Source organism: Salinisphaera hydrothermalis C41B8, assembly GCF_000732535.1.
In the GTDB taxonomy this organism is placed as follows: domain Bacteria; phylum Pseudomonadota; class Gammaproteobacteria; order Nevskiales; family Salinisphaeraceae; genus Salinisphaera; species Salinisphaera hydrothermalis.
In genome coordinates this window covers 57672-115342 of sequence record NZ_APNK01000002.1, presented here as the reverse complement: position 1 = coordinate 115342, position 57671 = coordinate 57672, and the positions used below count along the sequence as shown (strand labels likewise).

Genomic DNA, 57671 nt, shown 5'->3' with positions numbered 1-57671 from the left:
GTCGAGCGTCATATCGTGGGTGCGCTCGGCGTCCATGCCGAACAGCGCCGGTCGAATCAGCGAATACATGCCATGGTCAGTCTGGGATACGCGCGACTATTGTGCGGGCTCGCGCCACACAGCGCACGATTTAGCGTCGCGTCGTGCCAATGCGATAATAGGAGAATGACTGATTCGATTCGCCGCAACCCGCCCGGGGCCCGTGTGTCGGTGGCCCCCATGATGGACTGGACGACGCCGGCCCAGCGCTATTTCATGCGCCGCATCACGCGCCATGCCCTGCTCTATACCGAGATGGTCACCACGGCCGCGTTGATTCACGGCGATACCGCGCGTTTCCTCGATCACCACGTTGACGAGCACCCGCTGGCGCTTCAGCTTGGCGGCAGCGATCCGGCCGATATGGCGCATTGCGCCGAGCTGGCCGCCGACGCCGGGTTCGACGAGGTCGATATCAACGTGGGCTGTCCCTCGGATCGCGTCCAGAACGGCGCGTTCGGCGCCTGCATGATGGCCGAGCCACAGCGCATCGCCGATTGCGTGGCCGCGATGAAGGCCCGGGTATCGATTCCGGTGACGGTAAAAACCCGCATCGGCATCGATCATCAGGACAGCTATGAATTCCTGCACGATTTCGCCACCCGCGTGGCCGAGGCCGGCGCCGATCGGCTGATCGTGCACGCCCGCAAGGCGTGGTTATCGGGCCTGTCGCCCAAGGAAAACCGCGAAGTGCCACCGCTGGACTATGCGCGCGTGCACCGACTGGCCGCGGATTTTCCCGACCTGCCGATGTCGATCAATGGCGGCATCGTCGATCTGGACACCGCCGCCGAGCAGCTCGATCACGTGGACGGCGTGATGATCGGGCGTGAGGCCTATCGCAATCCGTATTCGATGGCGCCGGTCGATGCCCGGTTCTTCGACGACGACACGCCCGCGCCTTCGCGCTTCGACGTGGTCGAAGCCATGCGCGATTTCATCGGCCGTCATCTAGCCGCCGGAAACACCTTGCAAAGTGTGACGCGGCACATGCTCGGACTGTTCCATGCCCAGCCCGGCGGGCGTGCCTGGCGGCGCGTATTGTCCGAACAAGCGAACCGGCCCGGCGCCGGTCTGGAAGTGATCGACGCGGCGCTAGCGCGCGTCGCACCCGCCGATGAACCGACGCCAGCGTAGGCAAGCCGCACGGCTTATCGCACAATCACGTTTTTCACACGAGCCTTAACCATGGTCATATTCAAGACGAATCTCGGCGATATTCATATCGAAGTCGACGCCGACAACGCGCCGATCAGCGCAGAGAATTTTCTCGCCTACGTCCGAGACGGGTTCTACGACGGCGTGATCTTCCATCGTGTGATCCCCGGCTTCGTGGTTCAGGGCGGCGGTTTCGACGAGAACTTCAACCAGAAGACCACGCGTGCGCCGATCAAGAACGAATCGGCCAACGGCCTGGACAACGAGCGCGGCACCCTGTCGATGGCGCGCACCCAGGACCCGCACTCGGCGACCTCGCAGTTCTTCATCAATCTTGAAGACAACGAGCAGCTCAACGACATGGGCACGCGCCCGGGTTATGCCGTGTTCGGCCGCGTGGTCGAGGGCATGGAAGTCGTCGACGCGATCGCCAAGGTACCGACCGGCGCGGCCGGCCCGTTCCGCCAGGACGCACCGCAGGAAACCGTCCGCATCGAGTCTGCTGAAGTCATCTGATCGGCGCCTCGTGCCCGCGACCCATGTCATCGCTGATCTGCATCTGATTGACGATCGCGAGCCGGCGGCGCGTCGGCTCGCCGGCTATCTGGCCGGCCCGGCGCGCCAAGCGGATGCTCTGTATGTGCTGGGCGATCTGTTCGATGTCTGGATCGGCGACGACGGTTCGATCGGTCCGCATGCCGGCACGCTGGATGCATTCGCCGCTCTGGCCGAAAGCGGCGTCCCGCTCTATTTCATGCGTGGCAATCGGGATTTCGCGGTCGGCGCTGCCTTCGAACGCCGCTCCCGGCTTCAGATCCTCGACGATCCGACCCCGCTGACGCTCCACGGTGTGCCTACCCTGCTGGCTCACGGCGACCTGTTCTGCAGCGACGACGTCGCACATCAGGCGTTTCGCGCCAAGTACACCGACGCCGGCTGGCGCCGCCGACGCCTTGCCCTGCCCCTGTGGCTGCGACGCACGGTTGCGCGGCGTGCCCGTCGGCGGTCGACCGCGGCCAAACGAACCAAACCCGCGCACATCATGGACGTGAACACGGCGACCGTCGCCGAGATCGCCGCGGAATACGGCGCGCGCCGTGTCATTCATGGTCACACCCATCGGCCCGCCGACCATCTGGACGAGGGCTTGGAGCGCTATGTCGTAGCCGACTGGCGGCCCGAGATCGCCGAAGTGTTGATCGTCGATGATGACGGCGTGACGCGGCGGCGGCTCGATCCCGCCGGCGAATTCGCCGCGTAGCGAATACGCACGCTCAGGATCGCCGGGCGTCGCGCGCAGTGAGCTCGTCCAGTTCCGGCTCCGAGAACCGGGCCTCGCGGCGTGCCGGCAGGTTGTACGGCCCGGGCGGGCCGCCGTTCATGTACTCGTCGAGCAAGGCGAAGAACGTGGTGTCCGGGTCGAGACCGCGCGGTTCCGCGAAATAACGAAACCAGCGCGTGCCGATTTCTACATGCGGTACTTCCTCTTCGAGAATCTGCTCGAAAATGGCCACGGTCTTGGCGTCGCCGACGCGCTTGAGCTTGTCGATGATGCCGGGCGTGACGTCCAGCCCGCGCGCTTCGAGCACGCGCGGCACAAGCGCCATGCGCACCATCGGGTCATGGGCGGTCTTGACCGCCATCTCCCAGAGCCCGTTGTGGGCATCGAAATCGCCGTAGGTATAGCCGAAATCGGCCAGCCGATCGTTGAGCATCTCGAAATGACGCGATTCGTCAGCCGCCATCGACAGCCAGTCGGCGTAATAATCCGCCGGCAGACCACGATAGCGATAGGCCGCATCCAGGCCGAGATTGATGGCGTTGAACTCGATATGCGCGATGGCATGAATCAGCGCGGCCCGGCCGTATTCGGTCCCCAGCCCGCGCCGGGCCAGTTTCGCCGGATGAACCAACGCCGGGCGCTCGGGGCGGCCCGGCACCGGCACCTCGTCGGCCACGCCGGACGATCGCGTCAGCCCGCTCGAGTCGGCCGCGTGCAAGGCCCGCGTGGCCAGACATTTGGCCCGCGGGTTACGCGCCATGAGCGCGGCATGCACGTCGTCCGGCGTCATCGTCACGCCGCCAGGCCGCGCCAGAGGTCCGCGATGATGTCGTCGACGTTTTCCAGCCCGACCGAGACCCGGACCAGCCCGTCGCCGATACCGGCGCGCGCGCGGTCCTCGGCCGAAATGCGGGCATGGGTCGTGCTGGCCGGATGCACGATGGTCGTCCGCGTATCACCGAGATTCGCGGTGATCGACAGCATCTGCGTCGAATTGATCAGCTTGAACGCGCCTTCGCGCCCGCCTTTCACATCAAACGATACGATGCCGCCAAAGCCGCCCGGCTGCTGTTTGGCGGCCAGATCGTGCTGTGGATGCGATGTCAGCCCCGGATAATAGACATGCTCGACGCCCGGCTGGCTCTCCAGCCACTGCGCGACCCGTCCGGCATTTTCGCAGTGGGCGCGCATGCGCACTTCCAGCGTTTCCAGTGCCTTGTAGAACACCCAGGCGTTGAACGGGCTCATGCTCGGCCCGCAGGTGCGCAGGAAGCGAAAGACGCGTTCACCGACCACGTCGGCATCGCCGACGACGGCGCCGCCCAGCGCGCGGCCCTGGCCGTCGATATATTTCGTGGCCGAGTGCGTCACGATATGCGCGCCGAGCTCGAGCGGTCGCTGCAAGGCCGGCGTACAGAAACAGTTGTCGACCACCAGCCAGGCGCCGTGCTCGTCCGCCAGCGCGCCAAGCGCGCCCAGATCGACGATCTCGGTCAGCGGGTTGGACGGCGTTTCCACGAACAGCATCTTCGTGTTCGGCTCGATCGCGGCTTTCCAGGCCTCGACATCGTCCGGCGCGACATAGGTCGTGCGGATGCCGAGCTTGCCTAGATAGTTGTTGAACATCCCGATGGTGGAACCGAACAACGTATGTGCAGCGACGATATGATCGCCCGATTCGAGCGTGGCCAGGCAGGTCGCGAGAATCGCCGACATGCCGGACCCAGTCGCCACGCAGGCTTCGCCACCTTCCATGGCGGCCAGACGATCGCAGAATGCATCGACGGTCGGGTTGGTGAAGCGGGAGTAGATGTTGCCCGGTTCTTCGCCGGCAAAGCGCGCCGCGCAGGCTTCGGCCGAGTCGAACACGAAGCTCGACGTCATGTAGATGGCGCTGCTGTGCTCGCCGTCGGGGCCGCGATGCGTACCCGCCCGCACGCCGCGGGTGGCCGTTCCCCATTCCGGGTCGTAATCGATGGTCATGGCGTCTCCTATAAGAAGCGGCGGGCACAAAAAAGCCTGCACACGGCAGGCGGTGTCCTTTGACGCCCGCTTAGCTGATGATTCGATCGCGAAAAATCGCGATCCGCGCCCGCAAGCTGTGCAAATCGGCGCGTGACGCGAGTATGCCGGGCGGCCCGGGGCACATCAAGCACGCCGGGCCACATCCGCAGACGTTTAAGCGTCGTTATGGATTTCCAGCACGGCGTTGTCTTTCTTGCGCCGGGCTTCGCGGTTGGCATCGGCCCGGAACAGCTCGAGCTGCTCGAGATATTCGGGCGAGACGTCGGCGGTGACGTACTGACCCGTGAACACCGAATCCTCGTAACTCTGCAGCGCATCATTACCGACCGACACCGCGCGCTTGAGGTCTTCCATGTCCTGGTAGATCAGCCTGTCGGCGCCAATGATCTCGGTGATTTCCTCATCCGAATGGCCGTGGGCCACTAGCTCCGTCGCGCTGGGCATGTCGATGCCGTACACGTTGGGATAACGCACCGGCGGCGCGGCCGAGGCAAAGTACACCTTGTTGGCGCCGGCCTCGCGGGCCATCTCGATGATCTGGCGCGACGTGGTGCCGCGTACGATCGAGTCGTCGACCAGCAGCACGTTCTTGCCGGCAAATTCCAGATCGATCGGGTTGAGCTTCTTGCGCACGGATTTCACGCGCTGCTGCTGGCCCGGCATGATGAACGTACGGCCGATATAGCGATTCTTGATGAAGCCTTCGCGGTATTTCACGTCGAGCTGGCTCGCCAGCTCGACCGCCGCCGTTCGGCTGGTCGACGGAATCGGGATGACTACATCGATATCGTGATCCGGCCATTCGCGCTGAATCTTGTCGGCCAGATACGTACCCATCCGCAGACGCGCCTTGTAGACATAGACATCGTCGATAACGGAGTCCGGCCGCGCCAGATAAACGTATTCGAAGATACAGGGCGAGTGATGCGTATGGTCAGCGCACTGCCGAACATGGATCTCGCCGTCGAGCGTGATGACCACGGCCTCGCCCGGCCGGATATCCCCGATACGCTCGAAGCCGAGAGCATCCAGCGCCACCGACTCGGAAGCGATCATGTAATCGGTGCCCTGCTCCGTCTCGCGCTTGCCGTAGACCACCGGCCGGATACCGTTGGGATCGCGAAAGCCGACTAGGCCATAGCCGCTAATCAACGCGGTTGCGGCATAGCCACCGCGACAACGTCGATGCACGGCGCCGACCGCTTCGAAAATGTCCTCGGGCGCGAGCTGCAGACTCTCGCTCTGCATCAGCTCGTGGGCGAACACATTGAGCAGGATCTCGGTATCCGAATCGGTGTTCAGATGGCGCCGATCGGACCGATACAGCTCGTCCTTGAGCTGGTCGGCATTGGTGAGGTTGCCGTTATGCGAGAGGCAGATACCGTACGGGGTGTTCACATAGAACGGCTGCGCCTCAGCCGAGGAATCGAGGCCGGCCGTGGGATAGCGCACATGCCCAACGCCGGCGTTGCCGACCAGCCGTAGCATGTGATCGGTGCGGAACACATCACGAACGAGGCCGTTCGCCTTGCGCAAATACATGCGCCGGCCGTCCGTGGTGACGATGCCGGCCGCATCCTGACCGCGGTGCTGGAGCACCGTCAGTGCATCGTAAATATCCTGATTAACCGGGGAGGTCGAAACCATCCCAACAATGCCGCACATAAGCCAGTCGCTCGGTTTAGAGAAGGAAGAATGTCAGGTGGTCGAGGTCGTCGTGCTGTTCGCGGGCAGCGTCGACGGCGCGTCCGGGTAGCGGATTGCATTCGCAATATCGGGCGGCAGATAGCTGCGCACCCAAAGCGCACCGGCTTCAAGCTGCCCGATGAAGATGGAACGCTGCCACCAGCTGTCACGCGGCACCGGCGTGACGCCGGCCAGCAGGACCAGAACAATAAGGACGGCGACGCCGCGCACAACCCCGAACACGATGCCGACCGCGCGATCGGTGCCCGCAAAACCTGTCTGGTTGATCAGCCGGCCGAGCAGGTAATTCACGATGGCTCCGGCCACCAGCACCGCCAGGAAAATAATGGCGAAGGCCGCCGCAAGCCGCGCCGAATCGGAGTGGATCCACTGTCGGAGGTAAGCAGACCCGGGCTGCGCCAGGATGAAGGCAAGATAGAAGGCTAGAATCCAAGTCGCCAATCCGAGCGCCTCCCGCAGGAAGCCACGGAAGAAACCGATGATCGCCGACAGTGCGACGACCACGACGATAGCGACGTCGATCCAGATCATGCGAGCCAGCCGCCGGGGCGAGACGCCTTAATCATAGCAAATTTCCGCCCCGTTCGCGGCCGGCACAGATCACGGCAGTTGACGCACCAGGCCCTTGTGCCCGGCCTTGGCAAGCCGATCGGCGGCCGACTGCGCAGCCTGCTTGCTGTCGAACGGGCCGATGTTCACGCGATACCACGTCTTGCCGTTGACTTGCCCCGGGGTATAGGACGCGGGGAACTGGCCCTTGAGGTTCTTGGCCAGATCCTCGGCATTGCCGCGCTCGCTGAAACTGGCCACCTGCACCACCCAGCCCTGGATGCTGGATTTCTCAAGGCGGGAGGCGCTGGATTTCTGCGCGTTTGACGCCTTTGCATTGTCTTGCGAGGCACGCGACATCGAAGACGCCCCATAGTCGTGCGAACTCGACTGGTGTGGGGCCGTCTGCTTCTCGGATGACGACGCGCGTGCCGCCGGCGCCGACGATGGGCTCGACTCGGCCTTCGGTGGCGCCGAAGCGCTCGCAGCAGGCGTCGCATTCGAAGAATCGGACGCGCCGCCGGCGTTGCCGTGTACCGGAGGGGTGGAAAATTGCGATGAGCTCTGCGGGGATACCGCGTCCGGATTGGCCGATTGCTGGTTGGCGTCGCCGCTGGACGAGCCCGCGCCGGATGTCGACGCCTGAGACTGCGCGCCGCCATTCTCGGACTGGCCTTCCTGGGCGTTTTCCTGGTCATTCTGGCTGGCCGGCTCGGCCTTGCCATCGGGCTGCACGTCATACACGCGCATCGACCCGCGGCCGTTGTCCTGGCTGCCGCCATGCATGCAACGCGACAACAACAACGGCGCCAACACGCCGATAACTACCAGAATGGCGACGCCGATCAGGCGTTTTTTCATCACATCATTCATGATTCAGGTCTCCGCGCCTGCGCCACGGTGAAAAAAGAACCGCAGACGACGATTCGATCGCCCGGGTTAGCGGCCTGTCGTGCCGCCGCGAACGCGTCTCGGGGATGAGCGTAGACGGTACCGGCATGACCCAGGCGGGCAGCCAGCGCATCGCCGCTCAACCCGCGCGGGCTGACGTCGGCCAGGCCTGCCGGATACAGGGCGTCCGCCGTCCGCATCAGTCGATGGCCGACCGATTCCACCGGTTTGTCCGCCAACATACCCAGTACCACATGAGTCCGCCCTGCCGCGGGTCGCTGCCGGAGCGATTCCACCAACAGGGCCACAGCATCGTCGTTATGGCCCACATCGTAGATGATCGGTATCGGACCGTCGATAACTTCCCGCCGCCCGGGCAGTAATGCCTGGCGAGCGCAGGCGCGTTCGATATCGAAGGGCGTCGGTTCGTAGCCCGCCGCGAGCACGCCGGCGATCGCGACCGCGAGATTGTCGGCGTGGACGTCGGCATGCGCCGGCACGTTGAATTGCTGCTGCTCGTTCGACCACAGCCAGCGCTCACCCGCCGAGGTGAGTTCGAAGTCGCGCCCGAGACATGCCAGATCGGCGCCGCATGCAGATGCGGTGGCAGCGATGCTGGCCGGCGGATTTCGATCACCGCAGAACACCGGCCGCTCGCGCCGCATGATGCCGGCTTTCTCGCGCCCGATGTCGTCGCGGGTGTCGCCCAGCCAGTCGGTATGATCAAGGCCGATCTGCGTGATCAGCGCCACGTCGGCATCGAGGATGTTGACCGCGTCCAGCCGGCCGCCCAGGCCGACCTCGAGCACGGCGACGGCCACCGCTGCGCGCTGAAAGATCAACAGCGCCGCGAGCGTGCCGAATTCGAAGAACGTGAGGGATATATCGCCGCGCGCGACTTCGATCGCCTCGAACGCGGCAACGATCTCCTCGTCGCCCACTGGTTCGCCGTCGATCGCGATCCGCTCGTTATAGCGCCATAAATGCGGCGAGGTATACGCACCGACACGGGCGCTATCGCCGATCAGACCGCAAACAAGCGCAACACAGCTGCCCTTGCCGTTGGTACCGGCCACGGTGATCGTCGTGTGCTTCGGCGCGAGCAGATTCAGCCGAGCCGCGACCTCGCGCACGCGATCAAGCCCGAGCTCGATCTCACGCGGGTGGATCGCCAGCTGATAGTCCAGCCACTCGCCGAGCGTTCGCCGCGCGGGCGCCGCGCCCAACGCTTCGCCGTTGCTCACTATTCTGCCGGCACCTCGGGCGTTTCGACCTCATCAACCTGGTCAGCCTCGTCGGCCACCGGCGGCCGATGCATCAGCGTGGCGACCACGCGATGAATGCGATCGCGCAGGTCACCGCGCTCGACGATCATGTCGATCGCGCCATGTTCCAACAGGAATTCGCTGCGCTGAAAGCCTTCCGGCAGCGTCTGCTTTACGGTCTGCTCGATCACACGAGGGCCCGCGAAACCCACCAGAGCTTCCGGTTCGGCCACGTTGATATCGCCGAGCATGGCGTAGCTGGCCGCCACGCCGCCCATGGTCGGATGCGTAAGTACCGAGACGAACGGTAGACCGCGATCGGCCAGCCGCGTGAGCGCCGCACTCGTCTTGCCCATCTGCAGCAGCGAGAACAGCCCTTCCTGCATGCGCGCGCCGCCCGAGGCCGAGAAGAACACGAACGGCGAACCTGCCTCAATGGCCGCGTGGACGCCACGCACGAACGTCTCGCCGACCACACTGCCCATGGAACCGCCCATGAACTTGAAGTCCATGGCGCCTGCCACGACCGGCATCGATTTGAGCGTGCCGGACATCATGATCACGGCTTCGCGTTCGCCCGAGTCCTTCTGCGCGGCCGAGAGACGATCGCGATATTTCTTGGAATCGCGGAACTTGAGCGGGTCGCGCGGCTCGAGATCGGTCGCAATCTCGGTGCGATTATCGGCATCGAGAAAGAAATCCAGACGCTGGCGCGCGCGCAGGCGCTGATGCGTATTGCACTTCGGGCAGACATGGAGCGTGCGCTCCATTTCGGCGGTGTACAGTACCGCGCCGCAACTGGTGCACTTGGTCCACAACCCTTCCGGGACGCTGTTCTTGCGCCGCGATGCGTCGTTGCGCATCTGCGACGGCATGAGTTTCTCGAGCCAGCTCATACGCTTTCGCCCTCTTGTTCGCGTTCGTCCGCGCTGTCGATCGCCGCGCGCATGGCGGACAGCGTTTCGCTAAGTTTTTTCGTCGTCGTGGCCGTATCGTTGCCGTATTCGGCGATCTGACTTACCAGTGCACTGCCCACGATAACCGCATCCGCCACTGCCGCAACCGCCGCGGCATTCTCCGGAGTGCGGACGCCGAAGCCGACCCCGACCGGGAGATCGGTGGCCTGGCGGATCGGCGCGATCTGTGCCGCCAGACGATCGGTATCCAGGCTCGACGCCCCGGTGACGCCCTTGAACGACACGTAGTAGATGAACCCGGCCGCGTTCTCGCAGATCCGAGCAATACGGGCTTCGCCGGTGGTCGGCGCAATCAGACAGACCGGGTCCACGCCGGCCTTGACCAACACCGGCGCAATATCCGGTGCTTCTTCGGCCGTCATATCGACGATGAGGGCGCCGTCGACACCTGCCTCGTGCGCGCGCCGGCCGAATGCTTCAAGGCCCATCGAATCGATCGGGTTGAAGTAGCCCATGAGCACGACCGGCGTATCGCTATCCCGCTCGCGGAACCGCTCGACCATGGCGAGCACGTCGCGCAGGCTCGTGCCGTGTGCCAGTGCGCGCTCGCAGGCCGCCTGAATCACCGGGCCGTCGGCCATGGGATCCGTGAACGGCACGCCAAGCTCGATCGCGTCCGCCCCGGCGACGACCAGCGCGTGCATGAACTCGACGGTCGCATCCGCGCTCGGATCGCCGGCGGTGAGAAACGGAATCAGCGCGGTGCGCCCGGCCCGCTTGAGTTCGGCAAAACGATGGGCAAGACGGCTCAAAGCGTTTCTCCTGCGGCTTCGGCCACGCTGGCCATGTCCTTGTCGCCCCGGCCCGACATATTCAGCAGAATATCGGTACCCGGGCCCATTTCGGCCGCCAGCTTCCGGGCGTAGGCCACGGCGTGCGCCGATTCGAGCGCGGGCATGATGCCTTCGATACGGGTGCACTCGTGAAACGCATCCAAAGCCTCGGCGTCGGTCACGTCAACGTATCGCGCCCGGCCGATGTCCTTGAGCCACGAATGTTCCGGCCCGACGCCCGGATAATCCAGCCCGGCGGAGATCGAGTGTGTACCCTGGATCTGGCCGTTGTCGTCCTGCATCAGATACGTGCGGTTGCCGTGCAACACGCCGGACCGCCCCGCCGACAGCGGCGCCGCATGCCGGCCACTGGCAATGCCGTCACCGCCGGCCTCGACGCCGTAAATCGCCACATCTTCATCATCCAGGAACGGATAGAACAGACCGATGGCATTGGACCCGCCGCCGACGCAAGCCACGAGCGCATCCGGCAGCCGGCCGGTCCGCTCCAGCATCTGGCGCCGGGCCTCGCGACCGATCACCGCCTGGAAATCACGCACCATGGCCGGATACGGCGCGGGTCCCGCGACCGTACCGATGATGTAGAACGTGTCGTCGACGTTGGCGACCCAGTCGCGCAACGCCTCGTTCATGGCGTCCTTGAGCGTCTTGGAGCCGGACTCTACCGGGCGCACCTCGGCGCCGAGCAGGCGCATGCGATAGACGTTGGTGGCCTGCCGGCGCATGTCCTCGCTGCCCATGTACACCACACAGCTCAGCCCCAGACGCGCCGCGACCGTGGCCGTCGCCACACCGTGCTGGCCGGCGCCGGTTTCGGCGATGATGCGGGTCTTGCCCATGCGTGCGGCCAGCAGGGCCTGGCCGATAGTGTTGTTCACCTTGTGCGCGCCGGTGTGGTTCAGGTCCTCGCGCTTGAACCAGATCCGGGCGCCGCCGATCTTGTTCGACAGGCGCTCGGCGTAATAGATCGGCGTCGGGCGACCGACATAATCGGCCAGATCGGCATCCAGCGTGGCGATGAATTCCGGGTCCCGAAGCGCCTCGGCGTAGGCCTGGGCCAGCTCGTCGAGCGGTGCCATCAAGGTCTCGGCGACGAACTTACCGCCATACGGGCCGAAATGACCGCGGGCGTCGGGCATGTTGCGCCAGGCGTGCGGACCGCGGGCTGCGGAAATCGCCGGATCCTTCGATATCGTCGTACTCATGCCTTACCCATTTCGGTTGCTGCGTTGACGAACGCACGCATGCGCTCGCTGCATTTTCTGCCCGGCGCGCTCTCGACGCCCGAGCTGACATCCACCGCATACGGTGAAAACCGCGCAATGGCTGCACCCACGTTGTCCGGGTCGAGCCCGCCGGCAATCACGATCGGCCGGTCGATGGCCTCGACCGCGATACGCCAGTCGAAAGCCTGACCCTGACCGCCCGCTTCGCCAACGCGATTGGCATCGAGCAGAAATGCCGATGCCCGCGGATAACGCTCGGCCCAGTCCGTGAGCCGTACCCCGGGCTCACCCATGGGTACAGCTTTGATGTAGGGGCGATCGAAGCCATTGCAAAAAGAGGCCGGCTCGGCGCCGTGAAACTGGAGGAAGTCGAGCGGCACGGCGTCGAGCACATCCGCGATCTCGCGGGCGTCGTTGTCCATGAACAACGCCACGCGCGACACGAACGGCGGCAGTGCGGCCGCGATCTCGGCCGCGCACTCGGTCGTCACCCGCCGCGTGCTGCGCTCCGCAAATACGAGCCCGACCGCATCGGCGCCGGCGGCCGCAGCCGCGCGCGCATCCGCCGGGCTGGTCACCCCGCAGATTTTGGTACGCACCCGATTCACGGGCACCGACTCTGGCGCATCGATCGCTGTCATAGAGCCGACATTTTACCAGCCTGCATCGTCGAGCGGCGGCTGCGGCAGCTGAATATCGTCGGGATAATGCACCCGTCGTAGCGACAACCCGGCGGCCGGCGCCGTCATGCCGGCGCGGCGGCGGTCACGCTGATCAAGAAGCTCGCCAATCCAGCCCGGATCGGCTTCGCCACGCCCGATCACGGCGAGCGTACCGGCAATGTTGCGCACCATGTGATGCAGGAACGCATTGGCGCGGACATCGATACGCACCCAGTCACCCAGCCGGGTGACGGTCACATGATGCATGTTACGCACGGGGCTTTTGGCCTGACAGCCGGCCGCGCGAAACGCGCTGAAATCGTGCCGGCCGACCAGAGTCTGTGCCGCCCGATGCATGGCGTCGTGATCCAGGCGCTTGTGCACATGCCAGACCCGATTGCGCCAGAGTGCGGACGGCGCATCCCGATCGATGATCCAGTAGCGGTAATCGCGTGCCACGGCGTTGAAGCGGGCATGAAAGGTTTCCGGCACTCGCACGAACCACTGCGGCGCAATATCGTCCGCGAGCCAGCGATTGGTGCCCAGCAGCCAACTGCGATCCCGACGCTCGGCGCGCGTGTCGAAATGCACGATCTGGCCCTGGGCGTGCACGCCACTGTCGGTGCGTCCGCTGCACACGGTGCGGATCGGTTCGTCCGCGACCTTCGACAAGGCGGCCTCGAGACTGTCCTGCACGCTTGGCGCATGGGGCTGGCTCTGCCAGCCCGAGTAAGCCGAGCCGTCGTATTCGATACAGGCCGCCCAGCGCATCAGGCACTCCCCAGCACGACCCGCCGGCCGCGATCAGGCGTCGAGCCGTTCCAACAGGCGGCCCGCCTCGTCGCGTTGCTGTGCGTCGCCGCGCTCGCGTACGTCGGCCAGCAGTTCGCGCGCGGCCTGATCGTCGTCCATTTCGATATACATGCGCGCAAGATCGAGGCGGATTTCCACGCTATGGTTCGGATCATCGTCGCTCGGGCCAGCAGTGTCGGAAGGCGGATCGTACAGGTCGAACTCGCCCGGATCGATCATTTCGAGACCGTACGGGTCTGGCCTGCGCACCTCGTCCGTTGTTGTCTCGTCTCTGTCGCCACCCGGCTGATCCGTCTCGATGAATGGCATCGCCGACCCGTCGTCGCCGCCGCGATCATGCTGGCGCTCGGCGGTCTCCGGCAACGATTGGGTCTCGAACGCCAGCGCCTCGATCTCCTCGTTCGTCGCGGCGCGGCGATGCGGGTCCAGGCGCGGCCCCGACGCGGGCCTGTCGACCTGCTCGAAGCGCATCGGCACCACGTTCTTGGACGGCATGCCGGTCTCTGCCGCGCTCGGCCCGGCTTCGGACCTGGGCGCTTCCGCGTGCTGCGGTGCCGCCGTGTTTTCCAATTCCGGCATCTCGAGCGCGGCGGGCGCCGGTCTCCGAGGCGGCGTTGGATGTGGCTCATCGACCTTGGGCGACCCCGTCGGCGCGCTCTCCGGTTCGCCTGTGGGCGGCGTATCGGGCGCCGAATGGTGCGACACAGATGTGCGACGATCTGCTGCCGCCGGCACCGGCGCAGGTTCAGCCTCACTTGGGGCCGGCTTGCCCATCGTCGGCGATGGGCGATCGGCGTCCGCGGCTGTTTCGCCGCCTGACGCGACGGGCGCCGCGTCAGGCGCGCTTGCCGGCTCCGGGGCCGGTTCACGGTCGAGCTCGACCCGCTTGTAACTGCGCTCGCGCAAGCGGCGGAGCACAAGCGCGATCAGCCCCAGCAGGACGATCAGCAATAACAGATTGCGCGGCGATAACCACGTCCCGCCATCGGCTTCCGCTACATCCGTGGGCGGCGGCGTGTCGGGCGGCACCGATTGCGACGAGGTCCCGGGCGCCGTCTTTGTCGTCGCAGCCGTAGTCTGGTCGCCCGGCTTGCTCGTGCTCGGCGTTGCCGCGGGCGCCGGCGTACTCGCCGCCGTGGTCTGGGTTGCGGCCGATGTGCTCGACGCGGCGGTTTGCGATTCCGGCGCCGGTGCGGGCGTCTGCGGTGCCGTCCACGGCACGTCGGAGGGCAGGCTCAGCGTCCCGAAGGCACCCGGCGAGGCCGACGATGCTTGATTGGACGTGTCGGCATTCGATGTCCCCCGGCCGGGCGTCGAGTCCTCCGCCGGCGGCGTCGATGACGTCGCGCCCTGCTTGAGCCGCGCCGGCGGCGCTTCGCCACTGGCCACGACTTTGCCTGCGGCGTCGGTATTCCCTGTCTCCGGCGATTTCGAAGAAGCATTGCCGGTCGCCTGACGGGTATCGACCAGCTGCTGCTCGGCCTTCGTGGCATCCACCGCCTGAATGCGCGCGGCCGACGGGATCGTCAGCCGGGCGTTTCCGGACAGCGCACTCATGCTGCCGTTGAAGGCCGACGGATTGGCCCGATAGATCGCCAGCATGGTCTGCGCGACCGTCGCGCCCGGCGGCGTATTCGCAGCCGCGATCGACCATAACGTCTCGCCCGCCTGTACTCGATGGGTCGAGTGGCTTGGCACGGCGCGGGAAGTCGAAAACGCGGCCGCACGATGAGTGGCGGGCATGCTCGGCGCCGTGTTCGCGGCCTCGCTTGCCGGGTTGAGCAGCGCGGTGTATTCACGCAGCGCACTGCCGTTGCCGGATTCGACCTGCAGCAGGAAATCCACGAACGGTTCGTTCACCGGCCGGCGGGTGGCGATATGAACCACGGCCCGACGACCGCCGTCGGTCATGGTGGTGTCGATATGAATACGATCGACGGCGCTGCTGCGGCGAATACCGAAGCGCTGAAACATCGCCGGCGGCGCGATGCCGACATCCAGCGATGCCCGCTCGGAGGCATCGAGATCGCTCAACACCACCGTCGCGTCGAGGGGCTGGTTGAGATGCGAGTGGACGTCGAGTGCGCCGAATTCAAGAGCGAACGCCGGCGCGGCGTATCCGGCCACGGCGATGCTTGCGGCGATCAGACCGCGTCGAATAGCTCGATCGATGAAAACGGCCACGCCGTATGCAACCCCCTGTTCTCTCCCGCGGACGTCGACTCGCGGCCCATCCCCCCGACACCGCCCCTGCCGGTGTTCAAGGACCGCCGAAAGCGGCCCTGCCCGGCGTCAACGCCCCGAGTTTATCCGGTTGATTCAGCGTAGCATATCGACGATTGCGCCCCCCATCTCCTGGGTGCTGGCAATCTGGGTTTCGTCGTCCATGATGTCGCGCGTGCGCAGCCCGCGGTCCAGCGCATAGCCCACTGCCGCCTCGACCTTGTCGGCCAGATCGCCGCGATCCAGCGTATAGCGCAGCATCATGGCCACCGACAGGATAACCGCCAGCGGATTCGCCAGGCCCTGCCCGGCGATGTCCGGCGCACTGCCGTGGACCGGCTCGTACAGTCCCTTGCCGTTGGCATCCATCGAGGCGGAGGGGAGCATACCGATCGAACCCGTCAGCATGGCCGCCGCGTCCGACAGAATATCGCCGAACAGGTTGGTGGTGACCACCGTGTCGAACTGCTTCGGCGCGCGCACGAGCTGCATCGCCGCGTTGTCGACGTACATATGCGTCAGCTCGACGTCGTCGTATTCACCGGCGAGCTCGTTCATGACGTCGCGCCAGAGCTGCGATACGTCCAGCACGTTGGCCTTGTCGACGCTGCACAGCCGGTGCCCGCGCGCCCGCGCGATCTCGAACGCGGTCCGGCCGATGCGCTCGATCTCGGCCTCGTCGTAGCGCATGGTGTTCCAGGCTTCGCGCAGCCCAGCCTCGGTGCGACCGGTCCCGGCCGGCTTGCCGAAATAAATCCCGCCCGTGAGCTCGCGCACGATCATGATGTCCAGGCCGGACACCACATCCGGCTTCAGCGCGGAGGCATGGGCGAGCTGCGGATAAAGAATCGCCGGCCGCAGATTGGCGAACAGGCCGAGTTCGCTGCGCAGCCGCAACAGCCCCGATTCCGGCCGCTTGGCGCGCTCGAGATTGTCCCAGGCCGGCCCACCGATGGCGCCGAACAGCACGGCGTCCGCTTCGCGCGCGGCGGCGAGCGACGACTCCGGCAAGGGATCGCCCTCGACGTCGATCGCCGCACCACCGACCAGCGCTTCGTCCAGCTCGATGTCGAGGCCGTGATCGGCGGCCAGCACGTCGAGCACGCGCACCGCTTCGCGGCAGATTTCAGGGCCGACGCCATCGCCGGGCATTACCAGAATGCGTGAAGTCATGGAGTATCCAGAGTTCGATGAATCTACAGTTCGCGGAACAGCCACGGCTTCTCGGCCGCACGCTTTTGTTCAAATGCGCGAATGGCGTCTTCGTGTTGCAGCGTCAGGCCAATGTCGTCCAGCCCTTCCAGCATGTTCTTGCGCCGATAGGGCTCGACCTCGAAGCCGTAGACCGGCCCGTCCGGCAGACTGATCTGCTGCTCGACCAAATCGACGCGCGCGTTAAGCCCACCGGCCACATTGGCGACGTGGAACAGCGCCTCGACCGTTTCGGCATCGAGCGCAATCGGCAACACGCCGTTCTTGAAGCAGTTGTTGTAGAAGATGTCGGCGAAGCTCGGCGCGATCACGCAGCGGATGCCGAAGTCCTCCAGCGCCCACACGGCATGCTCGCGGGAGGAGCCACAGCCGAAGTTCTCGCGCGCCAGCAAAATCGAGGCGTCGCGAAACGATTCCTTGTTGAGGATGAAATCGGGATTTTCGCGTCGGTCGGCGACGTCCACGTCCAGACCACCCGCGTCGAGATAGCGCCAGTCGTCGAACAGATACTGGCCGAAGCCGGTACGACGAATCGATTTCAGATACTGCTTGGGGATGATCGCGTCGGTATCGACGTTGGCGCGATCCAGCGGCGCGACCAACCCTTCGTGAATGGTGAATGCCTGCATGATGAGAATCCTCTATTCCGGTTTGCGGGCGACGAAGCGCAGCCGCACGTAAGGCGCAATCCATTGACCGTCGCGGTGACGCATTTCGCCCGCCAGACGTTCGCGTACCGCGGCCACGTATCCATCGCGCGCCTCACCTTCGGCGAACGCGGTGACGAACGGGCGCGCCAGCGTGGTCAACCAGTCGGCGACATCGCCCGGCAGCTGGGTCGGGCGTTCGAAGCTGTGCGAGCGCTCGATATGAAACCCCGCGGTGGCCAGCCGATCGAGATAGGTCGTCTCGCTGGGGAAATACCAGGGGTCGAGCGTCTCCGGGTCCAGCCCGCGGGCATCCGCCTCGGCGCGCAGCGCGGCATGGATGGGCGCGATGTTGCCAGCGCCGCCCATTTCGGCCACGAACCGGCCGCCCGGTTTCAACCGCGCAAACACGCCTTCGATAACCGCCTGCGGATCGGTACGCATCCAGTGCAGTGCAGCGTTCGAGAACACGGCATCGAAGCGGCGATCGAGTTCGGGCACGCCGTCCAGGCTTTGCCCATCGGCCACCACCGCCGTCAGGCCACGGGCCCGAGCGGCGGCCACCATGGCGGAGCTACCATCGGCGCCGATCACCTCGGCACCCGAATCCGCGATGCGCGTGGTCAGAGCCCCGTCGCCACAGCCCAGATCCAGAATGACTTCACCGGTAGCCGGCGCCAGCCAATCGACCAGATCCGCCGCCAGATGAGCGACGAACCCGGCGTTGCGGCCGTAGTCGTCGGCCCGCCAGCCCCCGGCGGTAATTTCGGCCGTATCGTTCATGTCGTGACGTCCAGTTCACGGATATCCACGAAATGCCCGTACACCGCGGCCGCCGCCGCCATCGCGGGGCTGACCAAATGGGTCCGACCGCCCTTGCCCTGGCGCCCTTCGAAGTTCCGGTTCGAGGTCGAGGCACAGCGCTCGCCGGGCAGCAGGTTGTCGTCGTTCATGCCGAGACACATAGAACAACCGGCGTCGCGCCACTCGAACCCGGCCGCCTTGAAGATCGCATCGAGGCCTTCTTTTTCGGCCTGGGCCTTCACCAGCCCGGAACCGGGCACGACCATCGCCAGCGTGATGTTTGGCGCGATCCGGCGGCCTTCCAGATACTTCGCCGCCACGCGCAAATCCTCGATGCGGGCGTTGGTACAGGAGCCGATGAAAATCTTGTCCAGCATGATCTCGGTAATCGGCACGCCCGGCGTCAGATCCATGTAATCTAGCGCCGCACGCCAGCCCTCGGGCTGACCGGCACGCGGGGCGCTGTCCGGCTGCGGCACGCGATCGGTGACCGGGGCTACCATTTCCGGCGACGTGCCCCAGGTCACCTGCGGCGCGATCTCGGCGGCATCGAGTACGACCACGCTGTCGTATTCGGCGCCTTTGTCGGAGACCAGCGTGCGCCAGTAGGCTTCGGCGGCGGGCCATTGTTCGTCGTTCGGCGCATAGGTCCGCCCGCGCATGTAGTCGATGGTGGTGTCGTCGACGGCCACCATGCCAGCTCGTGCGCCGGCCTCGATCGACATGTTGCAGATCGTCATCCGGCCTTCCATCGACAGATTCCGGATCGCTTCGCCGCCATATTCGATTACATAGCCGGTGCCGCCCGCGGTGCCGATCTTGCCGATGATGGCCAGCATGATGTCCTTGGCGGAAATGCCCGGCGCGGTCTGACCGTCGACGCGCACCAGCATGGTCTTGGAGCGCGACTGCGGCAGGGTCTGGGTCGCCAGCACGTGCTCGACCTCGGAGGTGCCAATGCCGAAGGCCAGCGCGCCGAAGGCGCCGTGGGTGGCGGTATGCGAATCGCCGCAGACGATAGTCATGCCCGGCTGGGTCGCGCCCTGTTCCGGCCCGATGATATGCACGATGCCCTGGCGGCGATCACCCATGCCGAACAGACGCACGCCGAAGTCGTTGCAATTGACCTGCAGCGCTTCCACCTGAGCCCGCGAGATCGGGTCGGCGATGCCGCCATCGCGGTTGGTGGTGGGCACGTTGTGGTCGGGCACCGCCAGATTGGCGCTGGAACGCCAGATATCGCGATGCGCCAGGCGCAGGCCCTCGAATGCTTGCGGCGAGGTCACCTCATGCACCATGTGCCGGTCGATATAGAGCAGCGCATTGCCCGCTTCTTCGCGGACGACGTGTTCATCCCAGATCTTTTCGTACAGCGTGCGGGCCATGATCGAGTCTCGTTGCTTGAGCTTGCGCGGAGTCTAGGCCCGGCGCATCGATTACTCAAATGAATCTTTTTTCGCGCCGCATTCCAAAACGGAATAGAATGCGGCCATGCGAATCGATTCGTTACAGGCCTTCGTGGCTGTCGCCGAACTGGCGTCCTTCCAGGCCGCCGGGCAACGACTGCATCTGAGCCAGCCCGCGGTCAGCAAGCGGATCGCGGCTCTGGAGACCGAACTAGGCCATCGTCTGTTCGACCGGGTGGGACGCGGCATCGGGCTGACCGAAGCCGGCCGGGCCTATCTTCCGCATGCGCGCGAAACCCTGGCGGCCGTGGCCGACGGAGATCGGGCGCTGGACAATCTGGCCGATCGCGTCGCCGGCACATTGCAGCTGGCCGTATCGCACCACGTCGGCATGCATCGCATGCCCGAAGTACTCCGCGCGTTCGTGGCGCGCTATCCGGATGTCGCGCCGCAGATCGAGTTCGCCGATTCCGAAGAAGCCTGCCAGCGCGTAGTGAACGGCGAATCGGAGCTGGCGCTGATCACCCTGCCCGTCAAACCGCATCCAATGCTGATCGCGCGCACCATCTGGCACGACCCGCTGGCGATCTATGCCGGGCTGGATCATCCGCTGGCGCGGCGCGGCGCGATTTCATTCGAGGAACTGGCGCAATACCCGGCGGTGTTGCCGCCGCCCGACAGCTATACCCATCGCATCATCGAAACCGCCCTCGCCGAACACGGTGTCGTGGTGACTGCACGCATGACCAGCCATTCGTTGGAAACACTGCGCATGCTCGCCGACGTAGGCCTGGGCTGGACCGTCCTGCCGGAGGCCATGCCACATCATCTCGTGCCGTTGACGCTGCCGCCGCTGGCGATGCATCGCGAGCTCGGCGTCATGCGGCACCCGCAGCGCCATCTATCCAACGCCGCGCGTGCCCTGCTGGCCATGCTGGAAGCCGAAGCTGTCGGCTGAAAAATTACACCCCGATGTAGCGGGCCATGGCGCCCCGAGAGTCCTGAGGGGCAAACGCGAATGGGCGGCGCACTGGGCCGGCAGCGTCGACCAAACGCTCGGAAGACTCCGCCCCGGGCGTCTTTGCAAACCGCCGGTTTCGCGCTGCAGCCCGCGTTACTTCTCCTGCTTGCTCAACAGATGTAACCAAGAGAAAAGCATCCGGCACGGCGCGGGCTTCGCCGCACAACGGCGCCGAAATACAGACACGGCGCATTAAGGTTTGGCGTATCGCGCACCCCTATCCGACGAATCCCAGCAAAAAAGAGGTCAGCTCTCGCGGCGAATCCGCCAGTTGCCGTCCTCGCGCACGAACACCATGTGTCGGGTCGCCTCGCGCTCGTGACCGGCTGCCTGGTAATGCTCGTGGAAGGTGGCCTGCGCGCGGTCGGCGCTGTCCTTCGTCACCTGAATATCGGACACACGGACGTTGACCGACTTCGGCTGGGTCACGCGCACGCGCTGCCGGCGGATCCACTGGGCACGCGTGGTATCGCCGGATGGCTGATAGTCGTTGCTGTACACCGACAGATAGGCCGCCACATCCTGGTCGGACCAGGCGTTGGCCCAGCGTGACAGGACGCCGTCGATGGTGCGGTCCATGGCTTGATCGGAGGCCGAGCTCGACGTCGTTTTCTTTGCCGCGCTATCGGCGGTATGCGGCGCCGACGTATCGGAGCCGCTCGACGCGACCGCATCGGTCTTGGCCGCGCTCGGCAACGACGGCACGAGCCGTGCCAATGCACGACGCCGCGCGTTCATGGTGTCGGCGTCGGCGCCCTGTTGCCGTGCCCGTCGATAGGCGTCGCTAGCGAGCGCGACATAGACATCGCCGAGATTCGTCTCGGCAGTGGCATACCCCGGTTCGGATGCGACCGCGTGCGAAAGCGCCTGGCGCGCCTCGGCCAGTCTCCCCTGGCGGGCATAGAGCACGCCCAGGTTGTTCCAGACCCGCGCGCGCTGCGGGTATTTCTTGGACAGCGTGCGATAAAGCGCGACCGCGCCCGACGTGTCGCCGGTATCGGCCAGCGCCATGGCCTGCAGGAATTGCGCCTGCGGATCGTCGGCCTGATCGGCCAGCCGCGCATGTGTCGCCTGCAGCGCCTGCACGGCCTCGCCGCTAGTCAAATCGTGCCGCACCGCGGCCGGGTTCCAGCCCGCGACCGCCGGCAGACTCACAACCAGCGCTAGCACACCAGCAATACCCAGTATCCGACGTATCACGCGAAGCCCCTTTCGCTCTCCCTGCGCCTATCCTATGAGGTTTAGGGCGTGTCGTCATGAGATACACCGCCGCACCCGCGCCCGCGGATGTGGCAAGACAAGGCATCGTGAGCGTCGCGTGGTCCGGCCACGTGAGCGAACGATAACGCCGGATTGCCGCCTCACGGGCACGGGCCCTGCGGGTGATGCCCGCCCAACGCGCCAGGCGGCGTTGCATGCCTTGACCGTGGGGCCCGCCACGCTCGGCGGCATGCGTCTTGCCGGACACGATTTGCGGACGCCAACGCGGCGCTCGCACGAAACCTCAACACGCCCTAGCTCGAGCAAGCGATCAATCGGTTGGCGAGCGCTCGCGGCTTCAGAACATCGGCCCGCCGGCCAGCGGCGCCATGGACGGTTCCACATCGGCATTCTGGCCGCGATGACGCAGGGCATGATCGAGCAGCGTGATCGCCAGCATGGCTTCGGCGATGGGTGCCGCGCGCAGGCCAACACAAGGATCGTGGCGGCCGGTGGTGCGCATTTGCGTGGCCTGGCCGGCGGTATCGACCGTGTCGCCCGGAATGGTGATGCTGGAGGTCGGCTTGAGCGCCATGCTTGCGCGGATCGCCTGGCCGGTGGAAATACCGCCCTGGATACCGCCGGAGTGGTTGCTGGCAAAACCGTCGGGGTGCATTTCGTCGCGATGTTCGGAGCCCCGCATGGCCACCACATCGAAGCCGTCGCCGATTTCCACACCCTTGACCGCGTTGATGCTCATCAACGCCTTGGCGATATCGGCATCCAACCGGTCGAACACGGGCTCGCCCCAGCCGGCCGGCACGCCGGTCGCGACCACATCGATGCGCGCGCCGATCGAGTCGCCGTCGCGTCGCAGCTGATTGATGTAGTCCTCCAGCTCGGCCACGCGGGCCGGCTCGGCACAGAAGAACGGGTTGTCGTTTGCGGCATCGAGATCGGTGCAGCCAAGACGGATATCGCCCATCTGCGCCAGATAGCCCTGGATGGCAATACCCCAGCGCTCGGACAGAATCTTGCGCGCCACGGCGCCGGCCGCGACGCGAACCGCAGTCTCGCGCGCCGACGAGCGCCCACCGCCGCGATAGTCGCGAATGCCGTATTTCTGCAGATACGCATAATCCGCATGATTCGGCCGGAACACGTCCTTGATCTTCGAATAGTCGCGCGAGCGCTGGTCGGTGTTCTCGATGATGATCGCGATCGGGGTGCCCGTGGTCACGCCTTCGAAAACGCCCGATACGATGCGCGCCTCGTCGGCCTCGCGGCGCTGCGTGACATAGCGCGAGGTGCCGGGTTTGCGCCGGTCCAGGTCGCGCTGCAGCAACGATTCGTCGATCGCCACGCCGGGCGGACAGCCGTCGATCACGCAGCCGATCGCGGGCCCGTGCGACTCGCCGAACGAGGTGACGGTGAACTGTTGCCCCCAGGTATTGCCTGCCATGCCTTTATGCTCCCGCCGTCTGTGCTTCGACCCAGGCCGCGAGATCCTCCGCCTCGAGTGCGCCCACGCCCATGCCGCCGCGCTCCAGGTCGATCCAGGTCACCGGCAAGTCGGGGTAGCGTTCTTCCAGCAGAAACGCCGAAGCCCCGACTTCCATGATCAACAAACCGTCCTCGGCCAGATAGTCGGGCGCGCCGAACAAGATACGCTCGACCAGCGTCAGATCGTCGGCATCGCCGTGGAAAGCGAAGCCCGGCTCGTGCCGGAATTCCGGGTCCAGGCCCGACCATTCGTCACGCGTGACGTAAGGGGGATTGGTCACGATCAGGTCGAAGCGCTGCGGCTCCAGCCCTTCGTACACGTCCGCCTTGACGAGCTGTACCTGAGGCCCGGTGTCGTGTTTGTCACAGTTGATCGCGGCGACATCGAGCGCGTCGTCACTGGCATCGGTCGCCACGACCTGGGCATCCGGAAACGCATAGGCACAGGCGATGGCGATGGCACCACAGCCGGTGCACAAGTCGAGGACCGACAAGGGCTCGCGATGTCCGAGCCACGGCTGGAAGCCTTGTTCGATCAGCTCGGCGATCGGCGAGCGCGGCACGATCACGCGTTCGTCGACGAAGAATTCCATCTCGGCGAACCAGGCGCGGCCGGTGATGTACGGCGCGGGCAGACGGGTTTCGATGCGTCGCTCGATGGTCGCGATCACGCGCTGGCGCTCGTCGGGCGTGAGCAGGCTTTCCAGATAGGCATCCGGCAGGCCGGGATCGAGATCCAGCGTGTCCAGCACCAGATGCGCGGCCTCGTCGATCGCATTGTCGCTGCCGTGGCCGAACGACAGATCGGCCGCGACGAAGCGCGACGCGCCCCAGCGGATGTAATCGACAATACGGGTCAGGGTCGCGGCGATCTCGGACGCCGGCTCGACGGTGTCGCTAGCCATAATTTCACTCGCGGGTTCGACCCGCTTTCAGAGGTTGAACGACGCACGATCGACATCGCGCGTCGTATTTATCGAGCGACAGGATAAACCAGATCGCTTGCGCTGCGCTGTTGCGCTACCCTGCCGGGTTAGCTCCGCCGTCCCGACCCACCTTGCCATGTCCGCTGCTCCGGTTAGCCTGTCCGATCGTCTGTTCGCTTTCGCTCTCTGGTTGCTGCCGACGCGCGCGATTTCGCATCTGGCGTTTCTGATCGCGGAGATCCGTCTGCCGCGAATCAAGAACCTGCTTATCCGCGGATTTTTGCGCGCCTATCCGGCGATCGACATGCGCGAGGCCGCCGAGCCCGAGCCGACGCAATACGCCTGTTTCAACGATTTTTTTACCCGTGAGCTGGCCGACGGCGCCCGACCCATGCCGAGCGAAGACCATGCCCTGCTCTGTCCGGTCGACGGCCAGCTCGGCATGTTTGGCACGATCGAAACCGGGCGGCTGTTCCAGACCAAGGGCGTGGCCTACGATCTGCGCGAGCTGGTGGCGGGTGACGACAGCCTTGCCGCCGCTTTTCTCGGCGGGCGCTATTTCACGCTCTATCTGGCGCCGCATAATTATCATCGCGTGCATATGCCGCTGGACGGCCGCCTGCGCGAAACGCGCTATGTGCCGGGCCGGCTGTTCGGCGTCAACCCGCGTTGTGTGCGCGCCATCCCTCGACTGTTCTCGCGCAACGAACGACTCGTGAGTTGCTTCGATACCGCGATCGGCCCGGTCGCGGTCGTCATGGTGGGCGCCTTCATCGTCGGCGGCATCCACACCAAGGCCGCCGGCCGTGTTTGCCCGCCCCATCAGAAAGCGCGGCGTCATACCAGCTACATCGACGCCGGCGACGCGGATCATCGCTATGTCCGCGGCGGCCAGATGGGCCATTTCATGCTCGGCTCGAGCGTGATCGTGCTCACTGGCCCGGACGCGGTGGACTTTGATCCCGAGCTTGCCGCCGGCCAGGCGGTGCGCCTCAACCAGCCGCTCGGTCGGCTCGTCCCGGGCGCCTGAGCGAGGGGGTTAGCCCGCGGCGATCAGGTCGCCGCGAACGGTAGGACCGGCGCGATGGCGTCACAGCCTTGAAGCAGCGCCAGTAGGCGATCGACCCCGAGCGCTACGCCGGCACAGGGCGGCAGCCCGGCTCGCATGGCGGCCAGCAAAGCCTCGTCAATCGGCGGTACGGGGCTGCCCTGGGCAGCACGCGCGTTCTGCTCGCGCATCATCCGTTGTCGGGCCAGGCCTGCATCGGTCAGTTCGCGGGCGCCGTTGGCCAGTTCCACGCCCTGCCAGAAGCATTCGAAGCGCAGCGCCTGCCGCGGCTCGTCCGGGTCGGCGGCTACGAGCACGGCATCATCGGCGGGGAAATGCGTGACGATCTCCGGGCCGTCGCCGCCCAGCGTCGGCTGTACGCAGGTGGCCATCAACAGATCGAGCCAGAACACGCGATCAAACGAGGCGTCCGGCCCGCTGGGCGCGACACCGCGCGCCTGCGCGCAGCCAGCCAGCGTTTGGGCATCGGCGACCAGCGGGTCAACGCCGACGGTGGCTTGAAACACCTCGCGATAGGTTCGCGAGCGCTCGATCGGCGGTGTGCCCAGCCTCGGGAGGAGTGCCGTCAGGCGCGCAATGGCGTCGAACATATCGTCGCCAACACCGTACCACTCGAGCATGGTGAACTCGGGGTTGTGCCAGCGCCCGGACTCGCCGGCCCGGAACACATGTCCAAGCTGGTACAACGAGCCGGCGCCTTCGGCCAGCAGACGCTTGAGGGCGTGCTCCGGCGACGGCACCAGATAACCCGCGCCGTCGACCGCCAGACATTCCAGCGCGCGCTCGCTGGGCGCGGCGGCCGACAGCAACGGCGTGTCGACTTCCAGCAGCCCGTGCTCGGCCATGAAGACACGGATCGCGCCCATCAGCCGCGCCCGCGCCGCTAGCGCGCCCGGGGCGAGCCCCGAGCGCCAGCGGCTATAGTCGCTCACGCAGATCGCTCATGCGGGTCGCTCGCCCAGAATCAGCTTTCGTTGGCGCGAGAGACGTACTCGCCCTTGCGGGTATCGATGCGCAGTGTCTCGCCTTCCTCGATGAACAGCGGCACCTGCACCACGGCGCCGGTTTCCAGCGTCGCCGGCTTGGAGCCGCCCGAGGAGGTGTTGCCGCGCACGCCAGGATCGGTTTCAGTGACCTGCAAAATCACGAAGTTGGGCGCGTCCACCTGCAGCGGCACCCCGTTCCAGAGCGTAACGTCGCAGCTGTCCTGCGGCTTGAGCCACTTGGCGGCATCGCCGACCGCGGCTTCGCTGGCCTGGTACTGCTCGAAGGAGTTCGGTTCCATGAAATGGAAGAACTCGCCGTCGTGATACAGGAACTGGAGATCCAGGTTGAACACGTCGGCGGCCTCGACCGAGTCGCCGGATTTGAAGGTCCGCTCGACCGTTCGGTTGGTTTTGAGGTTGCGCACCTTCACGCGATTGAAGGCCTGGCCCTTGCCGGGCTTGACGAATTCGTTCTCGACGATGGTGTAGGGATCGCCGTCGAGGATGATCTTCAGACCGCCCTTGAACTGGTTGGTAGAAAACTGCGCCATAAAACGAAACTCCAAGGCCGAGCCACACCGCACTGGCATGCACGGCGGCCCGGTTCTAGACTTGTGGCATATGAGCACACGCCCCGCGCCATCGCGGATCACGCCGCTGATCGAGCCGCGCAGTCTATCGTATCGCAGCGCTGACTGGCAGCAGGCCATGCGCGACGCGATCACCGACGTCGATACCCTGTTTGCCGAACTGGAGTTGCCGCCCGAGCACAAGCCGGCGGCACGCCGGGCGGCCGCGTTGTTCGATCTGCGCGTGCCGCGCAGCTACGTCGCGCGCATGCGCCGCGGCGATATCGCCGATCCACTGCTGCGCCAGATTCTGCCGCTGGATGCCGAACACGCCGATCCGCCGGGTTTCGTCGACGACGCCGTGGGCGATCAGGCCAGCGCCGCCGGCGACGGTCTGCTGCACAAATATTACGGGCGCGCGCTGCTGGTCACCACCGGCGCCTGTGCGGTGCACTGCCGCTATTGTTTCCGGCGCCATTTCGACTACAGCGCGCAGCATGCCGGCGGCTCGCATGCCGAGGCGGCACTCCGGCGCATCGCCGCCGACCCGAGCATCCGCGAAGTCCTCCTGTCCGGCGGCGACCCGTTGTCGTTGTCCAATGCGCGCCTTGAGAGCCTCGGCGACCGCCTGGACGCCATCGAACACGTCGAGCGGCTGCGTCTGCATACGCGTACCCCGGCGGTGATGCCCGAGCGCGTCGATGAAGCCTTTCTGGCGTGGCTCGCTCGGCGCCGGGCCCGCGTTGTGGTCGTCGTACATGTCAATCACGCCAACGAGTTGTCGGACGATGTAACGGCCGCCCTGCGTGCCATGGCAGCCTCGGGCGCCACGTTGCTCAACCAGGCGGTGCTGCTGGCCGGCGTCAACGATTCAGCGGATGCGCTTGCGGATTTGAGCCTGGCCCTCTTCGATGCCGGCGTTATGCCCTATTATCTGCATCTACTTGATCGCGTTCGGGGTACCTCTCATTTCGAGGTGTCCGAATCGCGGGCGACAACGCTCATGCAGGAGGTCGCGGCGCGTCTGCCCGGCTATCTGGTGCCGAAGCTCGCGCGCGAGGGCGCGGGGGATGATGCCAAGAGCGTACTTGGCGTGCCGGCACGCGCCCGGCATGCTGTGAGGGGATAAGGGGGCTGTTACACATGGCTATTGCCGACGCAAGCAACGAATATCGCCTGAGCGCGAGCAATGACAGCGCCAATGCCAATGCGCTGATCGCGGTGATCGGGGGCGATGACAAAACAAGCCGCCGGCTCGCTGCGCGTCTGCATACCCTGGCGCCGCCCGACTGGGGCAGCCAGACGTTCGCTGCGTTCGACGACGCCGTCGCCAACACACATCCGCCGGTTGCTCTGCTGGCGCTGGTGTGCAGCGAAGGCGATCGCTTCGATACGGCCACGCTGATCCAGCGCATCGAAAAAGCGGGCAACGTCCCGTTGGTGGTGGTCGGCCCCGAAATGCGTTTGCCGCCGCGCGGGGCCTGTATCCGCGCCGGCGTCTGCCAACGCATCGATACCGACGAGGAAGCCGATTTGATCGACGCGCGCTTGCTGCGCGCGCTCGACGTGGCCATCGATCGCCGCCGGCTGGCCGAATTCGAGCAACAGGGCGAACGGGCCCGGGCCCGTCTGGATGGCGGCATGCTGGTCGGCGCGACGCCCGATTTCGCGCGCCTGATCGGCGCCGAATCCAGCGAAGCAATCAACGGTCAGGCCCTTGGCAGCTGGCTGTCCAAGGGCGACGCCGCCCGTTTGGCGGCCGCCCAGACCCGGCTTGACGATCCCCAGAGGCCGACGGGCCGCGGCGTCATCCTGCGCCGCGCAAGCGCCGGCGCCACGCACCCGCTTTCGGCCCATCTGTACACCGGCGCCGACCGCAGCCAGTGGCTGTCACTGGCCCCGATCGAGGCCACGAGCGTTCCGATGCTGGGCGCCAGCCCCACCGCCGATGCGCGCATGGCGCTGCACCGGCATCTTGCGAGCATCAGCCGCTGGTCGGACACCGGCCGGCTGCGTGGCCTGGTATTCGTGGCCATCGACGGCGTACCCGCCCTGCAGCAACAGTTCGGCCTGGCCAGCACCGACGAGTTGCTGGAGGAAATCAGCCTCTTTCTCATCGACAACCTCGCCGACAGCGATCGCTGTTTCCGTTTTGCCGTGGGCGAGTTCGTACTTTCGGTGGAGCGCGGCGCCCCGGCCGAAATTCCGGCCATCGCCGAAGCCCTGGTCCGAGCGATCGGCGATACCGAATTCGGCACCCATCAACGGTCCGTGCACGTCACCGCAAGTGTGTCGTCGATCATGCTCGGCGCCGATTCCGCGAGCAACGATCGTCGGCTGCAGCAGCTGGTCGATACCGGTTATCGCCTGCGCGACACCGGCGGCGACGCCTTCCGCGAATGCGAGGGCGACCCGCTGGCCGATGCCCAGGCCGGTTCCGACGCCTGGCGGGCGCGGCTTGAACAGGCGCTGGCATCGGATCGTTTCCGGCTGGCGTTTCAGACTGTGACCAGTCTGGCCGGCGACCACCGGCGCTACTACGATGTCCTGTTGCGCTACGTGGACGATCACGACGGCATGATCATGCCCGGCAACTTCCTGCCGACCGCCGAGCAGGCGGGGCTGATGCCGGAAATCGACCGCTGGGTGGCGCGCCGGGCGGCTCGCGTGATCGCCGAACAGGCCGCGCGCGACGTCGAACTCGCGTTATTCGTGAAGTTGTCCGCCGCCACGCTCGAAGACGGCGCCACCTTCACTCAATGGCTGGCCGCGGACGAAACCATGGCCACCATCGATCCGCAGCAGATCGTGTTCTGCGTGCGCGAAACCGATGCGCGCTCGCATGTGGCCGCCACGCGCCGACTGGCCAGCGAACTCGACCGTCTGGGCTATCGCTTCGCGCTTACCCATTTCGGCGAATCGAGCAGCCATGCGGCGATGCTGGAAAACCTCGAGTTGTCGTTCGTCAAGCTCGCCCCGGCGTTCGCGCGCCAACTGGCCGAGCAGAACAGCGAGGACGCCCGCTTGCAGCGCGTCGTCGATTTTGCCCGCGAACACCGTATCCCGCTTATCGCGGAGCACATCGAGGACGCCGCGAGCATGGCGCGCCTCTGGCAGGCCGGCGTCAACTACGTCCAGGGCCACTTCATTCAGGAGCCCGACCCGGCCGCCCTCCAGCACGGCGAAACGATCGGCTGATCTCGAAGGCGCGCGCCTCGCCTGCCAAACCGACAAGCGCAGAGCGCGTTTACGACTGGCGCGACAACCGCTGGACCTGGGTAAAACCACGCGGCAGCCGCTTGCCGCGCGACGCCCGCGGGCCGCGATAGGCATCGCGTTCGGCGGGCTTGAGCGTCATATGGCGCTTGCCGCTATGAATCACCAGCGTCTGATCGCCGGAAACCGCCTGGATCGCGACCACGGCCTCCCCGGCCTTGAGGGCGATCAGCTTGTTGCCCTTGCCCTTGGCAAGCTTCGGCAATTCCTCCAGCGACAGACACAGCAGCTGGCCCGCGGTGGTGACCACACACACTTCCGGGTCGTCCCCGGCAACCGTGGTGGGCGCAAGCGCGGTCGCGCCCTTTCCGGGCGTGAGCGTGGCCTTGCCGGATTTCTGCTTGCTGGCCATATCCGCGAGCGTCGTCGCGAAACCGTTGCCGGCCGTCGACGCCAGCACGCAGGTCAGATCCTCGCCGCCGATCGCCACGCCGACAAAACGCGCGCCGTCGGCCGGCGACAGCGAGCCGGTCAGCGGCTCACCCTGGCCCCGCGCGGACGGCAGCTTGTGCGCGGCCATGCTGTAGCTGCGGCCGGTTGAATCGACCACAATCAACGTCTCGTTTGAACGGCCCGGCGCGTCGGCGAGATATTCATCGCCGGTCCGATAGTTCATGCCCATGGCATCGACGTCGTGGCCCTTGGCCGAGCGGATCCAACCTTCACGCGACAGCACCACCGTGATGTTCTCGCTCGGCATCAGATCGGCTTCCGACAGCGCCTTGGCCTGATTGCGCTCCACCAGTGCACTGCGGCGATCGTCGCCGTACTGCTCGGCATCGGCCGTCAATTCGTCGGCAATCAGCCGGTTCAGTTTGGCTTTCGAGCCGAGTATGGCTTCCAGCTTGGCGCGCTCGTCCTCCAGCTCCTCCTGTTCACCGCGGATCTTGAACTCTTCGAGCTTCATCAAGTGCCGCAGACGCAGATTGAGGATCGCGTCGGCCTGGACGTCGGTGATCGAGAAACGATCCATCATCACCGGTTTGGGCTCGTCCTCGGTGCGGATGATGTGAATCACCTCGTCGATGTTCAGATAGGCAACGAGCAGGCCCTCGAGGATATGCAACCGGTCGGTGACCGCGTCGAGCCGGTGTTCGAGTCGCCGCGTGACGGTGTTCGTGCGATAGGTCAGCCATTCCGATAGCAGATCGCGTAGATTCTTGACCTTCGGCGCGCCGTCCAGCCCGATCACGTTGAGATTGACGCGCACGTTCTTCTCAAGCCCGGTGGTGGCGAACAGATGCGCCATCATCGCTTCGATATCCACCCGGTTGCTGCGCGGCACGATCACGAGCCGCGTTGGGTTCTCGTGGTCGGACTCGTCCCGCAGATCCGAGACCATCGGCAGCTTCTTGGCCGTCATCTGGGCCGCGATCTGTTCCAGCACCTTCGCACCGGAGGTCTGGTACGGCAGCTCGTTGATGACGACCTCACCCGATTCGACCGTGTAGGTCGCCCGCACGCGGATCTGGCCGTTGCCCGTGGCATACAGCTGCCGGATTTCCGTCGCCGGCGTGATGATCTCGGCCCCGGTCGGAAAATCCGGCGCCGGGAGATGTTCGATCAGCGCGTCGACATCGGCATCCGGGTTGTGCAACAGATGGATGGTCGCGTCCACGACCTCGCGAATATTGTGCGGCGGAATATCGGTGGCCATGCCGACGGCAATGCCGGTGCCGCCGTTGAGCAACACGTTCGGCAGACGCGCGGGCAGCGTCTCCGGTTCGTCCAGCGTGCCATCGAAATTCGGTTGCCAGTCGACCGTGCCCTGGTCCAGCTCCGACAACAGCGTCGCCGCATACGCCGTCAAACGCGATTCGGTATAGCGCATGGCCGCGAACGATTTCGGATCGTCCGCCGTGCCCCAGTTCCCCTGCCCGTCGATCAGCGGGTAACGATAGGTGAACGGCTGCGCCATGATCACCATGGCTTCATAGCAGGCCGAGTCGCCATGCGGATGGAACTTGCCGATCACGTCGCCAACCGTGCGCGCGGCTTTCTTCGGCTTGGAAACCGCCGACAGCCCGAGCTCGGACATGGCATATACGATGCGCCGCTGGACCGGTTTCAGCCCGTCCCCGATATGCGGCAATGCACGATCGAGAATGACGTACATCGCGTAATCGAGATACGCCTTCTCGGCAAAGGCGTTGAGCGGCAGGCGCTCGCTGTCGTGTTCGAAAGTTGTGGCCATGGGCAAGATTGTCTGTTCGTTACTTTGGCGGTCCGCAAATCAACGCGCACAGCCGCAAAGGGTGCGATGTATCGTCGGGCATGCGGGCCGGTGGTCGTGTCTCGTCGCGAGCCGCCTCATGCAGCCTAGCCGCTTTGGCTTATTTGCGCGCATTGGCGTTCATTTGCGGACTGACTTCAGGCCAAAGATCACTAATCCACCTCGGCCTCGTGGCCACGGGCTTCGAGCCATTCGCGGCGATCGGCCGCCCGCTTTTTCGCCAGCAGCATGTCGAGCAGTTCGTCGACGCTCTTGGTGGCATCGTCGGTCCGCTCAATGCCGAGCTGGACCAGGCGGCGAGTGTCGGGCGCCATGGTGGTTTCGCGCAGCTGCAGTGCGCTCATCTCGCCGAGACCCTTGAAGCGGGTCACGCTGATCTTGCGCTTTTTCTTCTCGTTCTCAAGCCGCTTGATGATGGCGTCGCGCTCGTCGCGATCCAGGGCATAGAACACTTCCTTGCCGGCGTCGATCCGAAACAGCGGCGGCATGGCAACGAACACATGGCCGCGCGCGACCAGCGGTCGGAAATGGCGCACGAACAGCGCACACAGCAAGGTGGCAATGTGCATGCCGTCGGAATCGGCATCGGCCAGAATACAGACCTTGTGATAGCGCAGACGCTCCAGGTTGTCCGACCCCGGGTCCAGCCCCAGCGCCACCGAGATATCGTGGATCTCGTTCGAGGCCATGATATCGGCCGATTCCACTTCCCAGGCGTTCAGGATCTTGCCGCGCAGCGGCATCACCGCCTGGAAGTTGCGATCGCGCGCCTGCTTGGCCGAGCCGCCGGCCGAGTCGCCCTCGACCAGAAACAGCTCGGAGCGGGCGGGATCGTCGGTCACACAGTCGGTGAGCTTGCCGGGCAGCGCCGGGCCCTGGGTGACTTTCTTGCGCTTGACCTTCTTGGCCGAGCGCGCCCGTGCCTGAGCGTTGCCGATGATCTGTTGGGCCAGCATCTCGCCGGTCTCGGCGTGACGGTTCAGCCACAGCGAGAAAGCATCCTTGACCGCGCCCGAGACGAAACTGCTGATGTCGCGCGAGGACAGGCGTTCCTTGGTCTGGCCCGAGAACTGCGGCTCGTTCATCTTCACCGACAGCACATAAGTACAGCCGGACCAGACGTCTTCCGGCGCGATCTTCACGCCACGGGGCAACAGATTGCGGAATTCGCAGAATTCACGCACCGCCTCGGTCAGCCCGGAGCGCAGACCGTTGACGTGCGTGCCGCCCGCGGCGGTCGGAATCAGGTTGACGTAGGATTCGGCCACCGCGTCCACGCCCGGCTGATCGGGCGCAACCCAGGTCAGCGCCCAGTCGACCGCCTGGGAGCCCTCGTTCTCGCCGCCCGTGAAGGCGGGCGAGATGATGGTTTCCACGCCCTCCAGCGCATCGGCCATGTAATCCGCCAGGCCGTCGGCATATTGCCAGACGATATCTTCCTCGGCGGCTTCATCGACGAAACGCACCTTGAGGTTCGGGCACAGCACGGCCTTCGCTCGCAGCAAATGCTTGAGCCGACCGGTAGCAAAACGCGGGCTGTCGAAATACTGATCGTCCGGGGAGAACCGCAGCATGGTGCCGGTCTTCGACTTGGCACAGCTACCGATCTCGGTCAGGTGCTGCGTCTTCTCGCCGCCGGCGAAACGCATCTCGTAATGCTTGCCGCCGCGCCAGACCTGGACGACCAGCTCGGTGGACAGCGCATTGACGACCGACACGCCGACGCCGTGCAGGCCACCGGAGAACTGATACTGCTTGTTGGAGAACTTGCCGCCGGCGTGCAGCCGCGTGAGGATGAGTTCAACGCCGGACACGCCATGCTGGCTATGCGTATCCACCGGCATGCCGCGACCGTCATCGACGACCGAAAGGCTGCCATCGGCGTGCAGCGTAACGTCGATCGCCTTGGCGTGGCCGGCCAGCGCTTCGTCCACGCTGTTGTCGATGACTTCCTGGGCCAGATGGTTCGGCCGCGCCGTATCGGTATACATGCCCGGTCGCTTGCGAACGGGGTCCAGCCCGGTCAGGACTTCGATATCGGCGGCATCGTATTGACTGGCCATCCACGCCTCGGAAAAAAGCAGTTTCGTACCGGCCGGCACGTTAAGCGTTTGGCCGGACCGTGGCAAGATGACGCGCCGGAGACCACGGCTTGGCGTACCGGGCGTGGCGTCCCTGGGCGTGTTGAGGTTTCGTTCGAGTCCGCGCCAAGCGCTCCCTGAAAATTAACCAAGGGCGGCAAGACGAGGCGTAGCGAACGTGGCGTAGTCGTTCTACGCGAGAGAGCTATAACGCTGGATTGCCGCCGTGTCGTTAATTTGTGGGCGCTTGTCCCGAAGGGTTGGGCCGCCCATAAAAAACTAACCAGGGGCGCCCGGCGGCGTTGCGAGTCTGGGCCGTGGCACGCCACGACGCGGCGACTCGCGCCTTGCCGGACACGATTTGCGGACGCCAACGCGGCGCTCGCACCAAACCTCAACACGCGCTAGCACGTTGACCCAGCCGAGCAATCGCCGACACTACGGGCGACCGGGCGCGAGCCGACCGATGCAACCGGGCCGGGATAGCCCTCGCGTCGGACGACGCCACACCCTACACTTTCGCTGTAACCGCCGGATGCCGCCAATCATGAGTAAAGCCCCAACCGACAAAACGCCAGCCGCCGAAGCCGAGACCGGTGCCGATGCCCCACCCCTGGCGGCCTTCGAGAGCTCGGTCGCCGAACTGGAATCGCTGGTCGAGTCACTCGAGGCCGGCGACATCAGTCTGGAACAAGCGTTGGCCAAGTTCGAGCGGGGCGTCACCCTGGCGCGCCAATGTCAGACCATGCTCAAGAGCGCCGAGCTTCGGGTCGATCAACTGGTAGGTCAGGCCCCGGAAGAACGGGTAGAGCCGTTCTCGGGACCCGTCGATACCGCGGACTGACGTCGACTCACTGTATTAGACGATGATTCTGGCCGCCGATGGGCATGGGCCGTGCATCGTCGTGCGATTGAAACAAGCGTACGCTCGCCTTGCCTTCGTATTTGACGCGATAAAGCGCCGAATCGGCGTTGTGCATCAGCTCATCCACGTCGTTGCCGTGCTCCGGGTAAAACGCGATACCCAGGCTGGCACTGATTTCGACCTCGATGTGACCGGTCGAGGTCGGCACCGCGATCGGTGCCGATACCGCCTCGAGCACATCCTGACAACGCGAAAGGCAGGCCTGTTCGGAGTCGATGTCTTCGATCAGTAGGGCGAACTCATCGCCGCCGAAGCGCGCCGCGGTATCGACATCCTGCAGCGTCTGTTCGAGCCGTCGCGCCACGTGCTCGAGCACGACATCGCCGGCGCGATGACCGTAGGCGTCGTTGACCGGCTTGAAGCCATCCAGGTCCATATAACCGATGGCGAAGCGGCCGGCGCGTCGTCGAGCCCGCTTGGTCATGCTGCTCAGACGATCCACGAACAACAAGCGGTTGGGCAGTCCCGTTAGCGCATCGTGTGTTGCCAAGTGCTGAGCGCGTGCTTCAGCACTACGGCGGATTTCGATTTCGCCACGCAACTGATTATTCACCGCATCGAGCTCGTCACGGGCTCGACGCAATGCTCGACGACTGTCGTACAGCTCGACGAAGTTGCAAACCTTGGCTTGTAACAGCCGTTCGTCGATCGGTTTGGTGATGTAGTCGACCGCGCCGAGCCGGTAACCCTTGAGCCGGTCCATATCGTCACTGGAGCCCGCGGTGACGAAGATGATCGCCGTGTCGCGCGTCGATTCCTCGCCGTTGAGCAGTTCGGCCACTTCCATGCCGTCCATGTCCGGCATCTGAACGTCGAGCAGAATCAGCGCGAACTCGTGGTCGAGGCATGCGGCAAGCGCATCGTTGCCACTGCCCGCCTCCACCACGTCAACGTCGATGCGCTGGAGCACCCGCCGCAGGGCAACGCGGTTGGCATAAAGATCGTCGACAACCAGAACCTTGGAAGGCGCCGGGTCGTCATTCGAGGAATCAGACATCCATACTCCCTACCCCTGATACGAGGCCACCGGCGCTCGCCCGCCTGCCGCATTCCCAAGAGCCGTACGTCGTTCAAACACGATGTATCGATCGCTCCCGCTTGAGGCGATAAATCCGGTGCGGCTCGCTCACCACCTCGAAGTAAGGCGCTAGCGCCGAAAACTGCAACGTTTCGCGCGTCCCGAGGACCAGATAGCCGCCGCGGACGAGGCTGTCGGCAAACAATCGTAGAACGCGCTCCTTGAGCGCTTGCGAGAAATAGATCAGTACGTTGCGGCACATGATCAGGTGGGTTTCCGCGAACACGCCGTCGGTCACTAGATTGTGGTGAGCGAACACGACACGCTCACGCAGCGTTCGCCGCATCCGAATCAGATCATAGCGACTCCGGTAATAATCCGCGAAATCGTGGCGACCGCCGGCGCGATCGTAGTTCGTCGCAAAACCGTCGACCCGTCGCGCGGCAAAGATTCCTTCGGAGGCACGCGCCAACGCCTGATCGTTGATATCGGTAGCATAGAAACGACTGCGCGGCAGCAATCCCGCCTCCTCGGCCAGAATCGCGGTGGAATATACCTCCTCGCCCTGGGCGCAACCTGCCTGCCAAATATTCACCCGCGGGTAGGACGCCAGCACCGGCAGCACTCGCTCGCGCAGCACCGCGAATACTTCCGGATCGCGAAACATGTCGGACACCGGCACGGACAACCGCGCGATCACGTCACCCAACAGGCTGGGTTCGTAGATCAGACGTGGAATCAGATGCCCGATACCGGGCTCACCCAAGTCGGCGGCCAACTGCTCGGCGCGCCGTTTGAGCGATGCCCGGGCGTAGTCGGAAAAATCGTAGCCGTGGCACATCTTCAACGCATGCACGAACAGATCCAGCGCGCGGTCCTCCGTAGTTGCCGGATCGCTCACGACAGCAACGTCCGCATTTCGGCCAGCAGGTGATCGACATCGAGCGGTTTGGACAGGTACGCGTCGGCACCGGCGGCAAGACAGGCCTCACGATCACCGCTCATGGCTTTGGCAGTCAGCGCGATGATCGGCACCCTGGGATGATCCGCTCCGGCACGGATCGCGCGGATCGTCTCGTACCCGTCCATGCCCGGCATCATGATGTCCATCAGCACCAGGTCGAGACGTTCCATGTCCGCCAAGCGATCGAGCGCCTTCGTGCCATCGGCTGCCATGACCACCTCGACACCGTGGCCGCGCAGCATGCGCGAGAGCGCAAAGGTATTGCGCATGTCGTCGTCGACCAGCAGCACCCGTACGCCGTTCATAGCGGGCCCGCCGTCATCGCCGGTCGGCGTCGCCAGACTGGGACTCGCCGGCGGGTTGGACGGCGCCAGCCGGTGCATGAACAACGAGATTTCATCCAGCAGCCGATCCTGCGCGTGCGTTCCCTTGATCACGATACTGTCGGTATGATCCCGTAAACGCTCGGTTTCTTCGGCCGTAAGATCGCGCGCGGAATACACCACGACCGGAGGCGCATCGCGGCGTGCCGTGATCGTGTCGAGCAGATCGAAACCCGACGTGTCCGGCAACTTGAGATCCAGGACCAGACAATCGAAGTTTTCGCGATCGAGCCTCGACAGAGCCGCCTCGCCGGAAGCGACCGCCACCGTTTCCACCCGTTCGCTGCGTAGCAGGCGCGCCACCGCCACATGGGCCTCCGGGTCGTCATCGACCACCAGCACACGCCTTGTCTTGCGGCCGGACAGGGTTTCCGCCCGCGCCAGTAGCGTGTCCAAATTTTCACGCGTGACGGGCTTGCGCAGATAACCCACGGCACCGGCGCCAACCGAGCGTCCGGTATCGTCGGCGGCGGATACGATATGGACCGGGATGTCCTGGGTATCGGGGTTGGCCTTGAGCCGATCCAGCACCGCCCAGCCATCGAGTTCGCCGGGCAGCCCCAGATCGAGAACGACCGCGTCCGGGCGGCGGGCGGCGATGGCGTCCAGCGCGCGGGGGCCATCGGCGGCGGCTTCGGCATCAAACCCGCGCTCTCGCGCCGTGCGGCAGACGATGTTGGCAAACGCGTTGTCGTCGTCTACCACCAGCACGCGCGGCGGCTGCCCGGCCGCGCGGGCACGGCGCCGCGGACGGCGGGATGGCGTTTGATCATTGGCCTCCACGCCCGACGCATCCTTGTCGGCGTCGCCAGCCGAAGGGGGCTCGACGGGGCTGAGGTCCGTACGCACGACGGCCGTGAAGCGGCTGCCCTCGCCCAACGTGCTCTCGACCATGACTTCGCCGCCCAGCAACTCGGCGAGCTGGCGAGTGATCGACAAGCCCAGTCCGGTGCCGCCATAACGACGGCTGCTGCTGCCGTCGACCTGCTCGAAGGCATGAAAGATACCGTCGAGCCGATCCGAGGGAATGCCCACGCCGTCATCGCTGACCACGATGGCCAGCGCGTTTTCACGGGTCAAACCCTCGCGAGAAAGCTCGACGTCAGCGGCGGGTCGCATGATCCGGACCCGCACCGCGCCTTCATGGGTGAACTTGATCGCGTTGCCGACGAGATTGCGTACGATCTGTTCGAGCTTGCCGCCATCGGTTATCACGTAGTCCGGCGCGTCGGTCGTTTGCTCGAGTTCGAATTGCAAGCCCTGGGAGGCGGCCATGTGGCTGAACTGACGACGGATGCGCTCAGCGAAATCGGCCGTATCCAGCCGCTCCGGCAGAATCCGCATCTTCCCGGCCTCGATCTTCGACAGATCCAGGATATCGTTGATCAACGTCAGCAGGCCGGTGCCCGCATCCTGAATGATACGAGCGGCCTCGACCTCGTCGTCGTCGAGGTTTCCGGATTCGTTGTCCGCCAGGCTACGCGACAGAATCAGGAGGCTGTTCAGCGGCGTGCGTAGCTCGTGGGACATGTTGGCCAGAAAATCGGATTTATACGCGCTCGCCTGCTCCAGTTCCTCGGCGCGTTCCTCGGCCTGCGCATGCAATGCGGACAGCTCGTCCTGCTGTTCACGCAGGCTCGCATTCACAGCCTGCAATTCATCGGCCTGCGATTTGAGCTCCTCTTCCGAGGCTCGTAGCTCGGCCGCCTGTGACGACAATTCCTCACTCTGAGCGCGCAGTTCGGTATTGGCGCGCTTGAGGCTATCCTGCTGCTCCGAGAGCCGTTTTTCGGAACGCCGAAGCGCCTCGGCTTGCGTGCGGCTCTGAGCCAGCAATTCCGTGGTTCGCCGGGCCCGCATCTGCGTCAGAACCGCCATGCCGATGTTCGGCAAGAGCGAATCCAGCAGTTCGCGCTCGGTTTCCGTCAACGGATGAAACAAAGCCAGTTCGATGATCGCAACCGGCTGCTCGGTGATCACGGCCGGCGCGACCAGCAGAATCTTCGGCTGGGCCTGTCCGAGCCCCGATCGAATCGGGATATAGTCGTCTGGCACATCGGTCAGTTCGACTGGCCGCCGTGTTTCCAGCGCGGCGCCGACGAGCCCTTCGCCCGGCGCGAAACGCTGCTCGGCCTCCGGGGCGTAGCCATAGGCGGCCAATAGCCGGAAGTCGGTCGTGTCCTCTTCCAGTGAGGCGCGCGTGAATACGGCCGCATAACCCGCATGCAGAAGCGGAGCCAGCTCGTTGAGCAAGTGTCGCCCCAGCTCTTGGTCGTCCTCGCAACGGTACAGCATGGCCGTGATCCGGCCGCGATGATCACGGATCCAGTAATCGCGATCCTGGCGGACAATGATGCGGCGAAAGGTCTCCAGCGCACGCGACATCGCCCCGATCTCGTCGCCCCGGTGCAGGAAGCGGACGCCGACATTGCGTTGGCCCTCGGCAAGACGGCGGGTCACATCGGTCAATTCCGACAGCGGGCCCGCGATGCGCCGACGGACCGCGATAACCGTAGCGAGCCCGATCAGCAAGCCGATCACGAGCAACCCAATGACGGTGGAATCCGCGATCCATTGGCGGCGGGCAACATCGGCGTTGCGCTCGGCCAGCTCCTCGGTCAGCTGCTTACGATAATCCGCCAGTGCCGAATGTATGGGATCGAGATAAGCAACGCTGGCGCCGTTGGCCAGCATTTTCCGCGCCGAGGCGACGGCGCCGGTATCGACCCGCGCGAGTACGGCTTCCGCCACCTGGGCCTGCCAGCGCGACTCGAGTCGGTCGATCTTCTCGAGCAGGTCTTCCTTACTGCGCTCGCCTACGCCCGCATCCTGCAGCCGATGCAGATCGTCCTCGACCGCGGCATTGGCGTCATGCAGCTGTTCTTCGTAGCGTTTCGCCCCGGTCAACACATAGGCCCGCAAAGCGGATTCCTGGCTGGTGATCGATTGCTCCAGCGCCTGCGAACGCGCGAGCAAACCGTGTGACTGGCCTGCGCTCAGGCGCGCCTGGTTCACGCGATCCAAGGCGATCAGACTGATCACGCAAGATGCCGCAAACAGCGCCATGATCAGCGTAACCGCGCCGATCATCTGGCGACGGATAGACAGTCGACCCAGAAGGCGGCCGAACGCTCCCGCCGGCGTTTGATGCCGTTCCACTATTTCCCCCACCCTCCGGAACACACGCGCTCCGCTGGCAGCTACACCTAAAATATATAAGATCGGCCCCCTCGCCACGAACTTGAGCCCGCGCAGCGTGACATACGCCCCCTGGGCGCGGCCGCTTTCCATGGGAGCTCTGGCGCCCGCCGGAAAAGTGGCGCCGGCTAAATTTATCATTGGCGGCACGCAACTTTGTGCTCCTGCCAAGGTCTCATATGCGCGGGCAGATGTAGCATTTTCGATGCATTTGCCACGCAAAGATGACACTCCCCGGTCGGCATGCTAGGGTTTGTTAGAATTTCGTAAGAGCCGCGTTAAGCGCGTCCTTAAAACACGCCAGGCGAGCAGACGAGCCACGATAAACATGGCGTGATCGTCGGGCGCCTGGGGTGGAGGTTGGGCCAACGCGGTGCTCGTACGAAACACTCAAAGCCTTTAGCATTGCCGGAAGTTGATAACGAGGTAGTTCGATGAGCGTCGAAAATTCGACCTATACCGCACGTGCGCAGACCGCGCTAGCCACCAATAGCGTGCTGCGCAACACCTACATGCTGCTGTCGGCCACGCTGCTTTTCTCGGCGGCCGTTGCCGGGACCACGGCAGCGCTGCATCTGCCGGCCCCCGGCTTCATCATTACGCTGGTCGGCATGTTCGGGCTGATGTTTCTCGTCCAGGCGACGGCTAACAGCGGCTGGGGCCTGCTCTCGATATTCGCGTTCACGGGTTTCCTGGGCTATACGATCGGCCCCATCATCGACATGTATCTGCAGCACTTCTCCAACGGTGCACAGCTGGTCACCATGGCGATGGGCGGCACCGGGGCGATCTTTGTCGGCATGTCGGGGTACGCCCTGGTTTCCGGCAAGCGCTTCAGTCAGTGGGGCGGCATGCTGACCATGGGCATTCTGGTCGCCTTCGTCATGAGCCTGATCGCCGTGCTGTTCTCGATCCCGGCGTTGTCGCTCGCGGTGTCGATGATGTTCGTGCTGCTGATGAGCGGGCTGATCGTGTATCAGACCGGCGAGATCATCCACGGTGGCGAAACGAACTATATTCGAGCCACGCTCACCTTGTTCGTGACGATCTACAACCTGTTCCTCAGTCTGCTACAGCTGCTCGGCGTGTTCGCCGGCGACGACTGAGACCGGCCGCAGTCTGATTGACCGAACCGAAGCCCGGCCATCGAAGATGGCCGGGCTTTTTTAGGTTAATCGCGGATTACCCGGCCATGACGCCGGCGAGTCCCGGCGGTTCAGGCATGGGTAGATCCGGCTAAGCCACGCACTGGGTCAGCACCGCCGACCTTGCACTCGGACAGTCTCGCCTGCGGCTCTTCGCCAACCTCTGGTTTCGCGCGGCGGCGCGAATCGCTTTTCTTGCTTGCTCAACAGATGTAACCAAGAGAAGCGCATCCGGCTGGAATACCGACACGGCGTATCAGGGCTTGGCGTATTCAGTAAACCGTGGCACCGCGGCCCATCGAACCATCCGGCTGTAGCCATGACCCGGTTTTGCAGCAGCCCCGCTAAGAGCCCTCTAAGAAGTCGCAGTACGCCATTGCGCCGGGAATCCGCGAAGCATCTTTTCATGGCACCGGCCCGGACAGGCGTTTCGGATCTACACGATCTCGTCCGTCACGGTCCGAATCATCACGCGTCCGCGAACCAGATCGCGCCCGGTTTCGACGACGCGGAACGCATAGATCGACCCGCCGGCGTCGGCCATCAGACGTTCGACATGCACATCGAGGGTCGTCGGTGCGGCGAGCGTCGATTCATCGGCGGGGAATTCAATATCGCGCAGGCCGACGAGCCGGCCGGGCGTCGGCGACCCGGCACCACCGGCCGAGTCACGCGCCAACAGCGTACCGTGCGCCGCCGTGGCCTGGGCGGCGTATTCCACCAGGGCCGTCAACGGCAGTACGCCGCGATCAGCCAACGGATGGGCCTCCAGCGTGTTCAGCACGCTGCGGCAGAGGATACGCTCGGGCTCCCAGGCGACCACCTCATCGAGTAGGCACATCGCGCCCGCATGAGGCACGAGATCAACCAAGCTCAGGCCCCTCACAACGGTGTAAGGGGCACCCGCCAATGCCCTTGTTCCGATGCGATTACCGGCGCCGCTGCTTGGCGGGCCGCCAGAGCGGCCAACAACGGCAAACTGCGTGCGCTCGCATTCAAGCGGCGCAGATGCTCAAGCGCGGGAATCGACACGGGCGTCGGACCGGCGCTGGTCGGCTGCGGTCGATCCAGCACGGCTATGGCCCCGTCGGCATGGGTATCGAGCAGCCAGGCCATGGCAAACGTCGCGCCGATATCGCGCCGGGCCTCGGCCAGCATGCCGCTGCCGTCCATGTCGTAGCAGACCAACAGGACCGGCGTTCCACATTCCGCCAGGAGGCCCCAGGCTTCGCACAACGCGACCATGAACCCTCCCGGGCCGGCCGAGAGGCTCGTTGCGGGTTCGCGCGCGCCAGTGGCAATGCTCCAGTAGCCTGCAGGCGCGTTGTGCACCGAATTATGAAACCGGGTCGGCGAAATAGCCCGCTCGGGCGCATTGACCGCCATACAGAGTTGATCGGCAATGTCGATGTCGCCCGCCGAGGACGAGAATACGGCCGCGAACGTCGAGGCATCACGCTCGGCGCACGCCTGCTCGGCGACCCGGAATGCGAGGTGCACCGCTGCGCCCGCCCGCCGTGCTTCATTGCGCGGCAACAGCTTGGTACGAAACGGGGTCAACGGCTCGGACGTATAGTCGGTTTCGCCCGACAGCACCGCACGCGCCGCGCCCCAATCCTCGAGCCCCGGTGCGGCGATGCCCAGCCCGTGGAGATACGCGCGCTGCATCAGGCCGCTCCGCCGGCCAGCAGCAGACTGCAGTTGCTGCCGCCGAAGCCGAAATTGTTGCTCAGCACCCGCTTGACCCCGCCCGGCTCCGGCGCGGTCAGCACGCGACAACTCAACTCGCGGCCTACCTCGCGGGTATTCAGGGTCGCGGGGCGATAATCGTGCTCGAGCGCCAGGCATGCCACCACCGCCTCCACGATGCCGGCCGCGCCCAGCGTGTGCCCCGTCCAGCCCTTGGTGGACGATGCCGGCGTGGACGCACCGAACACATCGACCACCGCGCGGTCCTCGGCCTGATCGTTGGCCGGCGTCGCGGTGCCATGCAGGTTGATGTAATCCACCGCGTCGGCGGCCACGCCCGCGCTGGCGAGCGCGCGACGCATGGCCAGCGCCGCGCCGCGACCGTCCGGCTCGGGGGCCGCCATGTGGTAGGCATCGCCCGATTCGCCGATGCCGATCACCCGGGTGCCGCTATCGCCCTCGTCGATCGGGCCGACCAGCGCAAAACCGCCGGCCTCGCCGATCGAGATCCCGCTGCGCTGCGCGTCCCAGGGCCGGCACGGCTCCGGCGACGTCAGCTGCAGGGAGGCAAACCCATAGAGCGTGGTCAGACACAGACTATCGACGCCGCCGACCACGGCCACGTCGCAGAATCCGGCGGCGATCGAACGTGCCGCGGAGGCAAACACCTTGGCGCTCGACGAACAGGCGGTGGATATGGTCAGCGCCGGGCCGGCCAGCCCGAGCCGGCGCTGTACATAGCCGCATAGCGCGAAATAATCGTGCGTGTGTTCGAACGAGAACCAGTCGGGTAGCCGGCCGTCGACCACTTCGCGATAGGCGCGCTCGGTGCTGCGGATACCCGAAGTGCTGGTGCCCAGAAACAGGCCGATGCGCTCCGGCGCGTGCCGTGTCAGCGCCTGTTCGACCGCGTCGAGAAAGCCGTCTTGCTGCAGCGTCAGCTCGGCAAGCTGGTTGTTGCGGCACATCCAGTCGGCCAGCGGCGCGGGCAGCGCCACGTCCTCGCAACCGGGCACGCGCCCGATCCAGGTCGCCAGATCGGCGTCTTCGAAATCGCAGGGCTCGAGACCGCTGCGCTGTTCGCGCAGGGCCCGCCACAGCGCCTCGCGCCCGGCGCCCAGCGCCGTGGTTGCGGTATACGCATGGATAGCCAGAGGTTTCACTGCACGTCGCTCCGCCACAGAGTCTTCGCGGTCATGCGCGACAGCCTGTCGTTCATTCGCTCGATCCACCGGCCCGCCGCTCGTCGGCCGCGGGCTCGTGCCAGAATTGATAGAAGTTGAACCAATTGTACGGCGCCTGGCGGGCATACTCAGCCAGCCGATCGGCGTAGGCCTGAGCCCAGGTACCAGCGCGTGTCATGCGTTCCCCCCGGGGCCACGACAGGCCGGGGCTGAACCGCTCGCAGTACAGATCGTAGTGGCGGTCGCCGCGGTAGACGCCGAACGCCAGAAATACGGGCACGCCCAGCATCCCCGCCAGAAGCCACGGCGATAAAGGAAACGGCGCGGTACCGCCCAGGAAATCGCAGTCGAGCGTGCGCTCGCCCGCGTGGTGCCGGTCGGCCATGATCCCCACCATCTCGCCCCGGTCCAGCGCGGCTTTGACCTTGAGCACGCGGTCGAAATCGGAGGTCGAGGTATCGATCACACGATCGGCGAAGCTCGGGTCGAGCTTCTGCAGCACCGCGTTCATCTTGGCGCCGGTGGCCCAGTTCATGAGAATCCGCACGGTCAGGTCGTCGCGCCGTCCGCTGAGCGCGCGCAGGGCCTCGAAGCTGCCGAGATGCGAAACCATGATCAACGCGCCCTGCTCTCGGTCGATGCAGTCGCGAAACGACTGCACCCCGTGCGACGTGACCGACAGCGGCGACTCCGCGCCGCCCACCATATACATGCGGTCGAGAAACACCGTCGCGAAGGTATAGATATGGCGGTACGTGTCGGCCCAGCGCGGCCGACGGTCGAGCACGCGCCGCAGATAATCCTGCGACGCACGACGCGCCGCCGGGGCGGCCAGCATGAAATACGCCACCCCGAGATGCAGCAGCGCGCGCGCTGCGCCCCGCCCGAGCCGCTTTGCGACCCAGGCGATCATATGAAACATGAAACGGTGGCTGCGTTCGCCGCGTTCGGTCCAGGCTTCAGCCATCGATCGGCGTACTCCACTCGATCACGCCCATCGCCACGCAACCGTCGGGCCCGTTACAGACGAACTGCAGCCGCGACGCGGATTTCGGCGCGAGTTCGATGCAGCACGCCTCGTCCGGGCGCAATGCCGCGACGAACTTGCAGCGCACGATGCGGCGCAGGCGCCCGCCGTAGCGTTCGGCCGCCGCGCGAATGACATGGTCGAGCAGCACCACGCCGGGCACGATCGGCGCGTCCGGGAAATGCCCGTCCAGACAGCAATGCCCGGTATCGATCGTGAATACGTGGTCAGCCACGTACCATGCTCCGGGGCGAACGCGCAGCGCGCCACACGTCGATTACATCCGCTCGCGCCAGCTTGCCCATTTCGTTGCGCGGGAGCTGCTCTACCTTCACCAGGGGCCGCGGCACGAACACCGGGTCCACGCGACGGGCCAGTTCGGCCCCGAGTGCACGCGTGCTGCAGCCGGGCGCAACCACGAGCGCCGTGGGCCGCCCGGACGCCGACGCCTCCGGCGGATTGAACACCACCGCATCGTCCACGCCGTCGATGGCGAGCAGTGCCGCGGTGAGTTCCGCCAGCGAGATACGCTTCCCCGCTACCTTGAGCAGATCCGCCGAGCGGCCGATGAGCCGGAATCGCGTGGCGTCGATCAGCTCCAGCGCGTCTTCCAGCGCCACTGGTTCCGGCAGCTGACCGCCGCGGACCACCGGCTGCGCGGCCGGGTCGACGCACAAGCCGTCGTAGAGCTGCCAGGACGTCTCGGCGGCCGGTCGCCGGCTGGCAATGCTGCCCGTCTCGCTGCTGCCGTAGATTTCATAGACCTCGGTCTGCCAGCGGCGCTCGGCGGACTGGGCATGCTCGATGGCAAGCGGCGCCGTGGCCGAGATGATGCGCGTCACACGCGGCAGATCGACCGCGGCATCGAGACAGGCCTTGAGCTGGATCGGCGTCGTGAACAACGTCCGCGGCGCTGGCAGCCCGGCCAGCGCATCCGCGATCTGCCACGGCATGAACGGGCGCGCGCTGGCCGCGGCAAAGCCGCCGTGCAGCGCCAGCAGTACCGAATTCTCCAGCCCGTACATATGCTGGGGCGGCACGCTGGCGACGATGTTCATCGCCCTGTCCTCGGGGAAAAACCGTTGCCGTAACAGATTGCTGCCGATCGCCAGATCGCGCCAGCGCTTGAGCTGCGGATCGGGTTCGCCGGTACTGCCGGACGTGAACACCACCGCCACGGCCTGCTGGGCCGCGATTCGGGGAGGCGGATCGGCAATCGGCGACCGCGCGCCGAGCCGTGCCGCAACCCAGGCATCGTCGATGGCCACGGCATCCGGATAGCGCTCGCGAATACGCGTCAGCGCCACCGGTTGGCGCGTCTGCGGCAACAGGTTCAATGCGTTCGCCCAGCAACCGGCGGCGAATGCGACCGTGAACAGGTAACGATCGTCGCAGAGGTTGAACAACGCCTTGCGTCCGGAGAGCGCCGCGGCCACCGCCTTGATGTCGGCAAGCGCGACACCGGCGGGCACGGGCTCGCCGTCACGCCAGGCGAACGGGCGCCCGGGATGATAATCGGCAATCAGTGGGGTACTCGAATCAACCATGGCCAAGCGTGCGGTAATCGACGCGTCGCAGCGCGGTCAGGTATTGGCGCCAGCTCATGTCTTCGTACTCACCGATGGCGCGCTGACGGACGAACCATTCGGCCATGAACAGCACGCCGACAATCGCGTAATTCAGAAAATTCGTGCATAGCGACCACCACTCCACGGGCGCAAACACCGCCAGCGCCAGATTCACAACCGCCATGACGGCCATGGTCGCGCACCAGAACACCGTCACGGCGCGCGTGTACCGGGCGACCGGTCTCGGCAGCGGACCGCGAATCGCGCGGGCCAGTCGCGTGATCAGCGCCGTACGCCCCGCCAGCAGCGTACGCCCGAAGAACCAGGCGAGCGCGATGCAGACCAGCACCGGCGTGGCATAGAAGAATATCAGCGCGCCCGCCGTGTGAACGGCCAGGGCCGCCGCGGCGATGAGCACGATCGCCACGCCCCAGGCCGTGACACGGCCCCGAACCAGCCATGGTCCGAGCACGTTCACCACCAGAACCGCGAGCGCGAGAAAACGCAGATCCGGCGATCCCGTTACCACCGCGGCATGAACAAGCACCGGATACAGCAACGGCACGACGCCGGCCATCCAACCGAAACGGCCCATGTTCTCAGCGCCCCGCCGCGCGTGGCGCTGCCTCTGACGAAATGGCGGGCACTGCCGGATCGCATGTCATGAATCGCCCGTGGATCGCCACAAAAAGATCAGGCCGCGGCGCGTTCGCGCTCGATATGCGCCGACAGCGAGCGCAGCGTGGCGAATATGCGGCTGTTGGCTTCGTCGTCGGCGCGTAGTTCGATGCCATAAGCCTGGTTCACGGCCAGCGCGATTTCCAGGGCATCGATGGAGTCGAGCCCGAGGCTGTCGGCTTCCGGGCCGAACAGCGGCGCCGTCGGTTCGATCTCCGCCGCGGTCACATCTTCCAGGTCCAGGGACGTGACCAGCAGCTGTGCGACATCGCGCTCGAGATCGCTTTGCTCATTCATAGTCTTTCACTCGTTGTTGTACTGCCGTGCACGCGCTGCCTGGCGTGCGCGTTTTCCGTCCGCCCGGGGCGGCCGCGCGCCCGGCCTTGCCCGGCGATGCGGGCCATTCGCGGCGGTCAGCCTGCCTATTGTCCACGAACCCCGGGTTCGATTCATCCCGCGTCGAGGTATCGACATGCCGGCCCTGCGCGTCCATTATCCGCCCCACGAGGCGGCGCCGTGCGATACACACTGCTTTTAAACGCCGATGCCCGCCCCGTCGCTACGGGGTGATCGGCGGTGAGCGCTGCTGGATTTTCGTTTATTCGTCCTGAACCGTGATCGAACACCGCAGCCAAATCGAGTTCCAGGTCCCTTTTTTCGACGTCGACTCGATGCATATCGCGTGGCACGGCCACTATGCCAAGTACTTCGAGCTGGCGCGCTGCCAGCTACTGGAAGAGCTCGGCCACGATTACGACGCCATGGCCGCGTCCGGCTTCTCCTGGCCGATCGTCGATCTGCGTGTGCGCTACATGCGCTCGCTGACCTTCAAGCAGTGGGTTCGCGTGACGGCTACCCTCAAGCGCTGGGACCAGCAGCTGCGCATCGCCTACCGGGTACGCGATCGCGATTCAGGCGCGAGTCTGGCGCGGGGCAGCACCCTTCAGGTGCCGGTGGAGATCGAGTCGGGACAACGCTACCCGGACACCCCGGATGCCGTGCGCGCCGCGCTCGCGCGTTTCGCCCAGCGTTCGTAGACGGAGACCCCGCGATGACCCGCGTGCCTCGCTGTATGACCTATCTCGTGACCGCGCTGTTGCTTGCGCTATGCGCGACGACCACCGTGGCGGTTGCTGCATCCACGGCCCACCGCGACATGCCGGCGCTCGGCAGCGAAACATCGGGCCATGTATTGCGCGGCCGATTCGTCCAGCACAAACATCTGGCCGAGCTCGATCAGCCGCTGGTATCGCGCGGGCGCTATGTGGTGGATCGTGATCGCGGCCTGCTGTGGCAGGTCGAAAAGCCGGTCAAGAGTACGCTCGTCATCACGCCAAAGGCATTGACCGAGCGCAGCCAGGGCCAGCAGACCGCCCATATCAGCGCCGAACAGCAACCGGCGCTCGGCGCCGTAGCGTCCATCCTGCTCGCGGTGTTCCAGGGCAATACCGATCAACTGTCGCAGTATTTCGACATCCAGCGCCCGAAGGCTGACGCCAAGAACGCGACGCTCGTGCTCACGCCGAAAACCGACGCGGTGAAACAGTTCATCACCCGGCTCAAGCTCAGTGGCGACGATAAAACCGTACGCCAAATCCGCATCGATCAGCCGGGTGGCGATTACAGCGTCATCGATCTGCAGCCTGCGCCCCATAGCGCCCAAGACCTGACGCCCGCCGAACGGCGCGCTTTCTCGCATTGAGAGTGCGCGCTGCGCTCTGGTTGCTTGGCGTCATCGCGCTGGGCGCCATCCTCGCCGGCCTGGCCGCGACCGGCCGGCTGACCGTTCGTACCGATCTGATGGCGCTGTTGCCGACACCGCAACACGATGCTCTGGTCAATGCGACGGTACATCGCATGTCCACCTTCGGCCAACGCCGGGTCACGGTTCTGTTGTCGGGCGATACCGAAGCCCATCGCCAGAAGGCTATGCAGGCGATGGCCGGCGTGCTGTCGGCGAGCCCGGCGTTCGATCAGGTGATCGCGCGCGCCGACGATGCGCTCAGCAACGGCCAGCGCAAGCATCTGACGCAGCTGTATTTCAAGCATCGCTTCCATCTGCTGGCCCCCGCCGATGCCAAGGCGCTGGCCACGCTGGCGAAGGCGCCCGCTGGTAGTCAGAAAGCCGAGCGCGCCCGTGAATATTTCACTAATCGTGCCGAGGGCCGGCTTTATGGCCTGGGTGTCGGCGGCGGCGGTCGTTTCGTCGACGATCCGTTCGGGTTGGCCGAGGCTTATCAGCGCGCCACCTTGCCCAACCCCGCGCCGAATCTGCGTATCGCCGGCGACGGCACCTTCTATGTCGTCGACAAGCAGGGCCGGCGCATCGACGTGATGTTCGCCGAAACCCGGCACAACCCGTTCTCGCTGGCCAGCGAAAGCCAGGCCACGGCCGCCCTCAAGCAAGCCCGGGCGGCCGCCCGAGCCGCAGCGCCCGCGGCGACGATTCGGATCTCCGGCGTGGTTCGTCATGCCGCCGTCGCCGCGAAGCGCGCCAAATTCGAAATGTCGGTGATCGGCAGCGGGTCTTTGATCGGCATCATCGCGCTCATGCTCTGGGCGTTCGGGCGGGTGCGCCCGTTCGTGCTCAGCCTGGCGGCGGTCGGCGGCGGCATCGTGCTCGCCGCCGTGGTCACGGACCTGGTGTTCGGCAGCATTCATATGCTGACGCTCGTGTTCGGCACCAGCCTGGTCGGCGTGTCGATCGACTACTGCCTGCATTTCTTTGCCCAGCGTCTGGCCACGCCGGACCCGGCCACCGCTCTGGCGCGCGTGCGCCGGCCGGTGCTGCTCGGGCTCGTCACCAGTGTGATTGCCTACGGCGGCATGGTGATCGCGCCCTTCCCCGGGCTGCGCCAGATCGCGGTATTCACCGCGACCGGGCTGATCGGCGGCTGGCTCGGCATGCTGCTGCTTCTGCCCGGGGCCGGCGGACCGGCGCCGCGTCCGGGGCGCGCCCTGCGGCTGGCCGGGTTGTGGCGCTCGCATGGCCCGTCGCGGCTGGTCATCGGCCACGAGCGGCGGCTGGTAGCCGGGCTGTCCGGCCTGGCAGTGGTGCTCGGCGGTTTCGCGCTCTGGCAACTCTCGCCGGACGACAGCGTGCGTGTGCTCTACAACCCGCCTCCGCAACTGCTGAAAACCGATCGCCAGGTCGCTAACCTGCTCGGCAGTACGCTATCAACGCATGCCGTGGTGGTGACCGGGCAATCTCCGGCCCAGGTGCTGAGCACCGAAACGACATTGGTGGACCGGCTTCGTGCCGGCCCCAACCCGGCGGCCTCGGTACGCGCGATTACCGATGCCTATCCGCCGGTGGCCGCACAAAAAGCCAACTATGCCCGCCTGGCCGAAAGCCTCTATGCGCCCCACGGGCCGTTGACACAGATTCTTGCCCAGGCCGGATTCAAGCCGGACAAGATCACCGCGGCGCGACAAGCCTTCAGCGCGGCCCAAGGCCGGACGCTGAGCCTGTCGGACTGGCTGGCCAGCCCGGCCAGTCTGGGCCTGCGCGGGCTCTGGCTGGGCCGGGTCGACGGCCGCGACGCGGCCATCGTCCGCGTGGATCGGATCAACGACGCGGCTCGTTTCCATCGGATTATCTCGAACCAGTCGAACGCCGAGTACGTCGACAGCGTGGCGCGCATATCCAGCCTGCTCGCGCATTATCGGCGCCTGGCGACGTGGCTGCTGGGGCTGGAATATATTCTCGCCTGGCTGGTGCTATGGCGGGCGTTCGGCGCGCGCGGTGCGCTTGCCCTGTTGTTGCCGCCGGCGCTGGCGAGCATCGCCGTGCTGGCGATCTTCGCCGCCACCGGCGCCACATTCGCCCTGTTCAATCTCGTCGCGCTGATTCTGCTGCTTGGCCTGGGCGCGGATTACGGCATATTCCTGCGCACCGCCCCGGCGGATCATGCGCCGGCCATGCTTGCCGTGGGCCTGTCGGTGGCCACCACCCTGCTCGCTTTCGGCTTGCTCGGGCTAAGCCATACCCCGGCGCTGCATGAGTTCGGCCTGACCCTGGCACTGGGCCTGACCTTCACCTTCCTGCTAGCTTCTCTTCTCGGAAGGCCTGCGGCCGACATCGCTACATCGAGGCCCGATTGACGTGAATACCGAACAAACCGATATCGCCGTCATCGGCGCCGGGCCGGCCGGCGCCACGATCGCCGCCCTGCTCGCGGATCGCGGCTGGCGCGTGACCGTACTCGAGCGCAGCCATTTCCCGCGCTTCGCCGTGGGCGAAAGCCTGTTGCCGCGCTGCATGGATGCGCTGGCCGATGCCGGCATGCTGCATGCGGTCGAACACGCCGGCTATCAGATCAAACGCGGTGTCACGTTCACCGAGAATGATCGCGATACCAGCTTTACCTTCGACGACCAGTTCACGCCGGGCTGGTCCTGGACATGGCAGGTGCTGCGGGCCGATTTCGATCACCGGCTGGCGCTGGAGGCCGAACACCGCGGCGCCACGCTTCGCTTCGGCCAGACGGTCGAGTCGGTGGATTTCGAAACGCCCGGCGCGCCGCGTCTCTCGGTGGTCGGCGACGACGATACCCGCACCGCGCTCACCGCTCGTTTCGTCTGCGATGCCAGCGGTTTTGCCCGCGTGCTGCCGCGCCTGCTCGGTCTCGACCGAACCGGCAGCGCACCGCCGCGGGCTGCGCTGTTCACGCATGTCGCGGATCATATCGACGCGCCGGACTATCAGCGCGACCGGATCGTGATCGGTATTCATCCGAGCCAGCCGGAAGTCTGGTACTGGCTCATCGGCCTGGCGGGCGGCCGGGCCTCGGTCGGTGTCATCGGGCCGCCGGAATGGCTTCACGGGCTCGACGGCACGCCCGTCGAGCGTTTGCAGCAGGCCATCGGCGAAGAACCGCGGCTGGCGCGGCTGCTGGCGGATGCCGAGTTCGACAGCCGCGTGGGCCAGACCGAAAACTATGCCTACGACATCGCCGCGCTCCACGGTCGCGACTATGCCCTGCTCGGCAACGCGGCTGGCTTCGTCGATCCGATCTTCTCGTCGGGCGTCACGATTGCGCTGGAATCGGCGTTGCGCGCGGTCGGCCCGATCGACGCCCAGCTGCGCGGCAGCGATGTCGATTGGGATACCGAATTCGAAGCACCGATCCGCGCCGGCCAGCGCGTGTTCACCAGTTTCATCTCGGCCTGGTATCGCGGCACGCTCAAGCATGTGTTTTTCAATCCGACACCGGATACCACCATCCGTACGATGCTGAGCTCGATCCTGGCCGGCTATGTCTGGGATACGAGCAACCCGTACGTGGCCGTGCCGGAGCGCCGGCTGGAGACGTTGTGCCGGCTGTGCGCACCGGCCGCATGAAGCGCACTGTTGTCATCGCGCCGCTGATCGTCGGCTTGGCGGTCGCGCTCGGCGGCTGCATGCCCAAGCCTCTGATTCAGCCGCTCGGCCCGGCAGCGCTCGGCCAATCAGTGGAAGCCCGGCAACAGGTGACCGTGCATTACCGCGGCCATACGCGCAGCCTGCAGGTCGCCCTGCGGGTGGTGCCCGACGACCTCACACTGGTCGGCCTGTCGGCCATGGGCCAACGCGTATTCACGCTCGGCTGGAACGGCCATGCCGTGGAGCGCGGGCGGGGACTCCAGGCCGCCAAGCGGATTCCCGCCAAACGTATTCTGGCCGACCTGGAGCTGGCTTACTGGCCGTTGCCGGCGCTGCGCGGGGCATTGACCGATCCCGATGTGCGCCTGCAACAGCTCGGTAATACGCGCACCCTGTGGCGCGGCGACACCCTGCTCTGGATCGCCTACCGCGCGAACGGCGATCCGTGGCACAGCCGGCTGACCATCTACGACACGCGCCTCGGCTATCGGCTGGACGTCGAACCTCTGGCTTTCAACATCCCGGCCTCGTCCAATAAACCATGAGCGACACGATTCTCGTCACCGGCGCCAGCCGAGGCATCGGCCGCGCCATCGCCCTGCGCCTGGCACGCGATGGCTTCGATATCGTCGTGCACTATCGCCAGCGCGAAGACAGCGCCCGCGAAGTCGCCGAGTCGATCCGCGCGCTCGGGCGCGACGCGCGCATGCTGCGATTCGACAGCGCCGAGCGCGCCGAGACACGCGCCGCGATCGAGGCCGACCTCGCCGAGCACGGCGCTTATTACGGTCTCGTGCTCAACGCCGGCATCGTGCGCGATGCCGCGTTCCCGGCGCTCACCGAGGAAGCCTGGGACGCCGTGCTCGACACCAATCTCGACGGCTTCTACAACGTCGCCCATCCCTGTGTGATGCCGATGATCCAGCGCCGCCGCCCGGGGCGCATCGTCTCGCTGGCCTCGATCGCCGGCCTGATGGGCAACCGCGGCCAGGTCAACTACAGCGCGGCCAAGGCCGGCATTATCGGCGCGACGAAGGCCCTGGCGCTGGAGCTGGCCAAGCGGCGCATTACCGTCAACTGCGTCGCCCCGGGGCTCATCGAAACGGACATGACGGGCGACCTGCCCGCCGACCAGTTGAAGGCCATGATCCCGCAGCAGCGTATGGGCCGCCCGGAAGAAGTTGCCGCGGCCGTGTCGTTCCTGTGTTCGCCGGATGCCAGCTACATCACCCGCCAGGTGATCTCCGTCAACGGCGGGCTGTGCTAACGGCCCGTTCGGTGCCATGACACGGCTCAACCTCGCGTTGTTCGTGTTCGACGACACAGTCGATCCAGATGATCTTCGTGCCGGCCTGAGCGACACCGAGCGCGGCCATGAGGCCGGCATCGTGCACGCCGGCCGCCGCCGCGAATATCTCGCCAGTCGCTGGCTGCTGCGCCATCACCTGGCCGCGGAATACAACGCCGCGCCCCAAGCGCTATCGATTGAATACCCGCGAGGCGCTGCACCCCGATGCCGCCGGGGCTCGCGTCATCTCGGCCTCAGCCATAGCGGCAGCGCCTGCCTGAGCCTGATGGCCGAGACGCCGGCCGGATGCGACATCGAGCGGATTCATGCGCGGCGTTTCGCGCCGGCCCAGCTGGCCGCGCATTGTTTTCATGCCGATGAAGTCGCCGAACTTCGACGCGTCGGTCCAGCCGATCAGCTGCGCGATTTTCATCAGCTCTGGACGCTCAAGGAAGCCGCGCTCAAGGCGCAGGGGCTGGGTCTTGGCGCCGGCATGAAAAAGCCCAGTTTCCGGCTTCGCCCGACGCTACGGTGCACGCGAGTGCGGTCCGCCGCGGCCTGGTTCTTCGCCGCGACGGAGCTTGACAGTGTCAAAGATCGTTTCGCCATCGGGGTCGCGACCCGACGGCCGGCGGCAACGATCGATCTCGTCGCGCTGAGGCCCGACGGCAGCGATGGCGTGCAACGTACCGCGCTCGTCGTCGACTGGGCAACGGCTGCTCACGCGCCGTAGGTCTGGTCTGCGCGCGGGCCAGGCACTGCTGCAGCCTCCTCGCGCCAAACGACCACCCGGCGTCGGTCGCATCAAGTACAGGCAGATCGGTTTAGAGTACGTTCCAGCCCCCCCCTTGTTTTAAGAGTCTATTCCAATAGGCTCTAAGGAGCCCCACTACCACTGGCGGATTTGTGCCCATGTCGGATTACGCTTCGCTAATCCGACCTACGCGCCTGGATGCATTGTTCGGTGGCTGGGAAAGACGGCATAAGCAGGGGGATCGATGTAGGTCGGCTTAGGCCGCAGGCCGTAAGCCGACATGGCCGCACGCCCACCAATCTCGCGGATTAGTGCCCATGTTGGATTGCGCTTCGCCGATCAAACCTACACGACTCGCCCGTCTTAGCGTTTTGAAACGGGCGTTTGGACGAACCGTGCCCTCAGTATTCAGCCGTCGGATGAAACCAGCCAAGCCGTTCGTGCAAGCGCACCACTTCGCCCACGATCAGCAAGGCGGCACCGGTCGAACGCTCCGCGGCCACCAGCGGCGGCAGATCGGTGAGCGTGGCCGGAATCAGGCGCTGGCGCGCAGTAGTGCCGTCGATCACCATCGCGGCCGGCCAGTCGGCCGGCAAGCCGTGCTCGATCAGGCGGGCACAGATGGTATCCAGATTGCGCCGGCCCATGAAGAACACGACGGTCTGCCCCCGCTGGGCGAGCTCGGCCCAAGAAAGGTTCAATTCGCCTTCTTTCAGATGACCGGTCACGAATGTCACCGACTGGGCGTAGTCGCGGTGCGTGAGCGGAATACCGGCATAGGCCGCACAGCCGTTGGCTGAGGTGATACCGGGCACGATCTGAAACGGGATGCCGGCGTCGGCCAGCTCCGAGATCTCTTCGCCGCCACGCCCGAACACGAACGGATCGCCGCCCTTAAGCCGCAGCACCCGTCGACCGGCCTGCGCCAGTTTGACCATCAAGGCGTTGATTTCGTCCTGCGGCAACGTATGCTTCGACGCCCGCTTGCCCACGTGAATGCGCTCGGCTTCCGGCGACACCAGCTCCAGAATCGAGGCCGGCAGCAGACTGTCGTAGAGCACGACGTCGGCGCGCTGCATCAGCCGCAGCGCGCGGAACGTGAGCAGATCGGGATCGCCCGGCCCGCTACCCACGAGATAGACTTCGCCGCGAGTCGCTCGTTTCATCGGATCGGCCTCGGCCAGCGTCGCCTGCAGTTCGCGGCGTGCCGCGTCGATCCGCCCGGCGAAAACCTGTTCGGCGATCGGCCCTTCGAAAACCGCGTTCCAGAATCCGGCGCGCTCGGCGCGCGGCACGCAGGTCTTGACCTGCGCCCGAAACTCACCCGCCAGCGAAGCCAGATCGCCGTAGGCGTGCGGCACCAGCGTCTCCAGCCGGGCACGCAGGCGACGCGTGAGGCTGGGTGCGGCCGCATCGCTGGACACACTCACCTGCAACGGCCCGCGCTCGACCAACGCCGGCACGAGGAAATCCGAAGCCTTGGCATCGTCGGCGCGCTGGACCGGAATACCGCGCGCACGTGCGGCGGCCGCGAAGCGCGCGTTCACGTCGGCATCGTCGGTCGCAGCGAAACACAGCGCGGCGTCCCGCGCATCGGAGTCTTTCACGGCGCGCTGTTGCCACTCGATGGCGCCGCAAGCCGCGCGTTCGGAAAGTGCGGGATCGAGTCTTGGCGCGATTACCGCCACGCGCGCGCCGGCCGCCAGCAGGCGTGCCACGCGCCGTGACGCGATCCGGCCGCCGCCAGCCACAACCACTCGACGCCCGGCCAGCCGCAGCGCGACCGGATAGGTCGAAAATTGTTCGTCGACAGGCTTCTCGATCATCGGGGGAATTCGTTGCGAGCCGGGAGGCAGCCGGAGAACGCGGCCGTCAGCCGCCGAAGTGCATTGTTTTATAGATCATGCTGAGCGCCACGAGGATCAACACGGTGGCAATGAT

Annotated in this window: 53 protein-coding genes (2 of these 53 cut by a window edge); 16 read left to right on the top strand and 37 right to left on the bottom strand. The window is 65.5% G+C overall.

Features of this window, described 5'->3' with window-relative positions:
- On the bottom strand, nt 1–69 hold the beginning of the coding sequence (locus C41B8_RS02120; RefSeq protein ID WP_037333396.1) for a quinone-dependent dihydroorotate dehydrogenase. 948 nt of this gene lie to the left of the window's left edge; the window shows 69 of its 1017 coding nt (coding positions 1–69); it begins with the start codon at nt 67–69; its stop codon lies off the left edge, out of view.
- 96 nt (nt 70–165) lie between these two features.
- On the opposite strand from C41B8_RS02120, the gene dusA reads away from it, so the two are divergent.
- The 3 genes from dusA to C41B8_RS02105 are packed head-to-tail and all read left to right on the top strand — an operon-like array spanning nt 166 to nt 2458.
- Entirely contained in the window at nt 166–1176 is a 1011-nt protein-coding gene (gene dusA, locus C41B8_RS02115) for a tRNA dihydrouridine(20/20a) synthase DusA (protein ID WP_037333393.1), read from the top strand.
- A 51-nt stretch (nt 1177–1227) separates the two neighbouring features.
- Nucleotides 1228–1713 carry a peptidylprolyl isomerase gene (locus C41B8_RS20335; RefSeq protein WP_037333391.1) on the top strand — a complete coding sequence of 162 codons (486 nt, stop codon included), beginning with the start codon at nt 1228–1230 and terminating at the stop codon, nt 1711–1713.
- Nucleotides 1714–1723: 10 nt separating this feature from the next.
- Nucleotides 1724–2458: a UDP-2,3-diacylglucosamine diphosphatase gene (locus C41B8_RS02105; protein WP_037333388.1), complete on the top strand. Its 735-nt coding sequence runs from the start codon at nt 1724–1726 to the stop codon at nt 2456–2458.
- Nucleotides 2459–2471: 13 nt separating this feature from the next.
- On the opposite strand, the gene C41B8_RS02100 is transcribed toward C41B8_RS02105, so the two are convergent.
- The 16 genes from C41B8_RS02100 to leuC all read right to left on the bottom strand — a co-directional run bounded on the left by C41B8_RS02100 (nt 2472) and on the right by leuC (nt 19662).
- On the bottom strand, nt 2472–3269 hold the full coding sequence (locus tag C41B8_RS02100; RefSeq protein WP_037333386.1) for a ferritin-like domain-containing protein: 798 nt from the start codon (nt 3267–3269) through the stop codon (nt 2472–2474).
- 2 nt (nt 3270–3271) lie between these two features.
- On the bottom strand, nt 3272–4462 hold the full coding sequence (locus tag C41B8_RS02095; RefSeq protein WP_037333384.1) for an O-succinylhomoserine sulfhydrylase: 1191 nt from the start codon (nt 4460–4462) through the stop codon (nt 3272–3274).
- Nucleotides 4463–4657: 195 nt separating this feature from the next.
- Complete coding sequence (purF, locus tag C41B8_RS02090; protein WP_037333382.1) at nt 4658–6169, bottom strand: amidophosphoribosyltransferase; 1512 nt, start codon at nt 6167–6169, stop codon at nt 4658–4660.
- Between the two features lie 33 nt (nt 6170–6202).
- Nucleotides 6203–6742 carry a CvpA family protein gene (locus C41B8_RS02085; RefSeq protein WP_037333380.1) on the bottom strand — a complete coding sequence of 180 codons (540 nt, stop codon included), beginning with the start codon at nt 6740–6742 and terminating at the stop codon, nt 6203–6205.
- Nucleotides 6743–6811: 69 nt separating this feature from the next.
- Entirely contained in the window at nt 6812–7633 is an 822-nt protein-coding gene (locus C41B8_RS02080) for an SPOR domain-containing protein (protein WP_037333378.1), read from the bottom strand.
- Nucleotides 7630–8895, bottom strand: coding sequence for a bifunctional tetrahydrofolate synthase/dihydrofolate synthase (folC, locus tag C41B8_RS02075; protein ID WP_051882755.1), 1266 nt, complete (start codon nt 8893–8895; stop codon nt 7630–7632). Before folC ends, C41B8_RS02080 begins: the two co-directional genes overlap by 4 nt.
- Nucleotides 8895–9812: an acetyl-CoA carboxylase, carboxyltransferase subunit beta gene (gene accD / locus C41B8_RS02070; protein WP_037333375.1), complete on the bottom strand. Its 918-nt coding sequence runs from the start codon at nt 9810–9812 to the stop codon at nt 8895–8897. Before accD ends, folC begins: the two co-directional genes overlap by 1 nt.
- Nucleotides 9809–10645, bottom strand: coding sequence for a tryptophan synthase subunit alpha (gene trpA, locus C41B8_RS02065; protein ID WP_037333373.1), 837 nt, complete (start codon nt 10643–10645; stop codon nt 9809–9811). Before trpA ends, accD begins: the two co-directional genes overlap by 4 nt.
- Nucleotides 10642–11826 (bottom strand): tryptophan synthase subunit beta, encoded by a 1185-nt coding sequence (gene trpB, locus C41B8_RS02060; protein ID WP_198025024.1) that lies wholly within the window; start codon nt 11824–11826, stop codon nt 10642–10644. The genes trpA and trpB overlap by 4 nt, the downstream gene beginning before the upstream one ends.
- Nucleotides 11827–11888: 62 nt before the next feature.
- Nucleotides 11889–12554: a phosphoribosylanthranilate isomerase gene (locus tag C41B8_RS02055; RefSeq protein WP_051882753.1), complete on the bottom strand. Its 666-nt coding sequence runs from the start codon at nt 12552–12554 to the stop codon at nt 11889–11891.
- A gap of 12 nt (nt 12555–12566) precedes the next feature.
- A complete protein-coding gene (gene truA, locus C41B8_RS02050) occupies nt 12567–13346 on the bottom strand; it encodes a tRNA pseudouridine(38-40) synthase TruA (RefSeq protein WP_037333363.1) in 780 nt (259 codons plus the stop codon).
- A gap of 33 nt (nt 13347–13379) precedes the next feature.
- Nucleotides 13380–15425: a FimV/HubP family polar landmark protein gene (locus C41B8_RS19245; protein WP_462938977.1), complete on the bottom strand. Its 2046-nt coding sequence runs from the start codon at nt 15423–15425 to the stop codon at nt 13380–13382.
- Nucleotides 15426–15707: 282 nt separating this feature from the next.
- Nucleotides 15708–16784 carry a 3-isopropylmalate dehydrogenase gene (gene leuB, locus C41B8_RS02025; protein ID WP_037333352.1) on the bottom strand — a complete coding sequence of 359 codons (1077 nt, stop codon included), beginning with the start codon at nt 16782–16784 and terminating at the stop codon, nt 15708–15710.
- 23 nt (nt 16785–16807) lie between these two features.
- Nucleotides 16808–17452 (bottom strand): 3-isopropylmalate dehydratase small subunit, encoded by a 645-nt coding sequence (leuD, locus tag C41B8_RS02020; RefSeq protein ID WP_037333350.1) that lies wholly within the window; start codon nt 17450–17452, stop codon nt 16808–16810.
- 12 nt (nt 17453–17464) lie between these two features.
- Nucleotides 17465–18253: a class I SAM-dependent methyltransferase gene (locus tag C41B8_RS02015; RefSeq protein ID WP_037333348.1), complete on the bottom strand. Its 789-nt coding sequence runs from the start codon at nt 18251–18253 to the stop codon at nt 17465–17467.
- On the bottom strand, nt 18250–19662 hold the full coding sequence (leuC, locus tag C41B8_RS02010) for a 3-isopropylmalate dehydratase large subunit (protein WP_156962380.1): 1413 nt from the start codon (nt 19660–19662) through the stop codon (nt 18250–18252). Before leuC ends, C41B8_RS02015 begins: the two co-directional genes overlap by 4 nt.
- Before the next feature lie 103 nt (nt 19663–19765).
- Here leuC and C41B8_RS02005 point away from each other — a divergent pair, with 103 nt between their 5' ends.
- The gene (locus C41B8_RS02005; RefSeq protein ID WP_037333343.1) at nt 19766–20638 is read left to right on the top strand and encodes a LysR family transcriptional regulator; all 873 of its coding nucleotides are present in this window, start codon (nt 19766–19768) and stop codon (nt 20636–20638) included.
- 309 nt (nt 20639–20947) lie between these two features.
- Here the strand turns inward: C41B8_RS02005 and C41B8_RS02000 are convergent, their stop codons facing one another.
- The 3 genes from C41B8_RS02000 to prmB form a co-directional block, all read right to left on the bottom strand.
- Complete coding sequence (locus C41B8_RS02000) at nt 20948–21871, bottom strand: nuclear transport factor 2 family protein (RefSeq protein ID WP_198025003.1); 924 nt, start codon at nt 21869–21871, stop codon at nt 20948–20950.
- Nucleotides 21872–22259: 388 nt separating this feature from the next.
- Nucleotides 22260–23363, bottom strand: coding sequence for a chorismate synthase (gene aroC, locus C41B8_RS01995; RefSeq protein ID WP_037333339.1), 1104 nt, complete (start codon nt 23361–23363; stop codon nt 22260–22262).
- A 4-nt stretch (nt 23364–23367) separates the two neighbouring features.
- Nucleotides 23368–24309, bottom strand: a complete 942-nt coding sequence (gene prmB, locus C41B8_RS01990; protein WP_037333338.1) for a 50S ribosomal protein L3 N(5)-glutamine methyltransferase — start codon at nt 24307–24309, stop codon at nt 23368–23370.
- A 157-nt stretch (nt 24310–24466) separates the two neighbouring features.
- Between prmB and asd the strand changes: the two genes are divergently transcribed.
- The gene (asd, locus tag C41B8_RS01985) at nt 24467–25360 is read left to right on the top strand and encodes an archaetidylserine decarboxylase (RefSeq protein WP_037333335.1); all 894 of its coding nucleotides are present in this window, start codon (nt 24467–24469) and stop codon (nt 25358–25360) included.
- A gap of 23 nt (nt 25361–25383) precedes the next feature.
- On the opposite strand, the gene epmA is transcribed toward asd, so the two are convergent.
- Nucleotides 25384–26331, bottom strand: a complete 948-nt coding sequence (gene epmA, locus C41B8_RS01980; RefSeq protein WP_037333333.1) for an EF-P lysine aminoacylase EpmA — start codon at nt 26329–26331, stop codon at nt 25384–25386.
- Between the two features lie 32 nt (nt 26332–26363).
- Nucleotides 26364–26936 (bottom strand): elongation factor P, encoded by a 573-nt coding sequence (gene efp, locus C41B8_RS01975; protein ID WP_037333330.1) that lies wholly within the window; start codon nt 26934–26936, stop codon nt 26364–26366.
- A gap of 70 nt (nt 26937–27006) precedes the next feature.
- On the opposite strand from efp, the gene epmB reads away from it, so the two are divergent.
- Nucleotides 27007–28083, top strand: coding sequence for an EF-P beta-lysylation protein EpmB (epmB, locus tag C41B8_RS01970; protein ID WP_084188419.1), 1077 nt, complete (start codon nt 27007–27009; stop codon nt 28081–28083).
- A 14-nt stretch (nt 28084–28097) separates the two neighbouring features.
- Nucleotides 28098–30152 carry an EAL domain-containing protein gene (locus tag C41B8_RS01965; RefSeq protein WP_037333328.1) on the top strand — a complete coding sequence of 685 codons (2055 nt, stop codon included), beginning with the start codon at nt 28098–28100 and terminating at the stop codon, nt 30150–30152.
- A 49-nt stretch (nt 30153–30201) separates the two neighbouring features.
- Here C41B8_RS01965 and parC read toward each other — a convergent pair whose 3' ends face one another.
- Complete coding sequence (parC, locus tag C41B8_RS01960) at nt 30202–32424, bottom strand: DNA topoisomerase IV subunit A (RefSeq protein ID WP_037333325.1); 2223 nt, start codon at nt 32422–32424, stop codon at nt 30202–30204.
- 191 nt (nt 32425–32615) lie between these two features.
- Nucleotides 32616–34526: a DNA topoisomerase IV subunit B gene (gene parE / locus C41B8_RS01955; protein WP_037333322.1), complete on the bottom strand. Its 1911-nt coding sequence runs from the start codon at nt 34524–34526 to the stop codon at nt 32616–32618.
- A gap of 565 nt (nt 34527–35091) precedes the next feature.
- Here parE and C41B8_RS01950 point away from each other — a divergent pair.
- The gene (locus tag C41B8_RS01950; RefSeq protein WP_051882744.1) at nt 35092–35388 is read left to right on the top strand and encodes an exodeoxyribonuclease VII small subunit; all 297 of its coding nucleotides are present in this window, start codon (nt 35092–35094) and stop codon (nt 35386–35388) included.
- A 7-nt stretch (nt 35389–35395) separates the two neighbouring features.
- Here C41B8_RS01950 and C41B8_RS01945 read toward each other — a convergent pair whose 3' ends face one another.
- From C41B8_RS01945 to C41B8_RS01935, 3 genes are all read right to left on the bottom strand, one after another.
- A complete protein-coding gene (locus tag C41B8_RS01945; protein WP_051882742.1) occupies nt 35396–36466 on the bottom strand; it encodes a diguanylate cyclase domain-containing protein in 1071 nt (356 codons plus the stop codon).
- A gap of 73 nt (nt 36467–36539) precedes the next feature.
- Nucleotides 36540–37388, bottom strand: a complete 849-nt coding sequence (locus C41B8_RS01940; RefSeq protein WP_037333320.1) for a CheR family methyltransferase — start codon at nt 37386–37388, stop codon at nt 36540–36542.
- Nucleotides 37385–40993, bottom strand: coding sequence for a response regulator (locus C41B8_RS01935; RefSeq protein WP_037333318.1), 3609 nt, complete (start codon nt 40991–40993; stop codon nt 37385–37387). Before C41B8_RS01935 ends, C41B8_RS01940 begins: the two co-directional genes overlap by 4 nt.
- Nucleotides 40994–41466: 473 nt before the next feature.
- Between C41B8_RS01935 and C41B8_RS01930 the strand changes: the two genes are divergently transcribed.
- Complete coding sequence (locus C41B8_RS01930) at nt 41467–42138, top strand: Bax inhibitor-1/YccA family protein (protein ID WP_037333316.1); 672 nt, start codon at nt 41467–41469, stop codon at nt 42136–42138.
- A gap of 475 nt (nt 42139–42613) precedes the next feature.
- On the opposite strand, the gene C41B8_RS01925 is transcribed toward C41B8_RS01930, so the two are convergent.
- From C41B8_RS01925 to C41B8_RS01890, 8 genes are all read right to left on the bottom strand, one after another.
- Complete coding sequence (locus tag C41B8_RS01925) at nt 42614–43036, bottom strand: hypothetical protein (RefSeq protein WP_232225970.1); 423 nt, start codon at nt 43034–43036, stop codon at nt 42614–42616.
- 23 nt (nt 43037–43059) lie between these two features.
- Entirely contained in the window at nt 43060–43845 is a 786-nt protein-coding gene (locus C41B8_RS01920; protein WP_051882736.1) for a beta-ketoacyl synthase chain length factor, read from the bottom strand.
- On the bottom strand, nt 43845–45029 hold the full coding sequence (locus C41B8_RS01915) for a beta-ketoacyl-[acyl-carrier-protein] synthase family protein (RefSeq protein WP_037333747.1): 1185 nt from the start codon (nt 45027–45029) through the stop codon (nt 43845–43847). Before C41B8_RS01915 ends, C41B8_RS01920 begins: the two co-directional genes overlap by 1 nt.
- Nucleotides 45030–45081: 52 nt before the next feature.
- Nucleotides 45082–46017 (bottom strand): LpxL/LpxP family acyltransferase, encoded by a 936-nt coding sequence (locus C41B8_RS01910; RefSeq protein WP_051882735.1) that lies wholly within the window; start codon nt 46015–46017, stop codon nt 45082–45084.
- Nucleotides 46010–46312 carry a hotdog family protein gene (locus C41B8_RS01905; RefSeq protein WP_051882732.1) on the bottom strand — a complete coding sequence of 101 codons (303 nt, stop codon included), beginning with the start codon at nt 46310–46312 and terminating at the stop codon, nt 46010–46012. The genes C41B8_RS01910 and C41B8_RS01905 overlap by 8 nt, the downstream gene beginning before the upstream one ends.
- The gene (locus C41B8_RS01900) at nt 46305–47624 is read right to left on the bottom strand and encodes an AMP-binding protein (protein WP_037333311.1); all 1320 of its coding nucleotides are present in this window, start codon (nt 47622–47624) and stop codon (nt 46305–46307) included. Before C41B8_RS01900 ends, C41B8_RS01905 begins: the two co-directional genes overlap by 8 nt.
- Nucleotides 47617–48240, bottom strand: a complete 624-nt coding sequence (locus tag C41B8_RS19240; RefSeq protein WP_156962379.1) for a COG4648 family protein — start codon at nt 48238–48240, stop codon at nt 47617–47619. The genes C41B8_RS01900 and C41B8_RS19240 overlap by 8 nt, the downstream gene beginning before the upstream one ends.
- 98 nt (nt 48241–48338) lie before the next feature.
- Complete coding sequence (locus C41B8_RS01890) at nt 48339–48620, bottom strand: phosphopantetheine-binding protein (protein ID WP_037333308.1); 282 nt, start codon at nt 48618–48620, stop codon at nt 48339–48341.
- A gap of 317 nt (nt 48621–48937) precedes the next feature.
- On the opposite strand from C41B8_RS01890, the gene C41B8_RS01885 reads away from it, so the two are divergent.
- From C41B8_RS01885 to C41B8_RS19235, 7 genes are read left to right on the top strand one after another with little or no spacing between them, the layout of a single operon-like run.
- Complete coding sequence (locus C41B8_RS01885) at nt 48938–49360, top strand: acyl-CoA thioesterase (protein ID WP_037333306.1); 423 nt, start codon at nt 48938–48940, stop codon at nt 49358–49360.
- Between the two features lie 14 nt (nt 49361–49374).
- On the top strand, nt 49375–50025 hold the full coding sequence (locus C41B8_RS01880; RefSeq protein WP_037333304.1) for an outer membrane lipoprotein carrier protein LolA: 651 nt from the start codon (nt 49375–49377) through the stop codon (nt 50023–50025).
- Between the two features lie 2 nt (nt 50026–50027).
- Nucleotides 50028–52427, top strand: coding sequence for an MMPL family transporter (locus C41B8_RS01875; protein WP_037333303.1), 2400 nt, complete (start codon nt 50028–50030; stop codon nt 52425–52427).
- A 1-nt stretch (nt 52428) separates the two neighbouring features.
- On the top strand, nt 52429–53667 hold the full coding sequence (locus C41B8_RS01870) for an NAD(P)/FAD-dependent oxidoreductase (protein WP_037333301.1): 1239 nt from the start codon (nt 52429–52431) through the stop codon (nt 53665–53667).
- Entirely contained in the window at nt 53664–54233 is a 570-nt protein-coding gene (locus tag C41B8_RS01865; RefSeq protein ID WP_156962377.1) for a DUF3261 domain-containing protein, read from the top strand. Before C41B8_RS01870 ends, C41B8_RS01865 begins: the two co-directional genes overlap by 4 nt.
- Nucleotides 54230–54955 (top strand): 3-oxoacyl-ACP reductase FabG, encoded by a 726-nt coding sequence (fabG, locus tag C41B8_RS01860; protein ID WP_037333297.1) that lies wholly within the window; start codon nt 54230–54232, stop codon nt 54953–54955. Before C41B8_RS01865 ends, fabG begins: the two co-directional genes overlap by 4 nt.
- A gap of 16 nt (nt 54956–54971) precedes the next feature.
- Complete coding sequence (locus C41B8_RS19235; RefSeq protein ID WP_051882727.1) at nt 54972–55709, top strand: 4'-phosphopantetheinyl transferase family protein; 738 nt, start codon at nt 54972–54974, stop codon at nt 55707–55709.
- 422 nt (nt 55710–56131) lie between these two features.
- Here C41B8_RS19235 and cysG read toward each other — a convergent pair whose 3' ends face one another.
- Together cysG and C41B8_RS01845 are read right to left on the bottom strand one after the other, a co-directional pair.
- Nucleotides 56132–57556 carry a siroheme synthase CysG gene (cysG, locus tag C41B8_RS01850; RefSeq protein WP_051882725.1) on the bottom strand — a complete coding sequence of 475 codons (1425 nt, stop codon included), beginning with the start codon at nt 57554–57556 and terminating at the stop codon, nt 56132–56134.
- A 46-nt stretch (nt 57557–57602) separates the two neighbouring features.
- On the bottom strand, nt 57603–57671 hold the end of the coding sequence (locus C41B8_RS01845; protein ID WP_037333295.1) for a sulfite exporter TauE/SafE family protein. 738 nt of this gene lie beyond the right edge of the window; only the last 69 of its 807 coding nucleotides appear in the window; the start codon falls outside the window, past its right edge; the stop codon is at nt 57603–57605.

Coding starts and splice junctions, on each gene's coding strand:
- leuD (WP_037333350.1), bottom strand. CDS start 17,452: ATGCAGGCATTCACCATTCACGAAGGGTTGGTCGCGCCGCTGGATCGC.
- aroC (WP_037333339.1), bottom strand. CDS start 23,363: ATGGCAGGCAATACCTGGGGGCAACAGTTCACCGTCACCTCGTTCGGC.
- C41B8_RS01920 (WP_051882736.1), bottom strand. CDS start 43,845: ATGCAGCGCGCGTATCTCCACGGGCTGGGCATCGCCGCACCGGGGCTC.
- epmB (WP_084188419.1), top strand. CDS start 27,007: ATGAGCACACGCCCCGCGCCATCGCGGATCACGCCGCTGATCGAGCCG.
- C41B8_RS01910 (WP_051882735.1), bottom strand. CDS start 46,017: ATGGCTGAAGCCTGGACCGAACGCGGCGAACGCAGCCACCGTTTCATG.
- C41B8_RS02080 (WP_037333378.1), bottom strand. CDS start 7,633: ATGAATGATGTGATGAAAAAACGCCTGATCGGCGTCGCCATTCTGGTA.
- C41B8_RS19235 (WP_051882727.1), top strand. CDS start 54,972: ATGACACGGCTCAACCTCGCGTTGTTCGTGTTCGACGACACAGTCGAT.
- prmB (WP_037333338.1), bottom strand. CDS start 24,309: ATGGCTAGCGACACCGTCGAGCCGGCGTCCGAGATCGCCGCGACCCTG.
- dusA (WP_037333393.1), top strand. CDS start 166: ATGACTGATTCGATTCGCCGCAACCCGCCCGGGGCCCGTGTGTCGGTG.
- C41B8_RS01950 (WP_051882744.1), top strand. CDS start 35,092: ATGAGTAAAGCCCCAACCGACAAAACGCCAGCCGCCGAAGCCGAGACC.
- accD (WP_037333375.1), bottom strand. CDS start 9,812: ATGAGCTGGCTCGAGAAACTCATGCCGTCGCAGATGCGCAACGACGCA.
- leuB (WP_037333352.1), bottom strand. CDS start 16,784: ATGACTTCACGCATTCTGGTAATGCCCGGCGATGGCGTCGGCCCTGAA.
- C41B8_RS02100 (WP_037333386.1), bottom strand. CDS start 3,269: ATGACGCCGGACGACGTGCATGCCGCGCTCATGGCGCGTAACCCGCGG.
- C41B8_RS01865 (WP_156962377.1), top strand. CDS start 53,664: ATGAAGCGCACTGTTGTCATCGCGCCGCTGATCGTCGGCTTGGCGGTC.
- truA (WP_037333363.1), bottom strand. CDS start 13,346: ATGCGCTGGGCGGCCTGTATCGAATACGACGGCTCGGCTTACTCGGGC.
- C41B8_RS02015 (WP_037333348.1), bottom strand. CDS start 18,253: ATGAACGATACGGCCGAAATTACCGCCGGGGGCTGGCGGGCCGACGAC.
- C41B8_RS01890 (WP_037333308.1), bottom strand. CDS start 48,620: ATGAATGAGCAAAGCGATCTCGAGCGCGATGTCGCACAGCTGCTGGTC.
- C41B8_RS02085 (WP_037333380.1), bottom strand. CDS start 6,742: ATGATCTGGATCGACGTCGCTATCGTCGTGGTCGTCGCACTGTCGGCG.
- parC (WP_037333325.1), bottom strand. CDS start 32,424: ATGGCCACAACTTTCGAACACGACAGCGAGCGCCTGCCGCTCAACGCC.
- C41B8_RS01900 (WP_037333311.1), bottom strand. CDS start 47,624: ATGGTTGATTCGAGTACCCCACTGATTGCCGATTATCATCCCGGGCGC.
- purF (WP_037333382.1), bottom strand. CDS start 6,169: ATGTGCGGCATTGTTGGGATGGTTTCGACCTCCCCGGTTAATCAGGAT.
- C41B8_RS20335 (WP_037333391.1), top strand. CDS start 1,228: ATGGTCATATTCAAGACGAATCTCGGCGATATTCATATCGAAGTCGAC.
- trpB (WP_198025024.1), bottom strand. CDS start 11,826: ATGCCCGACGCCCGCGGTCATTTCGGCCCGTATGGCGGTAAGTTCGTC.
- cysG (WP_051882725.1), bottom strand. CDS start 57,556: ATGATCGAGAAGCCTGTCGACGAACAATTTTCGACCTATCCGGTCGCG.
- parE (WP_037333322.1), bottom strand. CDS start 34,526: ATGGCCAGTCAATACGATGCCGCCGATATCGAAGTCCTGACCGGGCTG.
- C41B8_RS02095 (WP_037333384.1), bottom strand. CDS start 4,462: ATGACCATCGATTACGACCCGGAATGGGGAACGGCCACCCGCGGCGTG.
- C41B8_RS01930 (WP_037333316.1), top strand. CDS start 41,467: ATGAGCGTCGAAAATTCGACCTATACCGCACGTGCGCAGACCGCGCTA.
- asd (WP_037333335.1), top strand. CDS start 24,467: ATGTCCGCTGCTCCGGTTAGCCTGTCCGATCGTCTGTTCGCTTTCGCT.
- efp (WP_037333330.1), bottom strand. CDS start 26,936: ATGGCGCAGTTTTCTACCAACCAGTTCAAGGGCGGTCTGAAGATCATC.
- fabG (WP_037333297.1), top strand. CDS start 54,230: ATGAGCGACACGATTCTCGTCACCGGCGCCAGCCGAGGCATCGGCCGC.
- C41B8_RS01965 (WP_037333328.1), top strand. CDS start 28,098: ATGGCTATTGCCGACGCAAGCAACGAATATCGCCTGAGCGCGAGCAAT.
- C41B8_RS01945 (WP_051882742.1), bottom strand. CDS start 36,466: ATGTCTGATTCCTCGAATGACGACCCGGCGCCTTCCAAGGTTCTGGTT.
- C41B8_RS19240 (WP_156962379.1), bottom strand. CDS start 48,240: ATGGGCCGTTTCGGTTGGATGGCCGGCGTCGTGCCGTTGCTGTATCCG.
- C41B8_RS02055 (WP_051882753.1), bottom strand. CDS start 12,554: ATGACAGCGATCGATGCGCCAGAGTCGGTGCCCGTGAATCGGGTGCGT.
- C41B8_RS02005 (WP_037333343.1), top strand. CDS start 19,766: ATGCGAATCGATTCGTTACAGGCCTTCGTGGCTGTCGCCGAACTGGCG.
- C41B8_RS01880 (WP_037333304.1), top strand. CDS start 49,375: ATGACCCGCGTGCCTCGCTGTATGACCTATCTCGTGACCGCGCTGTTG.